Source organism: Yoonia sp. 72, assembly GCF_034652275.1.
Lineage (GTDB): Bacteria > Pseudomonadota > Alphaproteobacteria > Rhodobacterales > Rhodobacteraceae > Yoonia.
Window position 1 is genome coordinate 1,014,835 of sequence record NZ_JAXIWG010000001.1, and the last position, 54,179, is coordinate 1,069,013.

At 62.1% G+C, this 54,179-nt stretch carries 64 protein-coding genes (1 of these 64 running past the window's edge); 32 read left to right on the top strand and 32 right to left on the bottom strand.

The window, feature by feature from the left end; translation table 11 throughout:
- Window positions 1-78: 78 nt before the first annotated feature.
- The 11 genes from VCK47_RS05215 to VCK47_RS05265 all read left to right on the top strand — a co-directional run bounded on the left by VCK47_RS05215 (window position 79) and on the right by VCK47_RS05265 (window position 9,050).
- Entirely contained in the window at window positions 79-1,137 is a 1,059-nt protein-coding gene (locus VCK47_RS05215; protein WP_322889651.1) for an agmatinase, read from the top strand.
- A 24-nt stretch (window positions 1,138-1,161) separates the two neighbouring features.
- Entirely contained in the window at window positions 1,162-2,013 is an 852-nt protein-coding gene (locus VCK47_RS05220) for a transporter substrate-binding domain-containing protein (protein WP_322889652.1), read from the top strand.
- 105 nt (window positions 2,014-2,118) lie between these two features.
- Complete coding sequence (locus VCK47_RS05225) at window positions 2,119-2,745, top strand: amino acid ABC transporter permease (protein WP_322889653.1); 627 nt, start codon at window positions 2,119-2,121, stop codon at window positions 2,743-2,745.
- A 4-nt stretch (window positions 2,746-2,749) separates the two neighbouring features.
- Window positions 2,750-3,472, top strand: a complete 723-nt coding sequence (locus VCK47_RS05230) for an amino acid ABC transporter permease (RefSeq protein ID WP_322889654.1) — start codon at window positions 2,750-2,752, stop codon at window positions 3,470-3,472.
- Complete coding sequence (locus VCK47_RS05235) at window positions 3,469-4,290, top strand: amino acid ABC transporter ATP-binding protein (protein WP_322889655.1); 822 nt, start codon at window positions 3,469-3,471, stop codon at window positions 4,288-4,290. The genes VCK47_RS05230 and VCK47_RS05235 overlap by 4 nt, the downstream gene beginning before the upstream one ends.
- Window positions 4,287-5,255: an arginase family protein gene (locus VCK47_RS05240; RefSeq protein WP_322889656.1), complete on the top strand. Its 969-nt coding sequence runs from the start codon at window positions 4,287-4,289 to the stop codon at window positions 5,253-5,255. The genes VCK47_RS05235 and VCK47_RS05240 overlap by 4 nt, the downstream gene beginning before the upstream one ends.
- Window positions 5,252-5,848 carry an urea carboxylase-associated family protein gene (locus tag VCK47_RS05245; RefSeq protein WP_322889657.1) on the top strand — a complete coding sequence of 199 codons (597 nt, stop codon included), beginning with the start codon at window positions 5,252-5,254 and terminating at the stop codon, window positions 5,846-5,848. Before VCK47_RS05240 ends, VCK47_RS05245 begins: the two co-directional genes overlap by 4 nt.
- Before the next feature lie 142 nt (window positions 5,849-5,990).
- Window positions 5,991-6,404 (top strand): DUF3830 family protein, encoded by a 414-nt coding sequence (locus VCK47_RS05250; protein ID WP_322889658.1) that lies wholly within the window; start codon window positions 5,991-5,993, stop codon window positions 6,402-6,404.
- A gap of 169 nt (window positions 6,405-6,573) precedes the next feature.
- The gene (locus VCK47_RS05255; protein WP_322889659.1) at window positions 6,574-7,557 is read left to right on the top strand and encodes a hypothetical protein; all 984 of its coding nucleotides are present in this window, start codon (window positions 6,574-6,576) and stop codon (window positions 7,555-7,557) included.
- Between the two features lie 187 nt (window positions 7,558-7,744).
- On the top strand, window positions 7,745-8,152 hold the full coding sequence (locus VCK47_RS05260; RefSeq protein ID WP_322889660.1) for an STAS/SEC14 domain-containing protein: 408 nt from the start codon (window positions 7,745-7,747) through the stop codon (window positions 8,150-8,152).
- A 439-nt stretch (window positions 8,153-8,591) separates the two neighbouring features.
- Complete coding sequence (locus tag VCK47_RS05265; protein ID WP_322889661.1) at window positions 8,592-9,050, top strand: hypothetical protein; 459 nt, start codon at window positions 8,592-8,594, stop codon at window positions 9,048-9,050.
- Here VCK47_RS05265 and VCK47_RS05270 read toward each other — a convergent pair.
- The 6 genes from VCK47_RS05270 to VCK47_RS05295 form a co-directional block, all read right to left on the bottom strand.
- Complete coding sequence (locus VCK47_RS05270; protein ID WP_322889662.1) at window positions 9,047-9,511, bottom strand: cytochrome c; 465 nt, start codon at window positions 9,509-9,511, stop codon at window positions 9,047-9,049. The genes VCK47_RS05265 and VCK47_RS05270 overlap by 4 nt on opposite strands.
- Window positions 9,508-11,106: a flavin monoamine oxidase family protein gene (locus tag VCK47_RS05275; protein ID WP_322889663.1), complete on the bottom strand. Its 1,599-nt coding sequence runs from the start codon at window positions 11,104-11,106 to the stop codon at window positions 9,508-9,510. Before VCK47_RS05275 ends, VCK47_RS05270 begins: the two co-directional genes overlap by 4 nt.
- Window positions 11,103-12,524, bottom strand: coding sequence for a c-type cytochrome (locus VCK47_RS05280; RefSeq protein WP_322889664.1), 1,422 nt, complete (start codon window positions 12,522-12,524; stop codon window positions 11,103-11,105). The genes VCK47_RS05275 and VCK47_RS05280 overlap by 4 nt, the downstream gene beginning before the upstream one ends.
- A 27-nt stretch (window positions 12,525-12,551) precedes the next feature.
- Complete coding sequence (locus VCK47_RS05285; RefSeq protein WP_322889665.1) at window positions 12,552-12,740, bottom strand: hypothetical protein; 189 nt, start codon at window positions 12,738-12,740, stop codon at window positions 12,552-12,554.
- Window positions 12,741-12,938: 198 nt separating this feature from the next.
- Window positions 12,939-14,327: a ferredoxin reductase family protein gene (locus tag VCK47_RS05290; protein ID WP_322889666.1), complete on the bottom strand. Its 1,389-nt coding sequence runs from the start codon at window positions 14,325-14,327 to the stop codon at window positions 12,939-12,941.
- Between the two features lie 89 nt (window positions 14,328-14,416).
- Window positions 14,417-14,653 carry a hypothetical protein gene (locus VCK47_RS05295; RefSeq protein WP_322889667.1) on the bottom strand — a complete coding sequence of 79 codons (237 nt, stop codon included), beginning with the start codon at window positions 14,651-14,653 and terminating at the stop codon, window positions 14,417-14,419.
- A gap of 271 nt (window positions 14,654-14,924) precedes the next feature.
- Here VCK47_RS05295 and VCK47_RS05300 point away from each other — a divergent pair, with 271 nt between their 5' ends.
- Complete coding sequence (locus VCK47_RS05300; RefSeq protein ID WP_322889668.1) at window positions 14,925-15,083, top strand: hypothetical protein; 159 nt, start codon at window positions 14,925-14,927, stop codon at window positions 15,081-15,083.
- Window positions 15,084-15,148: 65 nt separating this feature from the next.
- On the opposite strand, the gene VCK47_RS05305 is transcribed toward VCK47_RS05300, so the two are convergent.
- A complete protein-coding gene (locus VCK47_RS05305) occupies window positions 15,149-16,726 on the bottom strand; it encodes a sodium:solute symporter family transporter (protein WP_322889669.1) in 1,578 nt (525 codons plus the stop codon).
- 126 nt (window positions 16,727-16,852) lie between these two features.
- Between VCK47_RS05305 and VCK47_RS05310 the strand changes: the two genes are divergently transcribed.
- The 3 genes from VCK47_RS05310 to VCK47_RS05320 all read left to right on the top strand — a co-directional run bounded on the left by VCK47_RS05310 (window position 16,853) and on the right by VCK47_RS05320 (window position 17,752).
- Entirely contained in the window at window positions 16,853-17,224 is a 372-nt protein-coding gene (locus VCK47_RS05310; protein WP_322889670.1) for a DUF1622 domain-containing protein, read from the top strand.
- Window positions 17,225-17,249: 25 nt separating this feature from the next.
- On the top strand, window positions 17,250-17,471 hold the full coding sequence (locus VCK47_RS05315) for a hypothetical protein (protein ID WP_322889671.1): 222 nt from the start codon (window positions 17,250-17,252) through the stop codon (window positions 17,469-17,471).
- Window positions 17,472-17,590: 119 nt separating this feature from the next.
- Complete coding sequence (locus tag VCK47_RS05320; protein ID WP_322889672.1) at window positions 17,591-17,752, top strand: hypothetical protein; 162 nt, start codon at window positions 17,591-17,593, stop codon at window positions 17,750-17,752.
- A 261-nt stretch (window positions 17,753-18,013) separates the two neighbouring features.
- Here VCK47_RS05320 and VCK47_RS05325 read toward each other — a convergent pair whose 3' ends face one another.
- From VCK47_RS05325 to VCK47_RS05340, 4 genes are all read right to left on the bottom strand, one after another.
- Window positions 18,014-18,553 carry a sigma-70 family RNA polymerase sigma factor gene (locus VCK47_RS05325; protein WP_322889673.1) on the bottom strand — a complete coding sequence of 180 codons (540 nt, stop codon included), beginning with the start codon at window positions 18,551-18,553 and terminating at the stop codon, window positions 18,014-18,016.
- A 170-nt stretch (window positions 18,554-18,723) separates the two neighbouring features.
- A complete protein-coding gene (locus tag VCK47_RS05330) occupies window positions 18,724-19,764 on the bottom strand; it encodes a DUF3618 domain-containing protein (protein WP_322889674.1) in 1,041 nt (346 codons plus the stop codon).
- On the bottom strand, window positions 19,757-20,146 hold the full coding sequence (locus tag VCK47_RS05335) for a phage holin family protein (RefSeq protein WP_416236647.1): 390 nt from the start codon (window positions 20,144-20,146) through the stop codon (window positions 19,757-19,759). Before VCK47_RS05335 ends, VCK47_RS05330 begins: the two co-directional genes overlap by 8 nt.
- Before the next feature lie 2 nt (window positions 20,147-20,148).
- Entirely contained in the window at window positions 20,149-20,664 is a 516-nt protein-coding gene (locus tag VCK47_RS05340) for a hypothetical protein (protein WP_322889676.1), read from the bottom strand.
- Between the two features lie 317 nt (window positions 20,665-20,981).
- On the opposite strand from VCK47_RS05340, the gene VCK47_RS05345 reads away from it, so the two are divergent.
- A complete protein-coding gene (locus VCK47_RS05345; RefSeq protein ID WP_322889677.1) occupies window positions 20,982-22,085 on the top strand; it encodes a mechanosensitive ion channel family protein in 1,104 nt (367 codons plus the stop codon).
- A 7-nt stretch (window positions 22,086-22,092) separates the two neighbouring features.
- On the opposite strand, the gene VCK47_RS05350 is transcribed toward VCK47_RS05345, so the two are convergent.
- The gene (locus tag VCK47_RS05350; protein ID WP_322889678.1) at window positions 22,093-22,263 is read right to left on the bottom strand and encodes a hypothetical protein; all 171 of its coding nucleotides are present in this window, start codon (window positions 22,261-22,263) and stop codon (window positions 22,093-22,095) included.
- 165 nt (window positions 22,264-22,428) lie between these two features.
- On the opposite strand from VCK47_RS05350, the gene VCK47_RS05355 reads away from it, so the two are divergent.
- Entirely contained in the window at window positions 22,429-22,707 is a 279-nt protein-coding gene (locus VCK47_RS05355; RefSeq protein ID WP_322889679.1) for a hypothetical protein, read from the top strand.
- A gap of 46 nt (window positions 22,708-22,753) precedes the next feature.
- Here the strand turns inward: VCK47_RS05355 and VCK47_RS05360 are convergent, their stop codons facing one another.
- Window positions 22,754-23,254 (bottom strand): ferritin-like domain-containing protein, encoded by a 501-nt coding sequence (locus tag VCK47_RS05360; protein ID WP_322889680.1) that lies wholly within the window; start codon window positions 23,252-23,254, stop codon window positions 22,754-22,756.
- Between the two features lie 191 nt (window positions 23,255-23,445).
- Between VCK47_RS05360 and VCK47_RS05365 the strand changes: the two genes are divergently transcribed.
- The 4 genes from VCK47_RS05365 (at window position 23,446) to VCK47_RS05380 (ending at window position 25,950) form a co-directional block, all read left to right on the top strand.
- Window positions 23,446-24,078, top strand: coding sequence for a hypothetical protein (locus tag VCK47_RS05365; protein WP_322889681.1), 633 nt, complete (start codon window positions 23,446-23,448; stop codon window positions 24,076-24,078).
- 322 nt (window positions 24,079-24,400) lie between these two features.
- Window positions 24,401-24,649: a hypothetical protein gene (locus tag VCK47_RS05370; RefSeq protein WP_322889682.1), complete on the top strand. Its 249-nt coding sequence runs from the start codon at window positions 24,401-24,403 to the stop codon at window positions 24,647-24,649.
- Between the two features lie 19 nt (window positions 24,650-24,668).
- A complete protein-coding gene (locus tag VCK47_RS05375) occupies window positions 24,669-25,166 on the top strand; it encodes a pyridoxamine 5'-phosphate oxidase family protein (protein ID WP_322889683.1) in 498 nt (165 codons plus the stop codon).
- Window positions 25,167-25,566: 400 nt separating this feature from the next.
- Entirely contained in the window at window positions 25,567-25,950 is a 384-nt protein-coding gene (locus tag VCK47_RS05380) for a hypothetical protein (RefSeq protein ID WP_322889684.1), read from the top strand.
- 43 nt (window positions 25,951-25,993) lie between these two features.
- Here the strand turns inward: VCK47_RS05380 and VCK47_RS05385 are convergent, their stop codons facing one another.
- A complete protein-coding gene (locus VCK47_RS05385; RefSeq protein WP_322890032.1) occupies window positions 25,994-26,902 on the bottom strand; it encodes a glucose 1-dehydrogenase in 909 nt (302 codons plus the stop codon).
- Between the two features lie 292 nt (window positions 26,903-27,194).
- On the opposite strand from VCK47_RS05385, the gene VCK47_RS05390 reads away from it, so the two are divergent.
- Window positions 27,195-27,779, top strand: a complete 585-nt coding sequence (locus VCK47_RS05390) for an exopolysaccharide biosynthesis protein (protein WP_322889685.1) — start codon at window positions 27,195-27,197, stop codon at window positions 27,777-27,779.
- A 12-nt stretch (window positions 27,780-27,791) separates the two neighbouring features.
- Here the strand turns inward: VCK47_RS05390 and VCK47_RS05395 are convergent, their stop codons facing one another.
- From VCK47_RS05395 to VCK47_RS05415, 5 genes are all read right to left on the bottom strand, one after another.
- Window positions 27,792-29,252, bottom strand: a complete 1,461-nt coding sequence (locus VCK47_RS05395) for an alpha,alpha-trehalose-phosphate synthase (UDP-forming) (RefSeq protein WP_322889686.1) — start codon at window positions 29,250-29,252, stop codon at window positions 27,792-27,794.
- Between the two features lie 31 nt (window positions 29,253-29,283).
- Complete coding sequence (gene otsB, locus VCK47_RS05400; RefSeq protein WP_322889687.1) at window positions 29,284-30,069, bottom strand: trehalose-phosphatase; 786 nt, start codon at window positions 30,067-30,069, stop codon at window positions 29,284-29,286.
- A 348-nt stretch (window positions 30,070-30,417) separates the two neighbouring features.
- Window positions 30,418-30,819, bottom strand: coding sequence for a PRC-barrel domain-containing protein (locus tag VCK47_RS05405; RefSeq protein ID WP_322889688.1), 402 nt, complete (start codon window positions 30,817-30,819; stop codon window positions 30,418-30,420).
- A gap of 126 nt (window positions 30,820-30,945) precedes the next feature.
- Window positions 30,946-31,470, bottom strand: a complete 525-nt coding sequence (locus VCK47_RS05410) for a superoxide dismutase family protein (RefSeq protein WP_322889689.1) — start codon at window positions 31,468-31,470, stop codon at window positions 30,946-30,948.
- Between the two features lie 170 nt (window positions 31,471-31,640).
- On the bottom strand, window positions 31,641-32,156 hold the full coding sequence (locus VCK47_RS05415) for a hypothetical protein (protein WP_322889690.1): 516 nt from the start codon (window positions 32,154-32,156) through the stop codon (window positions 31,641-31,643).
- 131 nt (window positions 32,157-32,287) lie between these two features.
- Here VCK47_RS05415 and VCK47_RS05420 point away from each other — a divergent pair, with 131 nt between their 5' ends.
- Together VCK47_RS05420 and VCK47_RS05425 are read left to right on the top strand one after the other, a co-directional pair.
- Complete coding sequence (locus VCK47_RS05420; RefSeq protein ID WP_322889691.1) at window positions 32,288-32,539, top strand: hypothetical protein; 252 nt, start codon at window positions 32,288-32,290, stop codon at window positions 32,537-32,539.
- 39 nt (window positions 32,540-32,578) lie between these two features.
- Window positions 32,579-33,631 (top strand): DNA topoisomerase IB, encoded by a 1,053-nt coding sequence (locus tag VCK47_RS05425; protein ID WP_322889692.1) that lies wholly within the window; start codon window positions 32,579-32,581, stop codon window positions 33,629-33,631.
- Between the two features lie 18 nt (window positions 33,632-33,649).
- On the opposite strand, the gene VCK47_RS05430 is transcribed toward VCK47_RS05425, so the two are convergent.
- The 5 genes from VCK47_RS05430 to VCK47_RS05450 form a co-directional block, all read right to left on the bottom strand.
- Complete coding sequence (locus VCK47_RS05430; protein WP_322889693.1) at window positions 33,650-34,003, bottom strand: hypothetical protein; 354 nt, start codon at window positions 34,001-34,003, stop codon at window positions 33,650-33,652.
- A 1-nt stretch (window position 34,004) separates the two neighbouring features.
- Window positions 34,005-34,844, bottom strand: a complete 840-nt coding sequence (locus VCK47_RS05435; protein WP_322889694.1) for a manganese catalase family protein — start codon at window positions 34,842-34,844, stop codon at window positions 34,005-34,007.
- 683 nt (window positions 34,845-35,527) lie between these two features.
- Entirely contained in the window at window positions 35,528-35,848 is a 321-nt protein-coding gene (locus tag VCK47_RS05440; RefSeq protein ID WP_322889695.1) for a hypothetical protein, read from the bottom strand.
- On the bottom strand, window positions 35,845-38,328 hold the full coding sequence (gene ctaD / locus VCK47_RS05445) for a cytochrome c oxidase subunit I (RefSeq protein ID WP_322889696.1): 2,484 nt from the start codon (window positions 38,326-38,328) through the stop codon (window positions 35,845-35,847). The genes VCK47_RS05440 and ctaD overlap by 4 nt, the downstream gene beginning before the upstream one ends.
- Window positions 38,325-38,996, bottom strand: a complete 672-nt coding sequence (locus VCK47_RS05450; RefSeq protein ID WP_322889697.1) for a cytochrome B — start codon at window positions 38,994-38,996, stop codon at window positions 38,325-38,327. The genes ctaD and VCK47_RS05450 overlap by 4 nt, the downstream gene beginning before the upstream one ends.
- 21 nt (window positions 38,997-39,017) lie before the next feature.
- Here VCK47_RS05450 and VCK47_RS05455 point away from each other — a divergent pair, with 21 nt between their 5' ends.
- Entirely contained in the window at window positions 39,018-39,536 is a 519-nt protein-coding gene (locus VCK47_RS05455; protein WP_322889698.1) for a DUF2231 domain-containing protein, read from the top strand.
- On the opposite strand, the gene VCK47_RS05460 is transcribed toward VCK47_RS05455, so the two are convergent.
- Complete coding sequence (locus VCK47_RS05460) at window positions 39,506-40,000, bottom strand: CopD family protein (RefSeq protein ID WP_322889699.1); 495 nt, start codon at window positions 39,998-40,000, stop codon at window positions 39,506-39,508. The genes VCK47_RS05455 and VCK47_RS05460 overlap by 31 nt on opposite strands.
- A gap of 8 nt (window positions 40,001-40,008) precedes the next feature.
- The gene (locus VCK47_RS05465; protein WP_322889700.1) at window positions 40,009-40,710 is read right to left on the bottom strand and encodes a cytochrome c oxidase assembly protein; all 702 of its coding nucleotides are present in this window, start codon (window positions 40,708-40,710) and stop codon (window positions 40,009-40,011) included.
- A 143-nt stretch (window positions 40,711-40,853) separates the two neighbouring features.
- Between VCK47_RS05465 and VCK47_RS05470 the strand changes: the two genes are divergently transcribed.
- Entirely contained in the window at window positions 40,854-41,060 is a 207-nt protein-coding gene (locus VCK47_RS05470) for a hypothetical protein (RefSeq protein WP_322889701.1), read from the top strand.
- Window positions 41,061-41,075: 15 nt separating this feature from the next.
- Here VCK47_RS05470 and VCK47_RS05475 read toward each other — a convergent pair whose 3' ends face one another.
- From VCK47_RS05475 to VCK47_RS05485, 3 genes are all read right to left on the bottom strand, one after another.
- Window positions 41,076-41,579, bottom strand: a complete 504-nt coding sequence (locus tag VCK47_RS05475) for an MgtC/SapB family protein (protein ID WP_322889702.1) — start codon at window positions 41,577-41,579, stop codon at window positions 41,076-41,078.
- A gap of 76 nt (window positions 41,580-41,655) precedes the next feature.
- Window positions 41,656-43,362, bottom strand: coding sequence for an FkbM family methyltransferase (locus VCK47_RS05480; RefSeq protein WP_322889703.1), 1,707 nt, complete (start codon window positions 43,360-43,362; stop codon window positions 41,656-41,658).
- A 69-nt stretch (window positions 43,363-43,431) separates the two neighbouring features.
- The gene (locus VCK47_RS05485; RefSeq protein WP_322889704.1) at window positions 43,432-43,848 is read right to left on the bottom strand and encodes a VOC family protein; all 417 of its coding nucleotides are present in this window, start codon (window positions 43,846-43,848) and stop codon (window positions 43,432-43,434) included.
- 204 nt (window positions 43,849-44,052) lie between these two features.
- Here VCK47_RS05485 and VCK47_RS05490 point away from each other — a divergent pair, with 204 nt between their 5' ends.
- The 4 genes from VCK47_RS05490 to VCK47_RS05505 all read left to right on the top strand — a co-directional run bounded on the left by VCK47_RS05490 (window position 44,053) and on the right by VCK47_RS05505 (window position 50,509).
- Window positions 44,053-44,811 (top strand): OB-fold-containig protein, encoded by a 759-nt coding sequence (locus tag VCK47_RS05490; protein WP_322889705.1) that lies wholly within the window; start codon window positions 44,053-44,055, stop codon window positions 44,809-44,811.
- A gap of 36 nt (window positions 44,812-44,847) precedes the next feature.
- Window positions 44,848-46,530, top strand: coding sequence for a flotillin family protein (locus tag VCK47_RS05495; protein ID WP_322889706.1), 1,683 nt, complete (start codon window positions 44,848-44,850; stop codon window positions 46,528-46,530).
- A gap of 162 nt (window positions 46,531-46,692) precedes the next feature.
- On the top strand, window positions 46,693-47,985 hold the full coding sequence (locus tag VCK47_RS05500) for an O-acetylhomoserine aminocarboxypropyltransferase/cysteine synthase family protein (RefSeq protein ID WP_322889707.1): 1,293 nt from the start codon (window positions 46,693-46,695) through the stop codon (window positions 47,983-47,985).
- Between the two features lie 106 nt (window positions 47,986-48,091).
- Window positions 48,092-50,509 carry a hypothetical protein gene (locus VCK47_RS05505; protein ID WP_322889708.1) on the top strand — a complete coding sequence of 806 codons (2,418 nt, stop codon included), beginning with the start codon at window positions 48,092-48,094 and terminating at the stop codon, window positions 50,507-50,509.
- Here the strand turns inward: VCK47_RS05505 and hppD are convergent.
- A complete protein-coding gene (hppD, locus tag VCK47_RS05510; protein WP_322889709.1) occupies window positions 50,506-51,600 on the bottom strand; it encodes a 4-hydroxyphenylpyruvate dioxygenase in 1,095 nt (364 codons plus the stop codon). The two genes, VCK47_RS05505 and hppD, sit on opposite strands and share 4 nt — an antisense overlap.
- A gap of 131 nt (window positions 51,601-51,731) precedes the next feature.
- Here hppD and VCK47_RS05515 point away from each other — a divergent pair, with 131 nt between their 5' ends.
- On the top strand, window positions 51,732-52,190 hold the full coding sequence (locus tag VCK47_RS05515; protein ID WP_322889710.1) for an Lrp/AsnC family transcriptional regulator: 459 nt from the start codon (window positions 51,732-51,734) through the stop codon (window positions 52,188-52,190).
- Here the strand turns inward: VCK47_RS05515 and cobT are convergent.
- A complete protein-coding gene (cobT, locus tag VCK47_RS05520) occupies window positions 52,187-53,197 on the bottom strand; it encodes a nicotinate-nucleotide--dimethylbenzimidazole phosphoribosyltransferase (protein WP_322889711.1) in 1,011 nt (336 codons plus the stop codon). The two genes, VCK47_RS05515 and cobT, sit on opposite strands and share 4 nt — an antisense overlap.
- A gap of 50 nt (window positions 53,198-53,247) precedes the next feature.
- Between cobT and cobS the strand changes: the two genes are divergently transcribed.
- The gene (gene cobS / locus VCK47_RS05525; protein ID WP_322889712.1) at window positions 53,248-54,036 is read left to right on the top strand and encodes an adenosylcobinamide-GDP ribazoletransferase; all 789 of its coding nucleotides are present in this window, start codon (window positions 53,248-53,250) and stop codon (window positions 54,034-54,036) included.
- Here cobS and VCK47_RS05530 read toward each other — a convergent pair.
- Window positions 54,033-54,179, bottom strand: the final stretch of a protein-coding gene (locus VCK47_RS05530; protein WP_322889713.1) for a VCBS repeat-containing protein. 582 nt of this gene lie beyond the right edge of the window; the window shows 147 of its 729 coding nt (coding positions 583-729); the start codon falls outside the window, past its right edge; its stop codon occupies window positions 54,033-54,035. The two genes, cobS and VCK47_RS05530, sit on opposite strands and share 4 nt — an antisense overlap.

The following is a 54,179-nucleotide window of genomic DNA, read 5'->3' on the forward strand; positions in this document are numbered from 1 at the left end:
TTTCAGGGGAAAGGTTGCGATTTTGGCAACCTTGAGTGCGCAACCCACGCTCCTTGCGTTTTCCTGACTGGGCTACCTTTGCCGGGCGTCGGTTCGATGTGGCACTTAACCCAGGAGTCCCTACAGATGCCCGAAATACCCTTAGGAGAAATGCAACGCCTTACCATTCCTGCTCGACAGAGTGCCGGAAGCTTTCTGTTTTCCGAGATCAGCACGGACTTCAAAAACCTGCAGGCGGATATCGTCTTTCTCGGGATTCCTCATGGCAGCGCCTACACACCTGACGCGATTGCCAACGACCAGATCAATGCCCCCGATGTCATTCGCGCGGTCACAAACCGGGTGAGCCGTTCGCTGGAACGCTACGATTTCGATGTTGGCGGTCCAATCTATGACGGCAGGGATATCAGTGCCGTCGATCTGGGGAATGTCCCCTTCGACATTTCCGTCCCCGGTGGTGACCACTATCGCAAGGCAGAGCTTGTCTTGCGCAGCGTGTATGAAACGGGTGCCATGACGGTGGTATTCGGTGGCGACCACGGTATCCCGTTCCCTATCTTCAAAGCGCTGGAAGTGGTTTCGTCCGCCGAAGACCCCATCGTGCTGATCCAGATTGATGCCCATATCGACTGGCGCGATCATGTCAACGGCGTGCGGGACGGGCTGTCCAGCCCGATCCGGCGCGCCTCGGAAATGGCGCACATCGGCGAAATTTTCCAGATCGGAATCCGCGCCCAAGGCAGCGGAAGAACAGAAGAATACGAGGCCGCCATGGCATATGGCGCGAACATCATTCCTGCTTTCGAAGTCCACGACAACGGGGTCGACGCCATTCTGGCGAGGATCCCCGACAACAGGCGCTATTACATCACCATCGATGCAGACGGGATTGATCCGTCCGAGGCACCCGCCGTGGAAGGCCCCGCACCAGGCGGGCTGACCTTTCATCAATGCCGCAAGCTCATTCATGGTCTTGTCGGCAAAGGGCGCGTTCTTGGCATGGATATTGTCGAGATCACCCCCTCGCGCGATGTCAATGACATCACATCCATCCTTGCGGGTCGCCTTGTGGTCAACCTGATCGGGGCCGCGGTGCGGGCGGATTACTTCACCACAGAACCTAATGAAAAACCCTGACGCCAGATGAAAGGATCATCTTCCATGACTGACACATGTCATCTTCGCAAAGCCGCCTATGCCCTGTTCTTTGGTCTGGGGGCGATGACCACGCCCGCCCTTGCACAGACCACGCTGGAGCGCATTCTCGAAGGGGGTGTCGCGACAGTCGGCACCGAGGCAGCCTTTCCGCCATTCGAATTTGTCGATGAATCCGGAGAGATCGTCGGATACGGCAAAGATATCCTGGATGTTGTGATTGCCGAACTGGGGGTAGAGCTTAACCAGCTCGACGTGCCTTGGCAGGGCATCTTGCCGGGTCTGCTGGCCGGGAACTTCGATTTTGTCGCCACGACTGTCGCGATCAATGAAGAACGTGCCCAGCGCTACGCATACACATTACCTATCGCGAATGGCCAGCCACACATCATGACCCGCGTCGGCGAAGCGATCGCAAGCGAGGATGATCTTGCCGGTATGATCGTCGGCACACAACTTGCCTCCTCGGTCGAGCCGATTGCACGGGCCTTGGACGAGCGGCTCAGTGCCGAGGGCGAGGGCTTTGCCGAACTCAAGCTCTATACCGCATTCACCGACACCTATCTCGCGCTGGCCAGCGGCGAAATCGACGCTGTGATTCAATCGCTGCCAAACCTTGCAGTTCTGGTGCAGGAACGTCCGGGCCTGTTCGAGATCAGCGCGCCTGTCGAGACCTCGGTGGAATGGACATATATGGCATGGGTCACACGGCCCGAGGATACCGATCTGCGTGATTTCATCTCCGGTGTCATTCGCGAGATGCGTGACGATGGTCGGCTCTATGAATTGCAGGACAAATGGTTCGGGTTCCGGATGGAAATCCCCGACGAAGGCTATCTGCCTGCCAGCGCCTATTGACCGTCGCATCCGTTCTTCGGGCGCTTCGGCGCCCGTTGGACCCCCTTTCACCTCAAAATCGGGACAGGACCTTTGGGATTTGATATTGACGCAGTCTGGAGCGCGATGCCCCGCCTGATGGATGCGATCAGCGTCAATTTCAGGATTGCCTTCGCGTCCATCCTTCTTGCGGTTCTGGGCGGCACGCTCCTGACGATCCTGCGATCGTTCAAGATCAGGGCGCTGAATGTCGTCATCATTGTCCTCATCAGCTTTATTCGTGGCACGCCCCTGCTGATCCAGATTTTCCTGTTCTATTACGGCCTGCCAGCGCTGGGCCTGCGCCTGAGCCCTGAAGTAGCTGGAATCCTTGCTCTTTCGCTGAATTCCGCGGTTTTTGTCTCTGAAATCCTGCGCGGCAGCCTGCCCAGTATCGAGGATGGCCAGATCGAAGCTGCAACAGCACTTGGTCTGTCAGCTGGTGTGATCTGGGGCAAGATCGTTCTTCCGCAGTTGTTCCGCAAGACGCTGCCGATGCTGATTAATGAATCAACCGTGGTGGTGAAAGGAACAGCGCTTCTGGCTGTCATCACCGTTGTCGAAACGCTGCGCGTCGCCCAACAGATCGGAGCCTCCACATTTCGCCCGTTTGAGCCGATTATCGGTGCTGCCATCCTGTTTCTTGGTCTCTACGTGATCCTGACCGCCCTTGGCTGGGCAGTCGAGCGGCGCCATGCACAGGAGCGTCGTTAAGATCATGGCTCTCGATCCTACGGTCATCTTGAACTACTGGCCGCTGCTTGTGGACGGGGCCGTGCTCACCTTGCGCCTTGCCGCAATTGCGTTTGTTGGCGGCATGCTGATCGGTGCCATCTGCGCGACGCTCAGCCTGCTGAACTACTGGCCGGTTCGCATGGTCATTCTGGTCTATCTGGCGCTGATGCGCGGCATTCCGTTTATCGTCATCGTGTTCCTGATCCATTTCGGCCTGCCTTCTTTCGGCATTCGGACACAGGCGCTTGTTACCGGAACTGTTGCGCTGACCCTCTATGCAGGGGCGTATTACGCCGAGATCATTCGCGCCGCTGTCCTTGCTCTGCCGCGCGGGCAATGGGAATCTGCGCGGGTGATCGGTATGCCGCCCATCGCGGCGGCCCGGCATGTGATTATCCCGCAGATCATCTCGCCGAGTGTTCCGCCCATCGTGAACTGCACGATGACCATGATCAAGGAAAGCTCGATCCTCTCGGCGATCACCGTTGCGGAATTGACCTATCAAGGGCTGGTCATTCAAGGCAACACATTTGCCCCCTTCGAAGTCTTCATCTCCTTGGCGCTGATCTACTGGGCGATCACCATCGCCTTCAGTCTGCTTGCCTGGGCTTACGAACGCCGCTTTGGCACGGCCTCGGGCCGGACAAGCCGGATGAGCCCGATTGCCGCCCGCTATCTCGACATTGACGGGAAATCAGGACGATGAAGACTGGTCCCGCACTCCGCGCAACCCGGCTCATCCGCCGTTTCGGCGAGTTGAAGGCAATTGACGAGCTGTATCTCGAAATTCCCTACGGTCAGGTTGTCAGCCTTGTGGGACCGTCCGGTTGCGGCAAGTCCACCCTGCTGCGGTGTCTGACACATCTCGATCCGCCCGATGAAGGGTTTATCGAGGTCGGGGGTGAATCGCTGGGTCGCGCGCTTTTGCCGAACGGCATCGTCAAGCACAATTCCCGCCGCCACACGGACAGGGTCCGCCGCAAGATCGGTCTGGTGTTCCAGTCCCTGAACCTGTGGCCGCATCTGTCGGTGATGGACAATATCTGCACCGCGCAATGCATCGCGCTGGGACGCTCGCGGGACGCGGCACGCGCACATGCGTTGGAACTGCTTGACCGGCTCCGCATAGGCGCGATTGCAGATGCCTATCCCGGTCAGATTTCCGGTGGACAACAGCAACGCGTCGCGATCGCAAGGGCGATGGCCATGAACCCGGAGATCCTGCTTTTCGATGAACCGACATCCGCGCTTGACCCGGAACTCGTGGGCGAAGTCCTGCGGCTGCTCAAGGAACTGGCAAGCTCGGGGATGACCATGCTGGTCGTCACCCATGAACTTGCCTTTGCCCGCGACGTTGCCGACCGGCTGCTGTTCATGGACCGGGGCATCATTCTGGCGGACGGCGCACCGCAGGATGTCATCACCCAGACTGCGGACCGCCGCGTCCGCGATTTTTTCGACAAGGTCACCGCCTTCCACCCAAAATTCATGGCAGGCACAAAACCCAAAGAGGAACATTCATGAAAACCGTCAATCGAGGTTATGTTGGCATTCCCAGCTTTCTGCGCTCCAGAATTGCTGCTGATCCGTCTGAATACGGCGATGCAAGGATCGGGGTCCTTGGCGTGCCATTCGACGAAGGCTCGCCCTTTCTGCCGGGCAGTCGTTTCGGACCCAGAGGCATCCGTGAGCATTCCTTGCGTATCCCCGTGGGCGACCCGCTTTTTGACCCCGATACCGGCGAAAGCTTTCTAGAGCACGAATTGAAAGACGGGCTGATTATCGATGTCGGTGATGTCGACGTGCGCCCCGCCAAGCCCGAAAGGACATTCGAGATCATCACCGCTCGGGTGCGCGAGATGCTGGATGGCGGATTGTTTCCGGTCATCCTTGGCGGAGATCACGCCATTACCTATCCTGTCTTCAAAGCGTTCGAAAAACCGATGCATGTCATCCAGTTTGACGCGCATCAGGATTATTCCGAGATCGACGCCGATCTTGACCGGACAAACAGCCATGCCTTCCGCCACATCGGGGCGATGGAAACCTGTCTTTCCATCACCCAGATCGGCATTCGGGGCCTGCGGACAACGCGGCGCCATGTCGAGGAAATGCGGGCTGCCGGGCACCGCGTTGTAGCAATGACCGAAACCCGCGCCCTTGGTCCCAAAGGCATCGCAGGCCTGCTTCCTGAAGGATCAGAGGTATATGTCACGATTGATGTCGATGCGCTGGATCTGTCGATCGTGCCCGGCTGTGTCTCGGGGGAACCTGACGGCATGGGGTTCCGCGACCTGATGGAAAGCCTGCGCGAAATCGCCAAGCGCCACAGGATCCGCGGGTTCGATTTTGTCGAGGTCAACCCGCCTCTCGATATTGGAACAGGGGCCACATCCTATCTGGGTGCTTTGGTGGTCACAGAATTTCTGGGGCACATCTGCAATCAGCCCTGGTGGAGCGAAACATTGGCCAAAGGAGCACGGTCATGACAACGACAGAACGCATCAAAATCCCCGCATCACATGGGCGCGCCGTGCGATTGTCGCAGGGGCAATGCATCACCATCTACAACACCTCGGGGACGCAGGTCGTTGATACCTGGGCGCTTTGCTCTGATGATCCCGACCAATTCATGTCCCTGTCGCACACGCGCGTCGAAACAGGGCGGATCAGTCCGGTTGTCGGTGACGTGCTGGTGACAAACCGTCGCGAACCGATCCTGCAATTCGAGCATGACAGCTCCACCGGAATACACGACGGCCTGATGGCCGCTTGCGATGCGCGGCGCTACGCAAACCTCGGGGCAATCGGGCATCATCGCAGTTGCGCGGAGAATTTCCACGAGGCGCTGGCAGCAGTGGGTGCCTCGGCCGGGGATGTGCCGCAGCCATTGAACCTTTTCATGAATATTCCGATCAACGCCGACGGAACGCTCACACAGGGAACACCACCTGCAAAAGCGGGTGATTACGTCAGTCTGCGCGCACTTCGGGACTGTATCCTGGTGATGTCCGCATGCCCGCAGGACATGACACCCATCAATGGAAACAGACCGACGGATGCACATTTCAGTGTGTCCTGAAAGCATCCCGTTTGACCAGCTCACGTGACCGGCGGCGCGAACGTCAGCCGCGTCAAGATTGCGGGTTAACAGCTTTAATCCCACCGCGACGGCGCGTCATTTGCGACGTTCTGATCCGATATTTCAACGAAAGGGACAAAACTTGGACAATCTCAGGATCATTGCCGGTGATTTCACATTCACCGGCCATTTCGAGACCGCCCGCGCCCCAAAGACCGTTGCCGCGTTTCGCAAGTATCTGCCCTATGCCAGCAAGATCGTTCATGTCCGCTGGTCGGGTGAAGGCGTCTGGGTGCCGTTGGGCGAAACGGATTTTGGGGTCGCCTATGAAAATCACACAAGCCACCCCGCACCGGGACATATCATTCTGTATCCGGGCGGGATCAGCGAGACAGAGATTTTGCTTGCCTATGGTGGGGTCGATTTCAGCTCGAAAATGGGGCAACTGGCGGGCAACCATTTCATCACTCTTACGGGGGGCGTGGAGAATTTGCACGCTTTGGGAAATTCGGTTCTTTGGGAAGGCGCAAAGCCCATCCGATTTGAAACTGCCTAGAAGAAACGGGTGCGTCGGTGGCTGGGCAGTGCGACATTGAAGCCCGGCACACCTATCAACTCGGACGTCTGGCTGCTCCCCGCCTACCAGTGACTCCCCTTTTGTGCACTGTTAATGGGCCGCATTCTCGCTTAGGAAATGCGCAAGCCGATACGCAGGATGCAATCCCATGCCGCAGCCTTTCAACATCATGGTCGTCGGTCAGGGCGGGCGGCTCCAATATGAAGCGCTGGTGTTTGTGGCCAGCCTGCGCGCCCGTGCACCGGGGTTCGCGGGGCGGATGATCGTCGCAGAACCGCAGCCGGGACCGCTTTGGCAGGATGATCCGCGCATGGCGTCCGACATCAGGGCCGCGCTGGGTGATCTGGGTGCCGAGGTGGTCCCTTTTGCGGCGCGCCATTTCGGGCAAAGCTATCCGCATGGCAACAAGATCGAAGGCTTGCAGGTCCTGCCTGCGGGCGAGCCTTTCGTGTTTTTCGATAGTGACACGCTGATCACGGGCGATATCAGCGCGGTGGCGTTCGATTTCTCGCGTCCCGCGGCCTCGATGAACCGGACGGGCACCTGGCCGGTCGAGGATCTGTACTGGCCCGGCTACACGGCGATCTGGAAATCGCTTTACGACAAATTCGGGCTGGATTTCGCGTCGTCATTGGACCTGTCGCAGCCGGATGAATTCTGGGAACGCTATCTCTATTTCAACGCGGGCTGGTTTTACGGGGCCGATCCTGCCGCGTTCGGCCAGCGTTTCACCGACTACGCCGTGTCGATCCGCGATACAGCCCCGCCCGAACTGGTGATCCAGCCGCTTGATCCGTGGCTCGATCAGGTGGCGCTGCCGCTGGTGATCCACAGCTTTGGTGGCGGCAGGCCGGATGCAGCGCTGGCGGGGCTCGATGGTGACCTGACCTGCCATTACCGCCTGCTGCCGCTGCTTTACGCGCGCGGCACGGACGCGCAGATCGCCCTGCTGGAAGAGGTATGCGCACCCAACCGGATCAAGAAGCACCTGCGCCAGCACCCCCCGTTCAAGCGCATGGTCTATCAAGGCCAAGGGCAAAAGGTGCGCGCCCTGTTCGACAGGGACAACCTGCCCCGCCACGAACGCGCGATCCGCAACCAGATCAGGGCGGCGGGATACTGGATGCGCTGACGCGCGTGGAACAATCGGGCGGACGTAGTGTTGAGACTGGACATGCAGCAGCAACGCAAAGGTCGCCCCATGATAGGTTTCACCCTGATCGCCAGCGCAGTCTTAGGCTCTCTGATCGCACTGGCCGCCATACCCCAACAAGCCCCGGTCCTGCGCACCCTGCCCCGCCAGCGCAGAGTTTAATCCGATGACCATGGCACAGAACGGCTCTGTCACGCGCATCACCACCGACAATCCGCTGGTTTATGCTTTCATGATCCGCGCAGAGGTGACGACCGACGACATGGAAGGCATGGCACGCCTCATGAACGCCGCTTTCGACAAGGCCGAGGATGTGTCCATGCTGCTTATCTTCGAGCATTTCGAAGGGCGTGAAACAGGGGCGGGACTGAACTGGGAAACGATGAAAGCGCAGTTCCGGTCATTGGCGAACGTCAACAAATACGCCGTCGTCGGCGCACCCGACGCAGCGCGGACCATGATCGGCGTGATGGACAAGATCATTCCCGTCGATGCCCGCACCTTCGACGCCGCGCAAGAGGCCGAAGCGTGGGCCTTCGTCGGCGCACGCCCGATCCCCGCCGGCTCAGCCTGACCTTCAGGGGCGAAAGGGTTGCGAAACAGCTGCGCGTCCCGTCTGGAAACGCCAGCTGCGCTTGTCGATTTCAGTCGAGATGGTCACTGTAACTCTCCACGGCGCGCACGTCAGCTTTCGCCAGATTCACAAACCACCCGGCAAGCCGATCAGCTATGAAAAGGTCTCGGCCGGCATCGTTCCGGCTATTAAGGACGACAGCTACAGCAGGTCCGAGACCGAGAAGAATGCAAGCTGACCGACCCCAAGCTCATCAGTGGCGGATGTAGATGACGTCACCCTGTCCATGTTGGCGCAGCGCAGATGGGCACGACAGAGTTTCACCTGTAGGGCGCGCGTCGCCAAGCTCGATCGGCCCGAGCCGGAACGTGTTCGACCTTGAGCCCGACGTGGCGCTGACATGCAAGGCGATGTGCGACGCGGTTTTTGATCTGGAGCCATGCTGGATAATCTGGGCCTGCCCTGCGTGCCGATGCTGACCGGCGGCAAGAGCCTCCATGTGATTGTGCCCCTGCAGCCAAAGGCGACTGGCGAAACCGTCAAGCTGTTCGCTCGCACCGTCGCCGTCAGGCGTTCAGAGGCCGCGCCCGACCGCTATATCGCGACCATGTCGAAGGCCCGGCGCAAGGGGCTGATCTTTATCGACTGGCGGCGCAGCAATCGCGGTGGCACGGCTGTCGGCCCTTATGCCTTGCGTGCCAGCCTCGGCGCCAAGCTCGCCGTGTCCGTGATATGGACCGAACTGCGGTCCGTGCGCAGGGCGGGTGCGTTCGATATCCGCTCTGTCAAAGACAGGCAGGGCACTCCCTCCCCGTTGCAGGAAACGACCATCAGCGCGGTCACGCTGGGACATAGGGTGCTGGAGTGGCTTGAAAGGTGCGGCGCTGCTGCGGACTAGCGGTCGGTGCTGTCCCCGCCATCGGGCGGGCGCAGCTTAGCCACCTGATCGGCGGTGATCGCGTCCTGATAGGCGTTGCCCAGTTCCATCCGCACGTAATTGGTGACAGCCGCTACTTGCGCGTCATCCATTTCATCCGCGAAATGCGGCATGCCCTGATAGCCGTTCAGGATGACGCCCGCGACGAAATGCTTGGAGTTCATCTTTGGATTGCCCGCCAGTGGCGGATAGGCACCCGCCCCTGCCGCGCCCTCGCCGGCTTCCATATGGCAGGCCTGACAGGTCGTGCGGTAAAGCGCCTCGCCACTTGTCTGGGTGAACAGTTCCTCATCCTCGGAAAACCGTGCCAGCAACTCGGCTATGGGATCATCTGACGCCTCCTGCGCCTGCGCCTCAGATGTGGCGCCATAGGCGACGGTCGCGATGAAAAGGAAACAGGCGTAGAGCTGTGGTGTGGTCATGCCGCATTCTCCCTCTGGTCCAGCCGGCTGATCGCATCAAGCGAGGACAGCAGCGATCCTTCCAGCCATGCGGGGATTTCCGAGCAATGTTCGCCCGCCAGCACCAGCCGGTTGTCGATCTCGCACAAATCTCGGTAATGCTGGTCGCGCAGGTCGTCCGTCCACTGGCCGTAACAGCCCAGCGACCAATCGACCCGGTGCCAGACCCATGACGTGCCCGACATGAATTCGGCATCGTATTGCGGATGGATCTGCCGACCCAAGGCGAAGGCCGCGTCGATCCGTTCCTGCGGGGTCATGGTGGACCATGAATAGGTGAAATTGCGGCCAGCGGTGGAGGTGTCATAGGCCGCTTGCAGCACAGCGGGACCATCGGTCATGAAGCCGTAGTTGGGATAGGCGATCTGGACCAGCGGCAGATCGGTATAGCTGATGCCGCCCATGATCCAGTCGTCCTGTTCCCAGAACCTGCGCCGGAATTCCAGCGCGACCTTGAAAGCCGAGGCATAAGGCACCGCCGCGATGGCCTTTTGCATCCGGTCAGAGCATTGCACCTCGATCTGGGCCAGAACCGACAGCGGGATCGTGCAGATGCACCAGTCGGCGGTTTCTTCCTGCACCGACCCGCCACGGTTCGCATCTTCATACGTGACGGTCACGCCGCCTTCGTCCTGTGCGATGCGGGTGACACGCGCGCCAAGCTGGATCACGTCCTCTACCTCGCGCGCGAAAGCGTCAGAGATTGCGTCCATACCGCCGACAGGTTCGAACATCGGTGGCTCGAACGTGTAGCTGTTGAAGTTGAACAACTGGTCCCAAAGGCCCGATTGCAAAAGCGGCGACAGGTCGACCGGTTCTGACGGGCGTTTCCCGGGCATCAGCCCGCCGGGCGGATGGATGTCCCAGCCGCGCACACCGCCCAGATCGTCGCTTGACCGATACTGCAGGTCGTTGTTCAGAACGCCCCATTCCTTCAACCCTTCGAGCAGTTTTTCGCGGTCCTCGTGGGTGACGGTGTCATCGAGTTGGCGCTGATCAAGCGATTTGGCCAGCAGTTCGGCGACATGCCCGCGCATATCCTTTTCGACATGCCCCACGCGCTGCGGTCTGCCGCCGAAGGCTTTGGAGGAATGCAGAAACGCCTTGTTGTTCTTGATGATGAACGGCTGCAACGGCACGCCAAGACGCCTGCAATAGTCGAATACCGCACGGTGATGGACAGGCAGCCGCCACGGTCCGGGATTGAAATAGCCGTCGCTTTCGAAATCGCAGGTGATCTCGTGGCCGCCCATTTCGGTAAAGCGGTCCCCACCGCGGATGGTCAGGCAGCGGCCACCGTGGCGGTTCTGGTATTCGAGGATTTTCACCTCGTAGCCTGCCTGCCGCAACTCATAGGCGGCGGCCATACCGGCCACACCGGCACCAAGGATCAGAACGCGCCGCTGCGCGCGTGGCCCTTGCAGCGCGACAGGCTGGGTATAGCCCGATTCCTGCGCGAACCCGAGGCTGGTCATCGCCTGATACATTGCGGCCGTGCCTGCGACCTGACCGATCATGGTCAGCAACTGGCGACGGGTCGGGGTGAATGGTGTCATGGTGTTTCCCCTTTTGCGACATGGGTCCGGCGGCGGCGCAAGAGCCACCACGCGCCAAGCAGCGCCACGATCAGCGCAACCGCGACCCCGACCCACGCCCCGATCTGGAGCATCCGCAGCACGGGCGACATTTCTTCTTCGAAGTTCAGGATGCGGTCCACATCGGCGGCGGTCACATCGCTGTCGGGCTGGTCGCCAAAGGTGATGCGCGTGTAGTTCGCAAGCATCGCGATTTCATCGCGGCTCAATTCATCCGCAAAGCCGGGCATCGCGGGCGCGCCGTGCAATTTGCCTGCGGGCACGCCGTGCAACAACACTTGCAGCAGGTTCATCGGATCGGTCCGGCGCAGGGCCGCGTTCTGGTTCAACGGCGGATAATAGGCCTGCGCCTGCCCTTGCCCGCTGACACCGTGACAGGCCGCGCAATTGTCGATGTAAAGCTGCTGAGGCTGCGAAAGGTCCGCGTCCCCTATCACCGCGGTCATCTCCTCGCGGATCATGCCATAGCGAAAGACGGGATCGACCCGCTCGGCCTCGGGGACCAGAACCGGCACCTCTTGCGTGCCGCGGGTGATCGGGGGGATCGTTTTGAGATAGGCCGCCATTGCGGCAAGGTCGTCATCCTCCAGATGGCGGGTCGAATGCTGCACGACATCGGCCATTGGCCCTGCCGCCTGCACGATATCAGCCGCCTGCCCGCGCCCCAGATAGTCGATCAGGTCCTGCTGCGACCATTCCCCAAGACCGGTGACAGGATCGCCTGTCAGGTTGGGGGAATGCCAACCGTCCATCGTTTCGCCGGCAAGGTATTGATCGTCCTGCATCCCGAACAGGTCATCGCGCGGGGTGTGACATTCGCCGCAATGGCCCAGATGGTTGACGAGATAGGCACCGCGCATCAGGACGGGATCGTCACTGACGGGCAGATCACGATCGCCCAGATTGAGCAAGTTCCACGCGATTACGCCAGTGCGGATATTGAAAGGGAAAGGCAGGTCCGTCTGCGCCTCTGTCGGGCGCTCGACAGGGTCCTGATCTTGCAGCCACGCGTAAAGATCGTCGATATCCCTATCTGTCATGCCGCGAAAGGATGCATATGGCATCGCCGGATAGAGCCGCCGGTCAGGGGCCACGCCGCGCCGCAGAACGTCTGCGAGATCATCGCGGCTGTAATCGCCGGTGCCGTAGCGCACAGAGGGGCTGATGTTGCTGGCTACAATGGTGCCCATCGGGGTCTCGACCTCATAGCCGCCCGACAGATCCTCCATATGGCAGGACATGCAGCCGGAAGCGCGGGCGACATAGGCACCGCGTTCGATCTGCGCCATGGCGTCTTCGTCCTGCGCAGCAACCGGCAACGCGGCGATGCCGACGCAAACGGCAAGACCTGCCGTGGTCAAACCACTGCGTGATGACAACAGATACGCTCCGACGCCCGCCATGCGTCAGGCCGCGCGCAAGGGCGGTGTCGGCTCGCCGGGTTGTGGTGGCGGAGGCGTGTCAGGCGGCACATCACCCGGATCGGGATCGGGCATGGGGTCGGGATACTGATCGGGATCAGGCTGTTGGTTCGGGGGTGGCAGGTCGCTTGGCGGCAGGTCGGTCGGAGGGCGACCATAAGACGTAACAGGCATGGTTCATCCTTTGCGGTTCTGATCCGCCTTGCAGCGGCGTTACAGGACCAACGCCAAGGCGGCGTCCATGTTCCTAGAAAAACGCCGTCAGCCCAAAATCGCCGCATCGTTGACGTAAACGGCAAAAGCGAACGCAAGAAGAAGTGCCAGAAGGATCAGCGCAAGGGCCAGAAGGCGGGCGTAGGTCTGTCGCATCGTTCACACCATCTCGAAGATTTCAAAGCTGATCCGGCGCGCAGGCACGCCGCTTTCGCGCAAGGCTTTTGTCGCGGCCTCCAGCATCGGCGCGGGTCCACAAAGCATATGGGGCCAGTCGAGCGTTTCATTGGGCAGGCACCGCGCCAGAAGGTCGGCATCGATAAAACCGCTCTCTGCGTCCCAGTCTGCGGGCGGTTCTTCGGGGACATGCACGATCGTCAGGTTCATATCCGCCGCCATTGCGTCAAGGTCTTCGCGAAAAGCCGCCGCATCCAAGGTCGGATTGGCATAGATCAGGATGACGGGGCGCGGGTCTTTGCGGGCATGCAGCGCCGTCAGGTTGGCGATCACCGGCGTGATCCCGACACCGCCCGCGATCATCACGAACCCCGCGGCATCCGCCTCGCGGTCGACCGAGAAGGTGCCAAAAGGGCCGTCCACATAAGCCAGAGCGCCGGGCTTTACTTGCGTCAACCGCTCGGAATCGTCGCCCAAGGGTTTGATCGAAAAAGCGATCTCGTCGCCCAGATCGGGAGCGGTGGAAATCGTGAACGGATGGTCCTTCATCGCCCAAGGTGCATGACCGACAGACAGCCACGCGAATTGCCCCGCTTTCCATGCGCGCAAGGGCTGCCCCTCGGGGCGCAATGTCAGCGTGCGGACGCCACCGCGTTCGGCGACATTGCCCGTCACGCGCCACGAATTGCGCCAAAGCATCGCAGGGCGCAGCAGGCGCGACCAGATGATGAACCCGACCCAGACCAGCGTGACGCCAAGCCACAGCGCGCGGGCATTGTCGGCGCTGGTATAATTGCCGACACCCAGCACATGCGCCACGGCAGCGGCAAAGCCAGCGACGGCAAGTAGCACATGCATCACCCGCCACCAGTAATAGTCGATCTTAAGGCGCTTGCGCAGTTCCGACGTCACGATCAACAGCACGAAACACACCAGCGCAAAACGCCCGACGGTCAGCTCCCAGCGCGCCGTCAGCGGATTGAGATCGCCCAGCGCAGGCTGATACCAGATGTAAAGGACAGCAAAATGCAGCAGCATCAGGCCCAGCACACCCCAGCTGAGAAAGCGGTGGAACACATAGATGATGTCGGCACCAAAAGGCGCGGTCAGCATCCTGATCCGACCCGTCAGCGCGAATTGCGCCGCCGCCAGCGCCAATGCGGCAAAACCGCAGCCCATCGCGAAATCCCACAAAACGGACGTTGGTGCGGGCAGATCGCGGCCGGTGGCGATGACGACAAACGGCGCAGCGATTACCACAACTCCCACCGCAAGCCAGAATGCGGCATGCACCAAGACCGCGACCGGGCGATCGGCGGTGCGGATGAATTGCTGTGGAGGGTGCGCTCCGGTCCGTGCTGACTGTTTCATTGCAGCACAACCGACCAGTGCGCGCGACGTTCCCTGCCGCGTTGCAAAAAGCCCCAGCCATTCTTTTCAGAAAGCTGGGGCGCGTTGCTTCATTTGCCGTCGTCAGCGACAGCCGGATCTACCGGCTGAAATGCGGCAGGATCATGCGCCGATCCGGCATGATCGCCTTGCGCGTTGCGCTTATCGACATCGTTGGTGCCGTTCTCAGTGTCATCAGTGTCTTCGTTCAGTTCCTTGAGCGGCTGGTCTTCGCGCTGATGCTCGGGCGTTTCCGGCTGCGCCCCGTCTTTGGGTGTCTGGTCGTGATTTCCATATGCATTGGTCATGTCGCCCTCCATTGATCTGGCCAAGGTCAACGTGTCGCGGTGACAACAGTTCCCGCTTAAATTGCTCAGGAATAGGGTTGCATCACTTTAATATCAATTTTGAATATAGGCCATTTTCCGCCCATTCGAATGGATGGAATTCAACCGCCTTTTATGAATCGGAATTACGTGGTGTCGTTGCCGCGTGACAACCGGAAAGGGCACAACCATGAGTGACTGGAAAAACGTCGGTGTAATTTCATGTGTAGCTAGGTCTGGTGAGGAGTTGTCCGTGATCAAACAGTCGCGTGCCGACCGGACCGGCGCCACTTTGGCCATGCCGTCCGAGACGACAGACCGTTACGTGCTTGGCAACGGGGCAGAGGTTGAGCCGCTCGATCCGCAAAGGTTCGTGCTGCTTGATACCCGCGAAATCGTGACACGTATCTGATCGCGTGACAGGCGACAAAAGAACGCGGGGCCCGGATCAATCCGGGCCCCGTTTTTTTGGGCTGGTCAGATGAAGGCAAAAACCAACCCCAAGGTGATCACAACCAGCACCGCCGACCACGCATGATGCGATTTCCACAGCGGCGTATCGGCCAGCGCCTTGCGGTCATCGCGCCAGGCGTCGCGGCTCCAGACATGTTCGCCGGGTTCCAGATCGGGCGCGTCCGACGTCAGCGTGATTGCAAGATAGATCGCAAGGTTCATCGCCAGCATGATGCCCGTGCCGTACAGAAACTGCAGCTCGATCAGCTCCAGTGCCTCGAACAGGGTAAAGCAGACGATCCCGATAGGGATGCCGATCGACAGCGTCCAGAAAGCTGCATGACGCGGCGGGCGTGCCCAGAACAATCCGCCAAGAAACACGACCACGACCGGCATGGTAATATAGCCAAGGAAGGACTGGAAATATTCCACGATCCCGCCGAACGACCCGATGATCGGCGCCCAGACGGCCGCCATGACCATGAACAGCCCGACCAGAACCCGGCTGAGCAACAGTAGCTTTTCTTCGCTGATGTCCTTCTTCGCGGGTTTGACAAAATCGTTGACCACCAGCGATGCACTGCCGTTGAGGACGGAATCGACAGTGGACATCAGCGCCGCGATCAACCCTGCCAGCGCAAGGCCGCGCACGCCTTCGGGCAAAAGGCCGAACACCAGCGCGGGCCAGATCTGGTCCGCCTCGCCGATCTCGGGGAAAATCTCGCGCCCCATGACGCCCGGCATCACGAGGATGAACAGGAACGGCAGTTGCATCCCCGCCGCCAGCAAAAGACCCCAGCGGCCATGATCAATATCCTTGGCGGCCAGCACCTTTTGCACGACGACCTGATTTGTCGTCCAGTAATAGAAACTGAGCCAGATCGCGCCGGTAAAGATACCGGGCCACGGGAAGAAATCGTCATCCGCCGGCGGCGCAAGGGTAAAGCCGCCCTCGGGTGCGGCAGCGCGCACGCCTTCCCACGATCCGATCTGCGCGAAAGTCATGAAAAAGATGACGGTGCCGACAAGGATCAGAAGCACCCCCTGAATCGTGTCCGTTACCATCACCGCCTTGAGACCCCCGAAGATCACATAAATTCCCCCCAGAAACGCCACGCTCGCGATCAACATCCACAGCGGAACCTCGGGGAACAGCAGTTGCAGCGTCAGGGACCCCGCGAACAACGCACCGGCACTGTCGATCACGATGGCGGTAAACACCGAAAAAGCGGCGAAAACCTTGCGAGACCGCGTGTCATAACGGCGTTCGAGGAATTCGGGCATCGTGCTGACCTTGGAGCGCAGATAGAACGGCAGCACGAACAGCGAAAAGAAGATCAGGACCAGCGTCGCGGTCCATTCATAGTTCCAGACCGCGATCCCGTGGTCATAGCCTGCCCCCGCGATCCCGACAAAGGATGTTCCCGACAGATTGGCCGACATCATCGAAATGCCGATGATCGGCCACAGCACACCGCCGCTGCTTAGATAGCTTTTGCTGTCTTTGTGTGACCGGCTGACCCAAATCCCGATGCCCATCACGATGATGATATAGGCGGCCGCAATGACGAAATCGGTGGTTGAGACTGTGAAATCCGGCATCTCGCAGGTCCTTTTCGAAAGAAATCGATCAGGTAACAAGGACTTCACGGGAATGTTCCAGAGCCGCCCCCGGGGGTTGAGCGCAGTTGCGCCGGAACAATGCCGCGCACCGGCTGTTCGCCCTGCATGGCCGCCGAACTTCCACATGCTTTTCTCGAGGCGATCGCCCGTCTGCTTGAAGGGGCGGGCGTGCTTGCCATTCTGGGCGGCACGCTTGTCGCTCTTTACACTGCGGTACGCGGCATCCTGCACCGGAACGAAGGGCAGGCTGTGTTCGACATGTTCCGCACCCAGCTTGCCAAAAGCATCCTGATCGGGGTCGAGTTCCTGATCGCGGCCGACATCATCGGCACCGTGATCGTGGAACCTTCGATGGACAGTCTGGGCGTGCTTGCGGTGATCGTGCTGATCCGCACCTTCCTCAGCTTCAGTCTCGAGGTCGAGATTGAAGGCCGCTGGCCTTGGCAGCGCAACAGCAACCGCCACGAAGACGATTGATCGGGCATTTTTAAAGGAGATTATCATGCCACGCGGAGACAAATCCAAGTATACCGACAAACAAAAGCGCAAGGCCGCGCATATCGCCGAAAGCTACGAGGATCGCGGCGTCGACAAGGACGAGGCCGAAGGCCGCGCTTGGGCGACCGTCAACAAGGACGATGGCGGCGGCAATAAAAGCGGATCAGGGCGCGGCACCGATACCGGCAACCCCGCGGCCAAGAAAGGCCGCAAAAAGGGTGGCTGACATTCTGCGCGCATGCCTTATCGTCGCCATGAAAGACCGGTACTTCCGTCGCAGCTTTTGATCCGGTCTGCAGGATCGACCGTATCTGTTACCACCAAAGCGACAAGGAACGAGTGCAAATGGACGATCAGGACAAGGCCGCCCGCATGCTGGATGAAAAACTGCACGAGCTTCTGGTCGGGATCGGAAAAGAACCCGTCTCGGAAGAAACGCGCCAACTGGCCCTGCAGCTGCAGCAACTGCTGAATGATCGTCAGGCGATGGCGACCGCGAAAGGCTGATTTGGCCTTACCTCAAAAAAATGCATGCAGCGGAACAATCTGGCATCAAAGCGGTTGACGCGGTGAGGACCGGCACTGCACCCGCCGGTTCTTGCCGGTGGTGCACCCCTGCTCCCCATCACCGACAAGGAATGGCGGCGCTTCCCGTCCCCGCTCCCGTCTTGGAAGCGTCGCTGTTCCACCTCCCCTTCATCTGCAATGCAAAAGACCGCCCGACGGGGCGGCCTTTTTGTTTTTGGACTACAGGGCCTGCACCCCGTATCAGCGGCGGGCTTCGATCACGTCGAAAAAATCGGTCGTGCCCAGATCGTCGATCAGCAGGTTGCGCGCGCGATTGACACGGCTTTTGACGGTGCCGATGGCGCAATCGCAGATGCGCGCTGCCTCTTCATAGCTTTCGCCCAGAACGACGACCAGCAACAGGATCTCGCGGTAGTGGCGCGGCAGCTTCGCGATCGAGGCCAGCAGGCGCTGACCCGCGATATGTTCGTCATGTGTCGGCTGGCTGACCGACAAGGTCGATGCGCAATCGGCAAGGCCCGGTTGCTCGCGCGTGCGTTTGCGGATGTCGGTCAGGAACGTGTTGCGCATGATGGTGAACAACCATGCCCGCAGATTCGTGCCCGACTGGTATTTGCTGATATTGCCGATCGCTTTGACGAGTGTTGTCTGCACAAGATCGTCGGCGTCGTCATATTGTCTGGTAAGGCTGCGTGCATAGGCACGCAAGGCGGGCAGATGCGTCAGAACATCATCGACATCGTTGCCGTCCGTCGTGGTGTTCGTTCTGCGGTGCTGCATAGGGTTACTCCTTGTAACATGAGGATAACGCCGGTGCCGCGCTGGGGGTTCCTTTGCAGAGTTCAACTTCTGCGCAAGTACTGGTCACTGTGCGCGACCGCGTAGCAGAAGCTGCGCGAAGGCACCGGCGCGCTGCTTGTGCGGCGCGCCGGTGCGATTTCAAGGCCTTATCAGGAAGGAATGCTGCCGGGGCCAGTCTTGCCCGGTCCGGATTGCGGCATGTCTTCGTCCTGCAACGCTGATTTGCCAGCAAGATTGGTCGTCTTGCCTTTCGGGCTGTCCGAATCCTTGTCGTCATCCTCTGACTGGAGCGTGCCCAGCGCGTCGGATGCCGCCTTTTCCACGACCTCACCCATATCGGTCACCGCCTTTTGCGCGACGGCACCAAGTTTGGCACGTTCTTCCGCGTAAATGCGTTCGGCCTCGTGCATCAGGTCGTCGGCAGTGTCACCGAACGTATCGTCCTCGAAACGGGTATGCGGCAAAGCCGCGCCGATAGCCGCCCCGACGGCCAGCGCAAGGGCGCCAGCGATCAGCGGCTGTTCCTCGAAAAGGTCCACCGCCTTATCGCGTGCATCCGACATGCGCGACATCGCGGCCTCGCGCGCTTGGGTGGCCTTTTCGCGCGCCGCCATCACACGGGCGCGCCCTTCCTCGGTCAATTCTTCAGTGCCTTCAGACAGGCGCGCGCGCAAGGCAGAGGCACGGTCGCGCGTCGCTCCGGCGCGGTCCTTCAACCCTTCCTTGGTGCGCTCCACCGCGCTGCCAGAAATGTCGCCGTCGCTGTCCGCGAAACCGCGCGCCCAGGATGGCGTGTCAATGTCGCGCACGGACCGTTCCTCGTAGCGCGTACTACCGCCGACCGGATCGCGCCGCGCGGCATAGGCACCATAAGGGTCGTGGGCAGGCCGGTTGGCCCGTTCGTGGCCGTAGGACTCCGAGTTCTGCACCTGCGCCGGACTGCGCCGTTCGCCGAAGATCAGCCACGCCAGACCGACGCCGGTCAGGGCGACACCCAACGGGTTTTCCTTGACCGCGCGGGTGACGGACGCACCGATATCGCCGCTATGTTCGCGGATCTGGTTGGCGGCCTCGCGGACCATCGTGTCGACCGAGAACTTTTCTTTCAGATCGTCCAGACTGTCAGCCAGCCCTTCGCGCTGCTCTTCAAGGTCGCGTTCGATCTCTTTGGTGGAACGGTGGTCAGTCATTGTAGGATTCCTTCACGGTCTGGGCGTCACGTTTGACATTTGCAGCAGTACGGGTCGGCGCGAGCGAGCTGAGTTGCAGGTCGGATTTGCCTTTCTGCAGCAGCACATAGGCGATGACAGCCAGCACAACGCCCACGATCAGCGCGGACCAGCCACCCGGAATGCCAAGCTCTGTCAGGGCCGCCACGATTGCGGCGGTCAGCACATTGAGCGCGGTCAGCGCCACCACGGCCGCGGCCACGATCATCCCGATCGCAACACCGGCGGCGTGGACGTTCTCGTTCAATTCGGCACGCGCGAGGTCGATCTCGCCCCGCACAAGGTTGCTGACTCGGGTCATCGCGTCATTCAGGATTGCACCGGCGGATTTTTCGGTTGTCATGGTCATACTCCTGTCGTGGGGGTGCCAGTGGCGGATGTCGGCAAGGGATGCCGCGCATCATCACGGGCCTGTTGTGTCGTGGCGCCCTGCGCGCGGTGGCCACCATCCGAGGCACCCGCGGTCATCAGGCGCGTCGCGGCGAACCCCACGAGTGCGGCGCCGCCCAGAAATGCGAAGGGATGCTTGCGCGCCATCTGGTTGAGATCGCGCATCATTTCGCCCATGTCCTTGCGGGTCAGCGCATCCGAAACCTGTTCGAGGTTGTCGGCCACCACATCAAACATACGCCGTTGGGTGGAATTGTCGTCCAGTTGGTCTGATGCGGTATGAAGCGCCTCGGCCATTTGTTTGACGTTGCGCGCAGCTCCGCTGCGGGTTTTGTCGGCGGCATCGGTCATGTGTTCCGATACCTTGCCGGCGGCGTCCTGCGCCTTGTCCTGGATTTTGTCCGCAGCCTCGGCGCCCGCTTGCTTGGCGGATTGCGCGGTCGATGTGTTGTGTTGGTTCGTGTCGGTCATGTGTCTGTTCCTTTCAGGTCAAGTGATGAGCGAGAGAACGGCAAGGACCACGACGACAAGGCCCACAAGATAGATGATTGCGTTCATGATGTGATATCTCCCGATGTTCAGTGCGGTATGGTCCAAGCAACAGCGCCATGCGTCAGATGTTCCAGACAATCTGGGGCGATGACGCGGCAAGATGGGTGTCGGTCGCACGCTCATGCCAAGGTCTGCGCGCCCCATGAAACCAACACATGGGCGAAGGCGTTGTCCCTTTTATCAGTGGCCCGCGCACATCGCGGGTCTTGGGAACCAAACACGATTGGCAAAGGCGTATGGACAGGCTGAATGACTGGATGATTGATGCGGTGACTGTTTTCGGCACCCTGCCCGCCTTCGTTCCTCCCGTGGCGGCGATCCTGCTCAGCATCCTTGCAGGTCAGCTGCTGCATTGGCTGGCATTCCGTTTTCTGACCCGCGTGATCGGCGGCAAATCAGGGTTGGTCGATGCGCTTTTGCATCATGCGCGTCGGCCTCTGCGGTTGGCCTTTGTGCTGATTGCGTTGATCACCACGCTGTCGGCTGTCACGCTGCCGGGCGGCTGGGAAGGCCCGCTTCGTCGCCTCGTCACGGTGTTGCTGATCGTGCTGATCGGCTGGACGATCCTGCTGCTGACCAATCTTTACAGCGAACGGTCGGTGCTACGGTATCGGTTCGACACCGACGACAACCTCGCCGCCCGCAAATACGTCACGCAGGTGCGCGTGCTTCGCCGCGTCATCGACATTGTCGTGGTGATCCTGACAGCGGGTGCTGTGCTGCTGACCTTCGAGAGCGTGCGCCAATACGGGGTCAGTCTTTTCGCCTCGGCAGGTGCGGCAGGGCTCGTCCTCGGCTTTGCCGCACGACCGGTTCTCGCCAACCTGATCGCTGGGGTCCAGATCGCACTGACCCAGCCGATCCGGCTCGAGGATGTGGTGATTGTCGAAGGCGAATGGGGATGGGTCGAGGAAATCTCGGCGACCTATGTGGTCGTGCGCATCTGGGACTGGCGGCGCATGGTCGTCCCGCTGTCCTATTTCATCGAACAGCCGTTCCAGAACTGGACCCGCGAAACCGCCTCGATTATCGGGGCGGTGACGTGGCATCTGGATTACACGGTGCCGGTGGCGCAAGTGCGCACCAAGCTGGAAGAGCTGGTCAAGGCGTCAACCTATTGGGACGGCAATGTCGTCAACCTGCAGGTCACAGAGGCCGAATCCACCACCCTGACGCTGCGCGGATTGATGAGCGCGCGCACCTCGTCGCTGGCATGGGACCTGCGCTGCGAGATCCGCGAAAAGCTGATCGCCTGGCTTCAGGCGGAATACCCGCAGGCCCTGCCACGCATGCGGATCGAGGCCACAGAGCAGGGCCGCGGGCCGGATCGCAACCGCTAAGCGTCTGTCAGCGGTGTTCGCTGGGCGCGTCCTTGGCCAATGTCGACTTGTTTTCATCCTTGTGTGCTTCGGGGTCGTGCAGCCGGTCTTCGGTTTTCTTTTTGCTGACCATCGCCACGACGATGACAGCGGCGAATGTGAAAAGCGACAGCGCCGCCAGAAAGTAGCCGGATTCCATGAAAATCTCCTGTTCAGGTCGGTTCAAGGCTCCAACCGGCGCCTTAGGCAAAAGGTTCCAGCCTGCCTTCTGCGGCATTCTGACGACGGAACCTTCTGCGCAGGCGGTTGTTTTGCCCCGACAGGCTGGAACAATTCAGCGCGCATTATAGAAATGGAGAGACATATGAGCCATTCCGAAAACAACATGGACCGGCAGGTCAAGCGCCACAAAGGGCCTCTGCTCGGCTTCATCGCCATCGTCGTTTTCGTCGGCGTTCTGTTGGTCTGGTGGCTGGGCACTGTCGTGGACGAGGCTGAAGATGCCACCGGTGCGCAGCTGCCGGCTGATGGCACATCGCTATCTGCCCCCGAGACGGGTGACGGCAGGACATCTGCCGTTCCAGCGCAGAACCCGTCCGCCGAAGGCGCCGATGATCTGACCGCTCCGGCGGCGGCTGATTGACAGACAGCAGCCGGGCGCGTCTGTGCCCGGCTGCATCACGGAAAACTTACGCTGCGGGGTTCAGGCGCGTGGTCGCGATTTCGGTCAGTTTGCGGTCGGTCGCGTTTTCTTCGTCCAGTGTCTGCTGCAGGATATCGGCACAGGACGTGCGGCCCATTTCCCGAGACCACGCGATCAATGTGCCGTAGCGCGTGATCTCGTAATGCTCGACCGCTTGCGCGGCGGCGGCAAGAGCCGCGTCCAGCACTTGCGCATCGGCGATTTCCTTGGAAATTTCGTTCGCTTCCTTGATGATCCCGTCAATGGCGGGGCAGGTCACGCCTTTGGGGTCCTTGCCGAGCAGGGCGAAAACTTCCTCGAGCCGTTCGATCTGGCCTTTCGTTTCCTGCAAATGCGCTTCGAACGCCTGACGCAGCGTGTCGGAGGAGGCTTTGTCCATCATCTTGGGCAGGGCCTTCACGATCTGTTGTTCCGCGTAATAGATATCTTCGAGCGTATGCAGATAAAGATCGTCCATCGACTGGATGTCTTTTGAAAACAAACCCATAGTTGTCCACCTTTTCGTTATGGGCGCGCAGGCGGGATTGCCTGTGGCCGGTGCCAACTAACCTGAACCGTTGCGCGATGTTCCCGCAGGCGGCATCTCTCCTAGCCGGACGGAACGCTGGAACATGGGGGCGGCGGGCAGGTTTGTTGTGGCAGGGACCCGACGGTCCTTTGACACAAGGAGAGACTGATATGACCAAGACAAATGGACTCGTACTCGCCGCGTTACTGATGGCGTCCACGTCACCCATGGCCATTGGCCAGACCACAAACACCGATCCGGCCACAACCCCGCCTGCGGGCACCGAACCCGCGCCACTGCCCGGATCATCACCAACCGACATCACCCCCGCACCGATGCCGGGGGATGCACCGACGGGCACCGATACAATGCCCGGCACCGGCACGACGCCCGCCACTGACATGGGCAACAGTGACATGGACTACCTCATCATCATCGCAGAGCTGAACATGCCATCGCCCGCGGATATGGATTGGTCCGAGGAATTCGCTGACCTGTCCGAGGATGCCGAGGTCGAGATCGTGACCCTGTCCCAACTGGCCGGTGCCGACGATCCGGCAGCGCCGATGATGGATCAGGCGATGGCCAATCTGGACAACGATCAAGACACCCTGCGCAGCGCGATCGCGGATAGCGACGTGCTCAGCAGCGCGCTCGAGAACGCGGATTACACCGCCGAGCAGGTCGTCGCAGCCCTTATGGATCGCGACGGCGAAGGTGGCGTCACATTGATCGTCGATGACGAGGCCGCATCGGGCGACGCAGCTGCGGACGAGGACGACGGGTCCGAATCCGACGGCTGATCCGCCTGTGCGGTAGGCAGATCAGGCATCCCCGCAATCGCGGGGGTGCCTTTTTCATGTCTGCAAAGGTCGAGTGGCGCACATGGATGGGACAGAAGCTTTCCGCATGCACCCGGGACAAGTGCATCCGGCCCAGGCGTGAAACCGGAAAAACCGATCCTGTGCTTCATACCATCGCGTCCGGTTGACACATGCACGCCACTCTTGCTGCCAACCTGCCTGACGCGGACATGTTCCCGCGGCTGTCGGCCCGTCAGACAGGGGAACATCCCGTCCACCGCGGTGTTGACTGCCCGAGGACCACAGCAAAAGGATGCAGGCGATGGCTGGTCGGACTTGGGCAACACTGCCGCGCGTCGTGCGGTTTTTGATCACCTACTTCGTACAAGGTGCAGTGGCAGGTTGCGTGCTTGGCCTTGTGCTAATCCGTACCGACACCGCCGGCATCGGCACCCTGCTGGAAAGCCACAACAGCGGCTGGCCTACCCTGCTCTTCTTTTTGCAAGGGGCGGTGCTGTTCGGCACGCTGGCCAGCATCGTCGCTGTGGCGAACCTTGATGACGACATATGATCAATCCAAGGAGAACCAAATGACTGATCTTGACCGTGCCCGCAACGAACCCGACGCCGCCCTTTGGGACGAATTGTCCAAGGTCGAGGCCGGAATGCTGGGCATCACCGGCAGCGGGCAGCACATGCAGCCGATGGCTCACCACGTCGATGCCGAAGGCTCTTGTTTGTGGTTTCTGACCACACGCGACACCGATCTGGCGCAAGCGCTGGAGCCTGACAGCACGGCGCATTTCGTGATCATCTCGCAACCGCACGATTTTTATGCCTGCATGTCCGGACCGATCGCAGAGCGGGAGGACAAGGCGATCCTCGACGCCTTGTGGGAAACATCCGCCGCGGATCATTTCGTGGACGGCAAGGATGACCCCGCGCTGATGCTGATCGCACTCGAACTGGACAGCGCGGCGTTGTGGGCCCTGCCGCACGGCGGATCGCACCACGCCTGGCACGTGCCGGACAAGGACGGAGGCGACGCCGGGGAGACGGGCGTGCGCAAACATGTAAAGTTCGACTAACCCGTCGCGCCTGTCCCGCAGAAAACCCCGCAGCCTGTGCTGCGGGGTTTTCTTTAGGCAGATGAGATCAGTAAGTGCCCGGCGGGTCACTGGCCGGAAAGGATTCCGCAGATCGTTGATCGACCATGTCCCAATGGTCGGTCCCGGCACGTGGCAGGCGCAACCTGCCTAGCTCCTGTGACGCCCTGGCCGCCCGAAACACGTATAGACTCAGGCCCGCGACAACCAGCAGCACCAAATTCTTGCGTAGCATCTTGATCTCCATTTCAGCGGGCGGTGTTGGCTTGTCCGCCCATACCCCGGTCAACCGCAGGATCAGGGAGATGTTCCGCGCTGTTGACGGTGCGGAACAAAGCATCTGCGGTCTGGTTGATTCCGCACAAAACAAAGGAGACAGACAATGGCAGACCCGACCGACAAGGCCCAGACCGCCGCACGTTTGCGCGCCGATCTGGATGCGGGCGAAAGGCGCGACAAGCCCGCCTATCCCGATCCCGCAACCGCCCCTTTTGGCACCGATGACGAGGCGACAGAGACCGCTGTCAGCACCGAACAGCTGCGCCTCGCCCGTGACAAAGAAAGCCATTATGACGACAGCACCGACACTTACGCAAACGTTCGCGCCGATCAGGACGCCGTGCGTGTGCCCGGTGTGGACAGTGCCGGTCCGGGCGCACAACCCGACCCCACGATCGCGCCATCGCGCCCCAGCAATGTCGGACTGACGGTTGTAGCCATACTTGCACTGGCGGCGCTGGCGGTTCTGATCGCCGTTTATCCGTAGCCGAACACCCCCCGCCCCGCAGAACGGGGCGGGTGCATCCGCGTCAGATCATCGGCTTGCCGCCCGTCACGGCGATGGTGGCACCCGAGACATAGCTCGACATCGGTTCGGCCAGCATCACGTAAGCAGAGGCCATCTCGACCGGCTGCGCGGGCCGTTTCATCGGGTAATTGGCCCCGAACTGGGACACCTTTTCGCCGTCAAAGCTGCCGGGGATCAGCGGCGTCCAAACCGGGCCCGGGGCCACGCAATTCACGCGGATGCCCTTTTCGGCCAGCATCTGCGCCAGACCCATCGTGTAGTTCTGGATTGCCCCCTTGGTCGCGGCATAGGCCAGAAGCGCGGGGCTTGGCTGGTCGGAATTGATCGACGCGGTGTTGATGATTGACCCGCCCTCTTTCATATGCGGCACAGCGGCCTTGGACAGATAGAACATCGCGTGGATGTTGACGGCAAAGGTGCGCTGCCATTCCTCATCCGTGATCTCGTCGATCTCGTCAAAGGTCTGTTGGTGGGCCGCATTGTTGACCAGAATGTCGATCCGGCCGAATTCCTCGACCACATCAGCCACGATAGCACGGCAATGGGCGGGGTCAGAGATATCGCCGGGCAGAAGCAGGCATTGCTGGCCGCATTCAAGGATCAGACGTTCGGTGTCCTTGGCATCCTCGGTTTCATCCAGATAGCTGATCGCGACATTGGCCCCTTCGCGGGCATAGGCGATGGCGACGGCGCGGCCGATCCCGCTGTCACCGCCCGTGATCAGCGCCACGCGGCGGTTCAGCCGCCCGGACCCTTTCCACGAAGTCTCGCCATGATCGGGACGCGGTTCCATCTCGGCGAAACTGCCGGGCAGTTCCTGCGTCTGTTCGGGAAAGGGCGGGCGCGGATAGGACGGCGCGTCGCTCGGCAGGCCGGATATGGCCTGCGCCCCCTCGCCCGGCTGCTTCATCGCATCGTCGGACGGCGGGTTCACATCGTCGCGGTGCTTGCCTGCGGGGTCGATCTGCTGCTGGCGCTGGTCGATCACATCGGGCGCCGGATGACGCAGCTTTTCATTGGCGGGTTGTGCGGGGTCGGGCCTGTCGGATGGCATAAGAGCAATTCCTTTCACTGCTGGTGGTGATGGCACAACACCGCGCAGGACAGGCTTGTTCCGAAGATCGGGCAGGGTGTCGCATTGACCGGAACCCCGCAGAGGCTAAGGCGTTGACGGCAAAACCGAAGGCAGGACAAGACCGGACATGGCCGCAGGCGAAAACCACAAACTGGGGGACCTGATCGGTCGCCTTCGCGACACCACAGCACAGGACAGGGTGGCGATCGAGGACATGATGACCGCTATCGGCGGGCGCGGGATCATCCCGTTTCTTCTCGTGCCAGCCTTGCTGACGATGTCGCCTTTGTCCGGTGTGCCCGGCTTTTCGGCCACAGCGGGCCTCATCATCGCGACGGTATCGGTCTATATGCTACTGAACCGCGACAGCGTCAGCCTGCCGGGTTTCGTCGAGCGCCGGACTGTCGATGGCGCAAAACTGGAAAAGGCATTGTCCAAGGTCCAGCCCTTGGTGGACTGGATCGACCGTCACACGCGGCGGCGCTGGCACCTGCTGTTCACACGGCCGATCATCTGGGTGCCGCAGGGGTTGTGCCTGTTGTCGGGGATGGTCATGCCGTTTCTGGAATTCATCCCCTTCACCTCGTCCATCGTGGCGACGGGCGTGTTTTTGCTGGCGCTGTCGCTGCTCGTGCGCGACGGGCGGCTGTTCATCATCGCCCTGCTGCCCTATGCGGCCGTCATTACCATTGCCGTCAAGCAACTGGCCTGACGGCCCAAGCGGTCAGTGCGCGGGCGACAGGTCGGCCAGAAAGGCCGCCGCCCAGTCCTTGGCACCGCAGGTGGTGACACCGTGCAGCAAGGCCGCATGGCGCGCGCGCCGTTCCTCCAGTGGCATGGTCAGACCGCGATACAGCGCTTCGGCCATATCGTCGACGTCATAGGGATTAACGATCAGCGCATCCTGCATTTCCTCGGCGGCACCGGCAAATTGCGACAGGATCAGCACGCCGGGGTCATCGGGGTTCTGCGCCGCGACGAATTCTTTGGCGACAAGGTTCATCCCGTCGCGCAAAGGTGTGACAAAGCCGATGTCGCTATTGCGCATCAGAGGCGCCAGCACGTCGCGCGGCAGCGGGCGGCAGATATACTGCAGCGGCGTCCAGTCCAGATCGGCAAGCCGTCCGTTTACCGCCCCCGCCATCTGTTCCAGCTCGGCACGGATATCGGCATAGGCGTCCACTTCCCCGCGCGAAGGTGGCGCGACCTGCACGAAATTGACATGTTTGGCAAGTTCGGGATGCACGCGCAGCAATGCGTCGAAGGCGCGGAACCGCTCGGGCAGCCCTTTGGAATAATCCAGCCGGTCCACCCCGATGATCCGCTGCATCCGCACGGCACCGACAGGTGTGGGCGGCACGGATTCCGCGCGCTCGGCGCTGGCAAGGCGCGTAAATTCCGCCGCATCGATGCCGATCGGATAGCGCCCGACCTGCACCTTGCGGTCCTTGGCGTGCAGATGGTCCTTGGTCACGCGGATTTCGGGCGCATGGGCTGCAATATAAGATTTAAGGTTGGTCGCATCGGTTTGGGTCTGGAACCCGAGCACGTCGTAATCCAGAAAACCCCGCATCAGTTCAAGGTGATGCGGCGTCGCAGATAGCAGTTCGGGCGGCGGGAACGGGATGTGCAAGAAGAAGCCGATGCGCTGGCGGCACCCCATCCGGCGCAGGATGCCGGCAAGCGGGATCAGGTGGTAGTCGTGGATCCAGATGATATCGTCGGGCTTGAGCATCGGCAAAAGCTGGCGGGCAAAAGCCTCGTTCACGCGCATATAGCCATCAAACGCGGTCGCGGTGATGTGGACGAGATCAAGCCGGTAGTGGAACAGCGGCCACAGCACGCTGTTGGAATAATCGGAATAGTATTCGCTGAAATCCGCGGGCGAGATCGGGATGCCCACACAGGTGACGGGCCCGTGTTCGCTGATGGTGACAGGGCCGCCGGTCTGCCCGTCGCGGTCGCCGTTCCAGCCCAGCCAGATACCGCCGCGCTTGCGCACCGCATCGGCCAGCCCCACCGCCAGCCCGCCTGTCTGGACCTGTGTGCTAAGGTCGGCGACACGGTTGGACACGACGACAAGCCGCGGCTTGCCCGTGCCCGCTGATGACGACGGGTCGTCGTCCGCGTCCCTGTGCAAGCCTTGGCCAAAGTCGATGCGGGGGGGAGGTGATTGAATGGTCATGCGGCACACCCTGTCTTGCGATTGCTCTGTCTCATGAAACATCCCTCTGTTGTGATTGTTCCCGGCGCGGCGCGTCATGCTTGGAGGCCAGATCAAGATACCGCGCCAATGCCGCAATATCGGGCACGCGGTAGCGCGCCGCGGTCTCGCCCCCGCCCACCTTGACAGAGATACCGTCCATCCGGTTGACCTGCGCAAAGGCCGTCTCGTCCGTGACATCATCGCCTGCAAAGAACGGCACACGCCCCGCGAAGGGGGGCTGCTCCATCAGGCGCGCCACGGCCTCGCCTTTGGTCTGGCGTCCATAGACCAGTTCCAGCACCATCTTGCCCGCGATCAGCGCCAACTGCGGATCAGCGTCGCAGCGGTCCTGCAAGAAGGCACGGCAATCCTCTGCCAGTTCCGGCCGTTTGCGGTAATGCAGCGCGACGGCGCCGGGCTTGGGATCGGCTTCCAGCCCGGTCTGGCGGGCGGCGAAATCTGTGACGGCGGCGACCAGACCGGCATGGGCCTGCGCATCATAGGCAAAGCGCGTCACATCGCCGTTGTGCAGCCGCCGTTCCAATCCGTGAACCCCCACAGCAGGCAGCACGAGCGGGGCCAGCATCCTGTCGATCTGCGCGACCGACCTGCCAGAGATCAGCGCAAGCGCCTGATCCGCCGTGCCTGACAGCCGGTCCAGAATGGCACGCATGGGCGCGCCCACCCGGGCCTTTTGCGGGTCGGGCACGATCGGGGCCAGCACGCCATCCACATCAAGGAAAAAGGCAGTCCGGTCGGGCGCCACATCGGGCGGAGGCTGAAGAACATCAGTCACGTGCAATCCTTTGTTTGTATCGCGCTGCCGGATGAACGCGCCTAACGGCGCTTGGTTGCGTGCCCCGCACGCCAGTCCGGCAAAGACCAGCACCCCCAACAGGCACCGATCATCCGCGTATGGGACGTCAACCGTGGCGGCGGTGCAGCCAGCCTGTTCTTGTCCCGTCAGGGTGGGGTACCATGCGCGGCACCCAAAGGTCCAGTTGACTGCCCCGGTTCAGGGCCGGATCGACGAGAGGGCGGACAACACGCTGTCCGATCACCGCAATCGCCCGTTTTTACGGCGGTTTGAAAACAAAACACCCCGCCACGACGGGCGGGGTGTGTTCGGGAGCCGCGTCTGCGATCAGACGTAGGGCACGCCGTAATAGCCATAGACGTTGCGGCCATAAGCCGGGTCCTGCCATGGGTCTTCGTCCCGCGCATAGCTTGGGGCTTGGTCCAGTTGTTCGCGCGTGACGTTGACGACATAGCCGCCAAGGTCGGGCTCGAACGTCAGCGTGTCCCATGGCAGCGGGTGGTACCGCTCGCCGATGCCCAGAAAGCCGCCGAATGACATCACGGCGTAGGACACCTTGCCGCTGCGCTTGTCCACCATGAAGTTGTAGATGCTGCCGATGTTCTCGCCGTCGTGGTTGTAGACATTGGTGCCTTCGACCTTGTTGGACGCGATCAGGTTATGTGTCTCGTCGATCGTATCGGCATTATCGGCCAGCGAGCGGCTGTCGTTGGTGGTATAGTCGGCCATGGAGAGTCTCCTTCGTGTTGCGATGTGGACTCAACGGGCAGCCAAAGGCGATGTTCCGGCTTTCCCTACAGCCCCTCGCGCTGACAGGCGGTTTCGCGCCGCCTGCCAGAGTTCCATTCGGCAGGTCTAGTCGATCACCGCACAGGCAAGGCGAGCACCGGCATCACCGCTGGGTTGGGACTGGTAGTCATCCGGTTCGCTATGAAAGATCAGGGTCCGACCGGTGACATTGTTCGCGTCACCACCCAGGCGCGTCCAAGGGGAAAACACGTCGGCCAGCAATCGTCCGTCCGCCCGCACATACAGATTTGGCATATCGCCCGTATGCGGACCACCTTCGGCAAGATAGCCATGCGCGTTGCTGCCTGCGTCCCAATGCCCGCCCGCGCTCTCGAAATCGTCTTCGACGTCGCATGTGCCACCTTCGTGGATGTGAAAGGCGATCCATTGGTCGGGCGGCAGGTTCTGAAGATCAAGCTGGATCAGCAACCCCGCGTCAGTGTCGGTCAGACGTGCAATCCCGAGGTCGTCCCCATCCGAAGACAGGAACGCGACCTGCATGTCGGCCATCTCTCGCGGGTCAGTGGTCTGGGCTGTCGCCGCCACGCCAGCGGTCGCGATGATGGCCAGTGATGTCAGAAGTTTTTGCATCTTGGTCCTCCTTTTCTGACGACCGAACCTGTGACGTTGCCGGTTGTTCCTGCGTTAATCACGCCGCCGGATATCGGCGATGATGAAACCGCTTTGCGGTCGCGCGGGCATCCGGCCCACAGACATGGCCATATCCTTTAGCGGCAAGGTGTATTCCATCCGCTCCACCATCAGGCGGTGGCCGCGCGCATGATCGCGACGGTCAGCTGTTCGCCCGGGCAGCGATGACTTTGGGCGGGTTCACCCCCGCCTTTCCTTGGCAATTTTGTCGATGTCGGGAAAGAACGGGTAAAGCCGCCTGACCTCCTCGGCGAAGCGTTCGTACAGCGCGTCACACGCTTTTCTGTCCGGCGGCGCTGCATCAGCGCCTTGAGGACCGAAGGCCCGATGCTGCCGGCGTTCTCGATCATCGCGGTCAGGTCGGCGCAGGTGTCCGTTGCGCTGGGGTCATCATACGGCACCCCCGCCCAGCAGCACACGGCCCGCGTCAGCACGAGGTTGACAGCATCGAACAGGACAACCTTCGGCTGGGTCTGACACCGATCAAGCGCGTGCATCCATTCGTCCTCGAATAGTGCGAGGACTTCGGTCCCAAGTGCGGCACAGGTATCGGGGATCAAGGACAACAATCGCGCAAGGGTGTCGTCGATGCCACGAAGACAGGGACCAGAGGCATCTTGTGTCATTGTCCCCTCACCGCGCGGCCCACCGCATGTTCCGCGCGCGAGCCACCCCGCAAGGCGGAACTTTCGCCGATTTGGCGGGGTTGACTGATCACGGGGCACCCCCGCAGACCAATGATAAAAGGATAACCAAGATGCCCGACAAGAGCAGCCCCACCCCTCCCCCCCAAGACCGCCAGATTGATCCGGTCGATGATGCGGTGCCGATGGACGAGATCATCCAGGAGGTCGCACCCCAGACCTCGCCCGATGTGGAGACAGCACTTGACGACGACGAAGGGGGCGCGGATGCGATCGATCCCGATACCGGGGTGCCCTATCATGACGAGGATGCCGGCGCAGACGCGCCCCACACAACCCGCCAAGGCGGGACAAAGGACGCCTGACCCCATGCGCATCACCGCCGCGCACTGGACCGGCCGACCATGATAGAGGCGGGCGATCTCGGCGATGCCGGATTGATCTATGTGACGGACACCACACCCGGCCTGCTTCGGATCGGCGCAGGCCGGGGCTTCTATTATCGTGACGCCAGGGGCCGCAAGGTTACTGACACCGCCGTCCTGCACCGGATCAAGACGCTTGCCATCCCCCCGGCATGGACCGATGTCTGGATTTGCCCTGACGCAAAAGGTCATCTGCAAGCGACAGGCCGCGACGCCAAGGGCCGCAAGCAGTACATTTATCATCCTGACTGGTCCGCGATGCGCGATGCGGCGAAATTCTCGAGCCTGTCAGCCTTCGCGGACGCCCTGCCCGATTTGCGGCAAACCGTTGAAAGAGACATGCGCAAACCGCCTTTGTCGCCCGACCGCGTGCTGGCCGTGGTGGTCTGGCTGCTGGACCGCACACTGATCCGCATAGGAAACGACATCTATGCGGCCGAGAACAAGAGCTATGGCCTGACCACCTTGCGCGCGCGCCACCTTGATCTGAATGGGGCGAAGCTGCGCTTTTCTTTCACGGGAAAATCGGGGCAGGCTTGGGCCTTGCAGGTCACCGACCGCCGGATCGCCAACACGGTGCGCCAGTTGCAGGACCTGCCGGGCCAGCGGTTGTTTCGGTATCCCGATACGGACGGTCAGCTCCACGAGATCCATTCGCAGGACGTGAACGCCTATATGCGTGCCGCGATGGGCCAACCCTTCACATCCAAACATTTCCGCACTTGGGGTGCGACAGTGCAGGCGGCGGAGAAATTGGCGCAGACCGACACCCCGCCAACGCCGCGGGAACGGGCGCGGGTGCTCAACAGCGTGGTGGATGAAGTGGCCAGCAGACTGCACCATACGCGCACCGTGTGCCGGACGTGCTACATCCATCCGGCGGTCCTCACGGAATGGGAAAAAGGCGAGCTTGGGGCCCAGATGGGAAAGATCCGTCAGTACTTGCGTGGTCAACCACGCGGCCTGAACACCGACGAGGTCGTCCTGCGCAGATGGCTTGATCGGCATGCGGATGCAGGCCAGCCGCCCTGATGGCCGCTGGCCCGTCTTTCAGGTCTCAAGCGCGGCCACGACACCCACACCGGTCTCGGGGCGCCATCTTTCACCGCGGACCGCCGCGATATGGGCAAAAGCGGCTTTTCCGGCATCTATCAGATGCGCTGCGGCCTGATGATAGACGCGCGGAATATAACCGTTGTGCGGTTCGCAGTGCAGTCGCAAGGGCCGCCCCACCGCAAGCTGGCCGGCGCGCAAAGGCGCCTCGTCCCTGTCGGTTCCGGTGACGTGGCGTGTCAGAATGTGCAGCGCCCCATCCGGAACGCCACTTTCCTGTGTGACGGCAAAGCGACCCGTCCAGATCCCCGCACCGGCGAGCGCAAGGACGTTTCTGCGTGTCGCGGGCATGTCATTCTTCCGGCAGTTGTGAAGTCTGCGGATAGGTCCCCGGTCGCGCTGCCTGCATGACGGGGACATCGCCCATCGGCTCCATCGCGCGGATCGAGAATGTGCCTTTGCCATCGACGGATTGTCCCTCGCTCCACCGGCCGGTCGGCGGCACGGCCCCGGCGGCGGTGAACCCGAGGTAGACATAGCTGAAATCCCCGTTCTCGGCGTCCTGCGGGAAGGAATTGGGCACCGGCATCTGGGGTGCTTCGTCTTCCAGCTCTTCCAGTACGGCTTTCCACTGGTTCTGGTGCATCGTATCGCGTGCGATCAGATAGGCCAGCATGTCGCGCATGCCCGCATCGTCCGTCATGTGATAAAGCCGCGTGGCAAGGTTGCGCCCCGTCCCTTCCGCCGTGATGTTGGCATACATGTCACCTGCGATATTGCCCGAGGCGTAGATATGGCTCATGTCGAACGGGACGCCATCGGCGTCCACAGGCATCGCGTTCAGCCCTGCCGACAGGAACTGGCGAAAATTGCGCCCGCCCATAATGGACCCAACGGCGGCATCGGCGGCCCCTTCTTCCTGTAGTGCTATCGGCGCACCTTCGAGGTTCAGCGCCACAGCGGTCGCCAGCATCTCGATGTGCCCAAGTTCTTCGGCGGCGGTGTTCAGCAGCATCTCGCGGTAGCGGGCAGAGCCCGGCCCTTTCATACCCCAGGCCTGGAACATGTATTGCATCGCAACGCGGATCTCGCCCTCGACGCCGCCGATGGCCTGTTGCAGCGCCCGCGCGAAAACGGGGTTGGGGGTATCCACGCGGACGGGGAATTGCAGTTTGTAGTCGGTGTAAAACATGGGCTGAACCTTTTGTTGAGGATGGGGCGGCTAGGTCACGCCGCCCGGTTTGCGGACCACCTTGGTCCATTCGTCCTGCTTGTCGCGGAAGTTGGCATAGCCGCGCGGGGCATCTTCCGGCGGCAGGCGGTGCGAAACCCTTGGCTTTCCATGCCGCCAGCACATGTGTCTGGCGGCAGTCGATCACCTTTGCCCCAAGCTGGCGCGCAAGGCCCAGAATGTCTGCCCAACATCACACCGCGGATGACGATTTGAGGATCGGAAACGGTATCGACGCGAACGTCATGCGTGCCGTGACAGGTCAATGCGCACATCGGGGTCTCCTTGATCTGTCCTGCGGTTTTGCGCGGTGGCGACTTCTCCGGTTTCCATCAGCATCTTGAAGCGTCGCAGATCGCGCCGCGCCTGCAGAGCGGGTTCCCGGTATTGCCGAAACACTCCTGTCGGGAGGTCCAGCCTTGGGCGCTGGCGGGTGGCCTCTGGGCGATCTCGGCCTTGCACCGATGGTTGTATAAGACCGCCAAGACGCCCCGTTTCAAAAACACCTGCCGCGGCAGCCAGCGGCAGGATACCTGTGTTGGCGGGGCGGTATGGTCCATCTCTGGAATGTCCTGCCATCTGGTCCTCCGGTTCTGAGCGCAACCAACCGGGGGATGTGGGGAATGTTCCTGACGGATGCCGCCTCAGACGCAGTAGGTCGTCAGCACCACCGGCAGCATCGTCCACACCGCCGCGACGACGCCGACCCATGCGGTGGCGCGGCCGGTGAAGTTGACAAAACCCGAGGTCGAGGAGAACCGGTCCTGATAGAGCGCCCAAAGCAGGATCACCTGCACCGCAACGGCCAACGCAAAGGCCGCAACCAGCAGCACCCGCGCCAGCGACAGGCCGAAGACCGTGCTGTAAATCTCGAATCCGCAGATCACCCCGTGCAGCCCGTAAACGGCGCTGAACGCAGCCAACCAGACCAGTGGGGCGATCAGGATGCGTGTCAGGTCCATCATAGCGTCAACCCCGACAGATGCCCGACCAGCAGCACCAGCGACCCGATGACGGCGACGTAATCGGCCCAGAGGCTGACCACCGCGAATTCCGACCGGCGTGCAGGGGATGTATAGCCTTGCCGGACCCGCGCGATCAGATGGCCGGTCATCAGCAGGATCACTGCGGCATGGAACAAGCCGTAGCTGCCCAGCACGAACAATGTCGCGGCATAGGCATGCTCGGTGGGGGGTGGCGTGCGCCACAGCATGACCCCGCAACACGCGCCGAACACCAGCGCTCCGATCAAGGCGATGCCCAGCGCAGGCAGGGTCGCGCGGGCGTCGCGCACCGCCGCCATCGCCAGTCGCAGCGCGACTGCCCCGGTCAGTGCACCTGCAACACCAAGGCCCAGTTCGGCCAAGGAGGGCTCGAACCGCACGGCAGGCGGCCAGCCGGGGGCAACGGTCCACAGAAAGGCGAAACCGAACAGCAGGCAGCCGAAAAGCGTGGCATTGGCGAACATCAGAAACAGCGATCCCCACCAGCCCGGTGACCGGTCCGTCGCGCTGGCATGCGGCACGATGATACCCTGCCCGATGTCCTGCGCGCCAAGATCATCCTTGCGCCCCAGCATCCAGACCCAGCGCAGCGCAAGACCCGCAACGCCGACCATCCCGATAGGGACCATCCAGTAGGTTTTCAGCAAAAGCCCCAGAAAGAAGATGCCCGTCACTGCCGACATCAAAATCGGCAGGCGGGTATTGGCAGGATAGATCACATGCGCCTCGGGACGGCCTGTGGCAGCATCGACCATCAGCGTCTCGCGCCAGTCCGCGCGGGGGGTGCCCAGATAGCCATGGCCTTGCGCCAGCCTGACGGGCAGCGCGGGGTTGTCGGTCAGTGGATGGCGGCTGTCCACATGCGGCAGGCTGGCGAAGTTATAAGACGGCGGCGGGGTCATCATCGCCCAGTCCAGCGTGCCCGCCTGCCAGGGGTTGCGCCTGCTCTTGCGTGACGACAGGACATGCAGGATCACGTCCAGCAGGACCATCGCGATCCCGATGGACAGAACGAAACTGCCAACGGACGAAATCAGGTTGATCAGGGTCCAGCCATCTTCGGGGCTATAAGTGTCGATCCGGCGGCGCTGGCCCAGAAGGCCGACCCAATGCATCGCGAAAAAGGTCACGTGAAAGCCCGCGAAAATCAGCCAGAAGGCGAATTCGCCCAAGCGAAAGAACCGCTTGCGCCCCGAGACATGCGGCAGCCAGTAATAGATGCCCGCAAAGACCGGAAAGACGAACCCGCCGAACAGCACGTAATGCAGATGTGCGGTGATAAAGGCCGTGTCATGGACCTGCCAGTTGAACGGCACCATCGCAACCATGACGCCGGTCAGCCCGCCGATCACGAAGGTCGCAAAAAAGCCCATGATGTGCAGCATCGGCAAATGAAGTTCGGGCCGCCCTTTCCACATGGTCCCGATCCACGCAAAAAGCTGCACCGCTGTCGGCACCGCGACCAGCGTCGAGGCCGCCGAAAAGAACGCAAGCCCCATATGCGGGATGCCCGTGGTGAACATGTGATGCACCCAGAGCCCAAAGGACAAAAACGCCAGCGCGACAATCGCCGCCACGATCCAGCCATAGCCGATCAGCGTCGTGCGGCACATCACCGGCAGGACGGTGGACACGATGCCAGCGGCGGGCAGGAAGATGATATAGACCTCGGGATGCCCGAACAGCCAGAACAGGTGCTGCCACAGCAAGCTGTCACCGCCCAGTTCGACCTGAAAGAACGGAAAGCCGAAGGCGCGTTCCACCTCCAGCAGGATCGAGCCAAGGATCAGCGGCGGGAACCCCGTCAGGATCATCAGGGCCGTCACCAGCGCATACCACGCAAAGATCGGCATCTTCGCCAACGTCATCCCGGGCGCGCGAAATTTCAGGATCGACACGCAAATCTCGGCCGCCGCAGCGATGGCCGAAATCTCGACAAAGGTGATCCCGATCAGCCAGAAATCGGTGTTGATCCCCGGCGAATAGATCGCATTGGACAGGGGCGTGTACATGAACCAGCCACTGTCGGGCGCGATGCCCAAAAGCATCGACACCAGCAGCATCGACCCGCCGAACACATAGCACCAATAGCCGTAAGCCGTCAGGCGCGGAAAAGCGAGATCGCGGGTGCCAAGGATCTTGGGCAGAAGATAGATCGCCAGCCCCTCGAACGCGGGGATCGCGAAGAGGAACATCATGATCGTCCCGTGCATCGTGAAGATCTGGTTATAGATCTCTGGTCCCGCAAAGGCAGAATGCGGCGTCGCGAGCTGCGCGCGGATCAGCATCGCAAGGATGCCCCCGACGACGAAGAAGAAGAACGAGGTGACAAGGAACATCCGCCCCAGATCGGTGTGGTTCACGGTGGAAAACCAGCCCCGGAAACCCCGCTCTGACGCCCAGATGGCATCGAGCTTGCGATGGCGTGCAACGACGTTCACTCGGTCTCTCCTGTAATGAAATCGGCCCATCCGGCCGCGTCATGGGCCCTGACGATGAATCCGAAATCGGCATAGTTTTCGCCGCTGAATTCCGCGCTCAGCCCCTGATAATCGCCCGGCGCATCGGCCTCGATCCGCAGCACGTTGGCGCGGCCGGGGACGGCGTCGAGCTTGCCCGCAAGGCGCGGCACCCAGAAACTGTGGATCACATCGGCCGTGGTGATAGAAACGTCCACAGGCTGGCCTGCGGGAATGTGCAGAATATCCTCGGTCACGCGGCCCGGCGCATCGGCATAGCTGAAGGTCCAGACCCAGCGCTGGCCCTCTGCGCCGACCTGCACGACGGTGGCATCGTCGCGGGGTAACAGCCGCTCGCCGATGACCAGCCCGAAACCCAGCAGCACCGCCAGCACGACCATAGGGAATGCAAGTCCAAGCGCGATGATCCAGACCCGCACCTGCTTGCCCTCGTCAGCCGCCTCGTCCGGTCTGCGCCGCACGAAGGCCAGCACCACCAAGGCCATGACCAGCACGAAAATCAGCACCGCCCCGACCAGCATGGCCCACCACAGATCGGCGATCACACGAGCGGCGGGACCCGCCGTTTGCAGCGTCGATGTCGCACCATCGCAACCATTCAGCGCCAAAAGCGTTGTGGCAAGGATCAACCCCCTAGGAGCCAGTGACCCATGCCTGAAGACAAAGTCGAAACCGAAGCGGACGAACTGATCGACCCGATCGGCGCATTGCCGGATTTCAACAAGACGGAATCGCGGATCGCGCTTGCAGGCCACCCGATCCACGCAATGAGCGTTGCCTTCCCCGTCGCCCTGACCTTCTGCACCTTCGGCGCGGATGTGTTCTATTGGCTGACAGGCGATATCTTCTGGGCGCGGGCCGCAGTCTGGGCGGCGGGCACTGGGTTTTTGCTGGGCATGTTCGCCGGCATCTCGGGGACGGCCGAATTGCTGCTGGTCTCGGGTATCCGCGCCCGCGCACCCGCTTGGACGCATTTCATCATCGCGGTCACGCTGCTTGCCGCTTTGGGGGCGAACTGGGGTCACAGGCTGTCGGGCTTCGAGTCCGCAGTGCTGCCCTACGGCATTATGCTGTCGGGGCTTTGCGTGCTGATGGTGATGTTCACGGGTTGGCATGGTGGCAAGCTCGTCTTTGACTATCAACTGGGCACATCGAAGGGGAAATCGTAGCCGCGCGGCTCGAGAAGCCAGTCCGGCATCTCGAGCCAGTCCGCTGCAGGCTTGGCCAGCACCAGACACAGGATCGCGATGACGGCCAGCAGCACACCCCCTGTCGGGATCATCGGCGATGGGGGCGTGTGTTCGTTAGGCTCCTCGGCAGTCAGCACAAGGATGTGCCCGATCCACGCGTGCAAGGCGACAAGGATCGCGACAAAGACCATCTTGGCATAGAACCACGGCACGAAAACCTCGCGCAGAAAGATCAGCCAAGTGCCCGCGATCACCGCGACAACCGCCGCGGGCGTCACACATAGCGTGTAGGTGATATGCGCCGCGCGCCGGATATGGGTATAATCATCCGCGCCGATCGCCGGTTCGTGGCGCGCCAGCATCACGGGCAGGATCAGCAGGCCGCTGCACCAGATCAGCAGTGCCGCGATATGGACCCCCTTGAAAATCGGGACCAGCGTCATAACCCACTCTACCACGACAGATCACCCCGCAGGCGGGTCCAGCTTTGGCGCGCCATGACAACGGCGGCCACCGCATAGGGCAAGCCCGCAGGCACCCACATGATCAGCCCGCCCAGTTGCTGATCGCGCAGCGGGCTCATACCCCAGTCGAACGGGGCAACCGCATGGACTTCGTAGAGCGCCGAGGGCGCAAAGGTCAGGATCGCCCCCAGCAGCCCCATCTGGCCAAAGTTGGCGATGATATAGACCAGGTGCAGCACAGGCGCGCCGTCGCGGGCGAAAACCACACGCCAGAACCACACCGCACTTGCCAGCAGGGAAATCTGCATCACCCAATAGACCGCGACATGCGACAGCGCCGCGTCATAAGCCGCAGGCAGGTGCCAGCCCCACAGCACCGCCGTCGCCACGCCAAAAGGCAGGCCCGGCCCCGACCGGAAGCTGCCGCGAAAGCCCCAGCCCAGCAGAGGGGCAGCAACAGCGACCAGCAGCACATGATGCACGACACGCGCCGAAAACAGCGCCGAGGACAGCGCGCAGAGCGGCGAGACAAAGGCCACGACCAGCACGAAAACAGCCCCGATCCCCGCGGGATTGCGCCGCAAAAGCCACGCCATCACGGCCAAGGCCACCAGCAGCGGCGGGTCAAAGTTCCAGCTTGTCCATAGCTGATCGGGAAGCGGCGGCGGGCCGCAGTAAATCCTGTCCATCGACAAGGCTCTCCTTGGGTGCGCAGGGGTGTGATGCAGTCCCTTTGCTGGCTGAACGCCCCCGCCCCGCGAAGGTTCCCCGCAAGATCAGGAACCGCCGCGCGTTTCGGGCGTTGACAGGGCACAACCGGAAGGGAGCGACCATGCCACAAGACCATAAAACCACGCGCGGGATGCCCCGCAGCCTGATCTACGCGATGATCCCGATCGGGTTCATCCTGCTGGTGCTGTTCCTGATCTTTTCAGGCCTCGTCACCCAAGAGGTCGCGGACGATCCCGGCGTTGTCGTACAAGACGAGGACCAGACAGGCACCGAACAGATCGGCACCCCGCCTGCCGCCGCACCCTGACGGGGCGGCGTTGGCCTAGCGGCGCGGGTCTTCGTCTGTGATGGCGTCACCCGCGGCACGCGGGACAACCAGCGGCATCACCGCAAGGATCAGCAGCACGACAGCCGTCGACAAGACGGCGGTCGCCTCCAGCCCCAGCCCGACAATGACGCCGATCCCGGCGGTCGCCCAGATGCTGGCGGCGGTCGTCAGCCCCTCGACCTGATGGCGCGAGGACCGCACGATAATGGCCCCTGCCCCCAGAAAGCCGATCCCCTGCACGATGCCTTGCAGGACGCGCGACATATCGGCGATTCCCATGCCCGCCTGCATTGGCCCGATCACGAACAGCGCGGCCCCCACGGCGACCAGCATATGCGTGCGCACACCGGCACTTTTGGCCTTACGCTCGCGGTCATAGCCCAGCACGCCCCCCAAAGCCGCGGCAATCAGCAACCGCAGCGTGACTACGGTGATCGTGGCAATATCGGGAAGGTCGGCAAATTCGGCGGCGATCGTGGTCCAGATCTCTTGCAGCATTCCTGTCTCTTTTCATCGCATGACGGCACGCGCTCAACGCCGGGCGCAGGTCGGGGGTTCCGTGCTGTTGCTATTGTCAGCGGCGCTTGCCCGCAGGCAGACGCGCCAGATAGTCGGGGATCACTGTCGCAGGGATAGCGCCACGATCCTCCAGCAGCTCGAGCACGCTGACCACCAGATCGGCATTGTCGATCACGGCATCCGCGATGACGGCCAGTTTCTTGAGGCTGTCGTCATCGAACGCCGTCATGTTGCGCAGGTCACGCACGAAAATCGCATCGCCATCCACCGCCTGCGCGAATTCGGACCGGCGCAGGCTGCCACGGTGCCTGCGCGACAGCGCCACATGTTTGAGCGAGGCAAAACGCAGGAATTCAAAGCCCTGCGCGTGCAGCTCGGCCGCAAGATCGCCGAAGCGCGGTTCATCCTGATAGATCGGAAACATGCGCATTTCGGTGATGATCACCAGCGCCTGCGCCAGCTTTGCACGGCCATGCGCGATGATCTGCGTCTCTGCCCCCTGCACGTCGATCTTGAGCAGGTCCACAGGCGGGATTTCGGCTATGTCATCCAACCGGCTAGTCACCAGATCGACGGTGCCAGCAAGATTGGCGCCCTTGCCAAAGCCCAGATACCGCGCGCTGTGCTCATCGATTGGATAAAGCGAGGTAAAGCCTTGGGCGGCGTAAAGATTCAGCTTTGCAGGCGTCCCGTCACCGACGGCATCGGGAAAATAGGTTTCCGCCTCGGATTTCTGCGCGTTGAGCGCGTCCAAAGCCGCAGCCTGAGGCTCGAAGCCAAAGACAGAGGCAAGGCCCGCGCGCAGCAAGGGCACATAAGGCGCGGTCCCTTCGATCAGGGGATTGGCACCGACATCAAGCACAGTGATCGGGTCGTGCAGCCCCAACGCACGCGCCAGCACGGCGAAGCGGGGGACATCTGCCGTGGCAACATCAAGCGCGCGCGTGATGCGGGCGGACTCGTCCGCAGTCGCCCCCTTGAGCACCTGCCGCATCCGGTGCCGCGAATAGCCGCGATCACCTGTCGCAATACGGTCCAGTACGACATCCAGCGGGATGGCAGGATGATAAACATTTGCTCGGGCAGTATATCGGTGAACCGCCTCTGCGAGGTGCGGGGGATTGGTGGCAAAGGTCCGGGGTGTAAAAAGATCGGGCAGAAGATCGTTCAACGAATGTGCGGCAAAACTGCCGGTCTGTGTCGCGGCACACAGGATCGCCTCGTCATTTATCAGCGGCGCAACGCCAGCGGCAACGCTGCGGCAGCGCAAGTCATGCATCCAATCGATCGCCGGGGCGGAACAGCGTGTGACCGGAAAATAGCATCCCATCTGCGGGTCGTACCCAAGGGCCTGCAAGCCGCGCGAGTATTTCGGCGCAGTTTCTCTGGGGCCAAGGGCTGCGGCCAGCAGGTCTGACGGGTCTTTCTGGACGGCCTGCACGAAAAGCGTGGCCGCGTTGGCGGAAAAGGCGACATCCGATTCAACCAGACAGAAATGCGTGACCTCGGGCATGTGCCTGCGCGCGGCGTAATAGCAGACGTCTCCGCAAAGCCAGCCCCAGTCGGGCGGCATGTCCAGTAAACCAAGCGCCGCCAGTTCGGTGTCGTTCAGGCTGATCTTGGGAAAGGGCGCGGTGTCAGCCAGAGCCTTGCGTTCGTCAACGACCACAACCACATCAGCGCCGGCGTCTGACAAGGACAACGCCACATTGCGCGCCATTGCATCAAAGGCCTGACATCTGACCAGAAAAACCGTCTGCACGAAAACCTCTCACCGCGGTCTGAACAGGCCCCCACGCTCCGGCCGCCTTTGCGCCGCTTGGCCTGTAGCCTAGACCTTCGCGAAAACACCGCTCTCGGCGGCAAAGCCCTTGATCTCGATCGGGTTGCCGGACGGGTCGCGGAAGAACATCGTCCATTGTTCGCCCGGCTCGCCCTTGAACCGGACCGACGGCGCAAGGATGAAATCGGTCTGCCGTTCTTCCAGACGGCCCGCAAGCAGCGTCCAGTCCTCCAGCGGTAGCACGACACCGAAATGGGGCATGGGCACCATGTGATCGCCCACCTTGCCGGTCGGGGCATTGGCGAAAGGTTCGCCCAGATGCAGGCTGAGCTGATGGCCGAAAAAGTCGAAATCGACCCAAGTGTCGGTGGACCGGCCTTCGACGGCACCCAGCGCGCCGGTGTAGAATGCGCGCGCCTCGTCCAGATCGGTGACGTGATAGGCGAAATGGAATGGAACGGGCATCGGCGTCTCCTTGGGCTGCGTGGCCTAGACCTATACCTTGGCCCGCGCGATATCAAAGCAAGAAAAGCCGTGATCGGGTCGGTGTCATTTCCGGCAAGCAGGCATCGAAACCGGATTGATATTCCTTGTGGTTGCATGCAGTCTTTGCCCGTCTGGCCGCACTGCCGTCAGGTCTGCCTGTTTATTGCTGTCTCGGTCTGGATCATGCTCGACTTTCTTCTCTCGCCTGCGGTTGTGCCGTTTTCGATCGCACTTGGGCTGCTGGCGGGATTGCTGGTGCTGGAGATCACAGCGCTGGTGATGGGGGGCAGTATCTTTGGCGATGCGGGCGAGGATGCTGCTGGCGGTGGCGGGTTCGACAAGGGTCCGGCGGTTGATCTGATCGACCTGCCCGCATCGGTGGATCTCTCGCAGATCGACACCGGCGGAATTGATCTGGCCGATCTGGACCTCGGCAATTTCGGCAGCGATCCGGCAACGCCCGCGCCGACAGGGGGCGTTGCCGCTGCGCTGGGCATCGGCAAGGTGCCGTTTCTGATCTGGCTTGCGGCGCTGCTCGCGGGGTTCGGGCTGTCGGGCTATGTGCTGCAAAGCGTGACCAGCAGTATCATCGGCGCACCGCTGCCTGCGCTGGTCGCCGTACTGCCTGCCGGCGTGATCGGCGTCTGGTTTGCCCGCGCCTATGGCGGCCTGCTGGCGCGGCTTATCCCGAAAACGGAAACATCGGTCCGGTCGGATGCGATGCTGAACCGCAGGCAAGGTATCGTCAGCCAAGGCACCGCGCGGCGCAACACCCCCGCCGAGGTCCGCGTGCTGGACGGCTACGGCAATTTCCACTTCATCCGCGCCGAGCCGCTTGACTGCAACGATGAAATCCCCGCCGGCACCGAAGTGCTGGTGCTGCGCGTCAGGCTTGGCCCTGAACGCGGCAAGTTCCGTATCGTGGCGCTGAGCCAACTCTGATTTCCCCACCCCGCTGCCTTAAAAAAGGATTTCGACATGCCTCTTAACGAATTTCTGGTTATCATCGGCGTCATTCTGGGCCTTCTGGTCCTGACCGCGCTGATTATCGCGCGGCTGTACCGTCGCACAACGCGCGAAATCGCGCTGGTCAAGACAGGCTCCGGCGGCAAGCGGATCATCATGGATGGCGGCACGATCGTCATTCCGCTGCTGCATGAAATCCGGCAGGTCAACATGAAGACGCTGCGCCTTGAGGTGACACGCAACGGCGAAGCCGCGATGATTACCCGCGACCGGATGCGTGTCGATGTAGGGGTGGAATTCTACGTCTCGGTCATGGCCAACGAGGAAGGCATCAGCCGCGCCGCACAGACCTTGGGCGAACGCACTTTCCACATCGACCAGCTGCGCGAGATGATCGAAGGCAAGCTGATCGACGGTCTGCGCGCAGTCGCGGCCCAGTTGACGATGGACGAATTGCACGAAAGCCGTGCCGAATTTGTCCAGCAGGTGCAAAGTGCCGTCAGCGAGGATTTGCTGAAAAACGGTCTGATGCTGGAATCGGTGTCGCTGACAGCACTCGACCAGACTCCGTTCGAGGCGCTGGATGAAAACAACGCCTTCAACGCGGTCGGTATGCGCAAGCTGGCCGAGGTCATCGCCAAATCCAAGATGGAACGCGCCGAGATCGAGGCACAGGCCGATGTGAACGTCCGTCGCTCTGCAATGAACGCCGAACGTACCAAGCTCGAGATCGACCGCGACGAACAGACCGCCCGCATCGCCCGCGAGGCCGAGGTCGCGACCCTGCGTGCGGCACAGGAATCCGAGATCGCCCAGCGCCGTGCGGATGCCCAGCGCGAAATCGAACGCGCCCGCATCGCGCAGGAGGAATCGATCAGTGCCGCCGAGATCGCCCGCGACCAGTCGGTCCGCGCTGCCGAGATCAACCGCGACCGCGCGCTGGAAGTGGCCGAACAGGAACGCCAGATCATCGTCGCCGAAAAGTCCGAAAAGGAAAGCCAGGCGCGCGCCAGCGCCGACCGCGCCCGTGCCGACGCCGCCGAAGCCGCCGAAGCGATCATCACCGCCCGCGCCGTGGCCGAGGCCGAGCGGATCAAGCAGATCGCGCTGATCGAGGCCGCGCGCGAGGCCGAACGGGAGGCGACCAAGATCAGGCTTGCCGCTGCCGCCGAACGCGCCGCCGCCGAGGACCGCGCCAGTGCCCGTCTGGAAGAAGCCCGCGCCGAGGCAGAGGCGATCAAGATCCGCGCCGAGGCGATCAAGGCCGAACTTCTGGCACAGGCCGAAGGCAATCAGGCGCTTGCCGGTGCGGAAAACGTGCTGAGCGACGAGATCGTCAGGATGCGCATCGAACTGGCGCGCCTGCAAGCCCTGCCCGGCATCGTCGCCGAAATGGTCAAACCCGCCGAAAAGATCGACACGATCCGCATCCACCAGATTTCGGGCCTCAATGGCAACGGGTCGGGCAATGGATCGGGCGGGTCCGACAAGCCGCCCGTCAATCAGGCGCTTGATTCCATCATGGGCATGGCCGTGCAACTGCCCGCCTTGCGCAAGATCGGCGAGGAACTGGGCATCTCAATGGACAGCGTGACCGGCGTGCTGGACAGCGCCGCCGCCACACCACCTGCGCCTGTCGAAAAGCCAAAGGACGAAGCGACGACAGAAACGCCAGCCAGCCCGCAGAAAAACTGACGCGCCGCGAAAACACCCTTTCTGCATGACCACGCGCGCAGCGGACAATGGCCCCGCTGCGCGCGCATCTTGCGCGACGCTGTTCTTTTCGCGCGCCCCGATGTTGTGACGCGCCCGCTTTGGGCCTACACCTCTGCCCAACAATCCACAGGGAGAGAGACCATGACAGACACACCCACCTACGGTTTCGACACGTTGCAGGTTCATGCGGGCGCGCGGCCCGATCCCGCGACAGGCGCGCGGCAGGTGCCGATCTACCAGACCACCGCCTATGTGTTCCGCGATGCCGAACACGCCGCCGCTCTCTTCAACCTGCAGGAGGTCGGCTATATCTATTCGCGCCTGACCAACCCCACCGTCGCGGCCTTGCAGGAACGCATCGCCACGCTCGAAGGTGGCGTCGGTGGCGTGTGCTGTTCGTCGGGTCATGCGGCCCAGATCATGGCGCTGTTCCCGCTGATGCAGCCCGGACGCAATATCGTGGCGTCGAGCCGGCTTTATGGCGGCACGGTCACGCAGTTCAGCCAGACGATCAAGCGTTTCGGCTGGTCGGCAAAATTCGTCGATTTCGATGACCATGCCGCTGTCGCCGCCGCCATCGACGACGACACCCGCGCTGTGTTCTGCGAAGCTATCGCCAACCCCGGCGGGCATATCACCGATCTTGACGCGATTTCCGCGATCTCGGATGCGGCGGGCATTCCGCTGATCGTGGATAACACCACGGCGACGCCCTATCTGTGCCGCCCGATCGAACATGGCGCGACACTGGTCGTGCATTCGACCACGAAATACCTGACCGGCAATGGCACCGTGACGGGAGGCTGCATCGTCGACAGCGGCAAGTTCGACTGGCGCACCAATGACAAATTTCCGTCCCTGTCGCAGCCCGAACCCGCCTATCACGGGCTGACATTCGCCGAAACTTTCGGCCCGCTTGCCTATACTTTCCACGGGATCGCCATTGGCCTGCGCGATCTGGGCATGACGATGAACCCGCAAGCCGCGCATTACACGCTGATGGGGATCGAGACGCTGTCCCTTCGGATGGACCGCCATGTGCAGAACGCGCAGACCATCGCCAAATGGCTCGAGGCCGATCCCCGCGTGGATTACGTCACCTACGCAGGGCTCGACAGTTCGCCCTACGCACATCTGGTCCCCAAGATCTGCCCCAAGGGCGCGGGGGCTTTGTTCACCATCGCGGTCAAAGGCGGCTATGACGCCTGCGTGAAGCTCGTTGATAGCCTCGAGATATTTAGCCATGTGGCTAACCTTGGTGACACACGCTCGCTGGTGATCCATTCGGCCAGCACGACGCACCGGCAGTTGACGCCAGAGCAGCAAAAGGCCGCAGGCGCAGGCCCGAACATCGTGCGCCTCTCCATCGGGATCGAAGACGCCAAGGACCTGATCGCCGATCTGGATCAGGCTTTGGCCAAGGCCGTCGGTTAACGGCGCATCCCGCCCAAGCCCTTGGCCTGGGCGGGATTTTGCTGTAGGCTTTGATCATCGTCGCAATGGCGTTCAGATGCGGCCTTCAACCTGCTAGACGCGGTATATGACAATCAATTTTGCCCTTTCGCTTTCTCTTGCAGGCATTGATCTGCTGCAACGTACCGACAGCGGCTGGCGCCGCGTCGGCACGGCGTCGCTGTTGGCCAAGGACATCGGCGCAGAACTGGCGGACCTGCGCGTCAAAGGGCAGGCACTGGCACCAGACGGCTTTTACACCAAGCTCGTGATCCCGATGGAGCAGGTGAAATACCTTGCCATCGACACGACGCAGACGACGCTGGCCGATATCACCGCAGCGCTGGACGGCACCACGCCCTATGCGCTGGATGAGCTGGCGATTGACTTCGAACGCTCTGGCGGGCGCACCCATATCGCCGCGGTCGCGCGCGAAACCCTGCGCGAGGCCGAGGATTTCGCCCATGCGCACGGGTTCAATCCCGTCGCCCTTGTCGCAGTGCCGGACCATGTGACATTTGCCAAAGAGATTTTCTTCGGCCCGACCACGATGGCCGCGCGCATCCTTGGTGCGGGCGTCACGGTAGAGCGCGATGCGCTGCCCGTCACGCTGGTCGGCACGCGGATCAAGTCGCATCTGTTGATGCAGGACATCGCCGAAAGCCCCACCCCAGCCGCAGTGGCTCCGCCTTTGGCGCCGTTGTGCGACCGGATCATCGGCGAATATCACGCGCCCCGCATGCCGGACCCTGTGGCCCCCGTTATCGTGCGGATGGTGCTTGGGACGGCGGCACCCTCGGTTCCCGCCCATCTTGACCCGATCATCGTGGAACATCATCAGCCTGCCACGCAGATCGAAGTGCCGCTGATTGCGGTTCCGACCCCGGGATCGCCACGGCCTGTGGTGCTCGGCGGTGTTGTCGCAAAAGAGCCGAGGGCGATTGTGCGCAGGCCGCTGCCTGCCTTTGCCATCCCCGGCGCGATTGCCGCGGGGATCGCGGCTCTTGGCTTTGTATGGTGGCTGGGATCTGCGCAAGCGCCCGTCGAAACCCCGCTTGCCAACGCCACGCAGGACGGTTTCCAAACAGCCCCTGCCCCGGCGCTGGTCGATATCGCGATTGCAGCACCAAACCTTGATGCATTGGACGATACCCTGCCTGCAGGCGATACCCCTGTCGCAACCAGCCCTGCGCCGCTGCCGCTGCGCAGCGACGATCCCGACAGCCTGATCGCAGACCTGCAGCCTGCGCCACAGCCAGACGCGACCACCCCGCTGCAAGCCCCTGCCAGCAATGGCCGCGTGTTGAGCGCGGACGAGGCCGCGGCCGCCTATGCCGCGACAGGTGTCTGGCAGCGTCCTCCGCGTTTTGCCGATCTTCCGCCTGCCGTGGTGTCCGAAGATGTGATCTTGCCGGTCAACTTGGCCGCCCCCGACCGCATGAGCATCGCCGCGCTACCGTCGATTGAAGCGCTTGCCACGGACCTTTCTTTCGTTCCCTTGGCAAACCCGCCTGCACCCGATGTCGTGTTCGATCTTGACGAAGATGGCTTCGTGACCGCCACACCCGAAGGTGCGCTGACCCCTGATGGCGCAGTGGTCTATGCCGGTCTGCCGGACATGCCCTTCCGCGCGCGCCCCGTCGCAGAACCAGAGGCGACGTTACAGCCAGACGATGAAGACATCGTTGCCGAAACACAGCCCGACGCGGATGCGCAGGTGGCAGATGCTGTCGTCCAGGATGGAACGGTCGAAGTACCGGTGATTACCGGACGCCCGCCAGTTGTGCCGCCACTGCGCCCTGCGGACATCGCCGCTGACGACGCAGTTGAAGACGCCACCCCCGGCGGCGTGTCGCTGGCGGGTCTACAACCGGATGCGGTCAGTGCTGACGCAGTCGTTGATCTGGCACCCCCACCGGGCGCCATCCGCCCGCAGGCGCGGCCCGCCCTGCCCGACGTTGCGAACTCGGCTAGCGAGGTCGAGGCGGTTCTGGGCGGCATCGCGCTGGCGACACCGGACCCGCGTGCAACGGGTTCTGCCCTTGCGGTGGCGACATCGCTGCGCCCGACCAGCAGACCCACCAATTTCGATCGGGTCGTTGCGGCAGTGCGCAGCCGTCAACAGCCCGCCGCAGCGCCTGAACCAGCCCCCGCACCATCGCCCGGCGCTATCGCGGCTGCACCGGCACCAGAGCCAGAGCCGGAGCCACAACCGCAGGTACAAGCCGCAGCCCCCGTCGCCCCGCAAAACTACGAACCCGTGCCCGGCGGCGTGGCCCGCGCCGCGACGCAAGACAATGCGATCCGCCTGCGCGAGATCAACCTCATCGGTGTTTTTGGCCAGCCAAGCGCACGGCGCGCATTGGTCCGGCTTGGCAACGGGCAGTTGGTCCGCGTGCAGGTCGGCAGCGAACTTGACGGCGGGCAGGTCACGGCCATCGGTGAAAACGCGCTGAACTACGTCAAGCGCGGCACCACCTATGCCTTGCAGATCCCGCGCGGTTAACCGGCTTTCAGCACGCCGCGCGCGATCTGGTCGGCCTCGATGCTTTCGAACAGGGCTTTGAAGTTGCCTTCGCCGAAACCGTCGTCGCCCTTGCGCTGTATGAATTCGAAAAAGATCGGCCCGATCACGGTCTTGCTGAAGATCTGCAGCAGGATACGGGTTTCGCCACCGTCCACCACACCTTCGCCGTCGATCAGGATGCCATGTTTCATCATCCGGTCCAGCGGTTCATCATGGCCGACGACACGGGTCTTGCTCAGCTCGTAGTAGGCGGCGGGGGGCTTGGGCATGAACTTGATCCCCTGTTCGGCAATCGCATCGGTCGCGTCGTAAAGGTCCTGCGCGCCGACCGCGATATGCTGGATGCCTTCACCGTTATAGCGCCGCAGATATTCGACGATCTGCCCTGTCTCGCCGCGATCCTCGTTGATCGGGATGCGGATGCGCCCGCAGGGGGATGTCAGCGCGCGCGACAAAAGCCCCGTGAACTTGCCCGCGATGTCAAAGAACCGGATTTCGCGGAAATTGAACAGATCGCCGTAAAAGGCGAACCATTTGTCCATGTTCCCCTTGTGGACGTTATGCGTCAGGTGGTCGAGGTAGTAGAAACCCACCCCCGCCGGATGGGCATCGGCGACCCAGTCGAATTCCGCGTTATAGGGGTTGGTGTCGTAATACTGGTCGATGAAATAGATCAGGCTGCCGCCGATGCCGACGATGGCGGGCACATCCATCGTTTTTCCGGTGCCGGTGTAAGGGGTCGCGCCTTTGCTGACCGCATGGTCATAGGCATGCTGCGCGTCGACAACGCGCCAGCCCATCGACGGGGCGCAGGGGCCATGTTCTTCGATGAACGCCGCCGCATGGCTGCCGGGTTCCATGTTCAGGATATAGGTGATGTCGCCCTGCTGCCACAGCTCGACAGCCTTGGTCTTGTGCGTGGCGGTGTGCTGATAGCCCATCTTGGCGAAGAGATCGCGCAGCACCTGCGGTTCGGGATGCGCAAATTCGACAAAGGCGAAACCGTCAGTGCCTGCGGGGTTTGCGGCGCTGATGACGGCCTTGGGGGCGTCGTGCGGGAAAGGGCCCATATGCGTATCTCCTTGCTGGTTTTGACCAGTGTACCGCAAAGAACCTGCGGTTTTGCGCCAAGGTCATGGACTTTTGGTCAGTTATATGCGGATATGGCGCATCTTTTGCCATCCTTCTGCGGGAACCACGCATGACACTCGACCCTGCCGACCTGAAACTGCTGGCCGCGCTGCAACGCGATTCAACGCTGACCGCGCAGGATTTGGGCGATGCGCTCAACATGTCCCCCTCGCAGGCCGGACGCCGGCGGCAAAGGCTGGAGGCGGAAGGCTATATCGCGGGCTATCGCGCCACGCTGAACCCCGAAAAGCTGGGCCTCGCGGTCGAGGCCTTCATGCAAATCGTAATGGCGACCCATACCGAACAGAACGCGCGCGATTTCGTGCGCATGACCCGCACGCGCCCCGAAATCGTCGGCGCATGGACCCTGACGGGCGAGGCGGATTATCTTTTGCGCATCTATTGCGCCGATCTGGCCGCGCTGAACACATTGGTGCAGCAGGTGCTGCTGCCGCATCCCGCCGTCAGCCGCGTGCAAAGCCAGATCGTGATGGAGCGCGTCAAACCCGACGCGCCCCTGCCGGTTTAGCCTGCTGCCACACCGGCCTCGGCAAAGGTCGCCATGCCGGAATGGCAGGCGACGGCCCCTTGCAGGATGGTGATCGCCAGCGCAGCACCCGAGCCTTCGCCCAAGCGCAGGCCGAGCGACAACAGGGGCTGTTTGCCCAAAGCGTCGAGCAGGTTCTGGTGCGCGCCTTCGACGCTCAGATGCCCCGCGACAGCGTGATCCAAAGCGGTGGGGTGCAGCTTGTGCAGCACGCCCGCCGCCGCCGAACAGATGAACCCGTCAAGGATGACCGGAATGCGGTGCGCCCGTGCCGCCGCCATCGCCCCCGCCATCGCCGCAATCTCGCGCCCGCCAAGGCAGCGCAGCGCCTCCAGCGGATCACTGGTGTCGTGCAAGGCCAGCCCCGCATCGACAGCCGAGACCTTGCGCGCGAGGCCCGCATCATCGACGCCAGTACCGCGCCCCGCCCAATCGGCCCCCGTGCCACCGAACAGCGCCGCCGCAAGGGCTGCCGCCGATGTGGTATTGCCGATCCCCATTTCGCCTGTGACTAGCAGATCGGACTGCGGGTCGACCGCGTTCCAGCCCGTTTGCAAGGCGCTGACCAGTTCAGCCTCGCTCATCGCGGGGGCCTGCGTGAAATCGGCTGTGGGAGTGTCTAGCGACAGCGCATGCACATCCATCCGCGCGCCTGCCGCCTTGGACAACTGGTTGATCGCGGCACCGCCATGTTGGAAATTGGCGACCATCTGCACGGTGACTTCGGGCGGGAAGGCCGATACGCCCTGCGCGCAGACGCCGTGGTTGCCCGCAAAGATGATGACCTGCGGGGCGCGGATTGTAGGGCGCGGGTCATTGCGCCAGCCTGCATACCAGATCGCCAGATCCTCCAACCGGCCCAAGGCACCTTGCGGCTTGGTCAACTGGCCGTTGCGGTCGGTCGCGCCGGCGATGGCACTGGCGTCGGGGGCGGTCAGATCGGCAAAGATCGCGCGGAAATCGGCAAGGGTGGTGAAAGGGGCGGTCATCAGGTCCTCGTTGCGTAACATGTCCCGACTGTCTAACGATCACGTCAGAGATGAAAAGAGCCGCAAGGGGCAAACCGTTGACCATTACCGACAATCGCCTTTTTGCCGCCATCGACCTGCCCGCCGCTTTGGGACTTTTGACACGGTTGCCCGTGCCGGTGGACGGGGCAGCGGCGACGGCGCGGGGTGCGGCGGCAGTCTGGGCCTATCCGCTGGCGGGCGCTGTCGTGGGCGGGTTGCAGGCGCTGGCGATGGGCATCCTTCTCTGGCTGGGCGTGCCTGCCGCGATCACGGCGGCGCTGGTGCTGGCGCTCGCGGTCTCTGTGACGGGGGCGATGCACGAGGACGGGTTGGCCGACAGTATCGACGGGCTTTGGGGCGGCTGGGACAAGGCGCGCAGGCTCGCGATCATGAAGGACAGCCACATCGGGACCTACGGTGTGATCGCGCTGGTGTTGACGCTGCTGTTGCGCTGGACGGCGCTGGGTCTCATCGCTGGCACGGGTGGCTTTGCGCTGGTGCTGGTCGTCGTCGCGGCGGTCAGCCGCGCGGCGATGGTGGGCGTCATGGCCGCGCTGCCCCATGCCCGCGATGGCGGGCTCAGCCGTGCTGTCGGGCGGCCTGCGGCCCGCGTCGCTTGGGTGGCTGTCGGCATCGGCGCGGGTCTGGCGTTGGTAACAGGCTATTTGGGGCTGGTCATCGTGGCGGCGGTGATCGCTGTCCTTTGGGCAATGATCGCGCGAGCCAAGATCGGCGGGCAGACGGGTGATATCCTGGGCGCGACACAGCAACTGGTCGAGGTTGCGCTGCTGATCGCGGTGGTCTCGGCGCTGGATTAATCCGGCAGCGGGTCGCAGCGCAGAGCCGTGGCGAAGCTGGTCCTGTCATCATGCCGCCCGATATCGGTCTGCTGCAAGCGCCCGTTCTGCAACCGCGTCGCGATGATACGCGACCAATCGCTGTTGGCGGTGATGATTTCAGG

Bases quoted from the DNA above. Each gene is read 5' to 3' on its own strand.
- VCK47_RS05390 (WP_322889685.1), top strand. From the start codon at position 27,195: ATGGCCGCAGGCGAAAACCACAAACTGGGGGACCTGATCGGTCGCCTT.
- VCK47_RS05295 (WP_322889667.1), bottom strand. From the start codon at position 14,653: ATGACCAATGCATATGGAAATCACGACCAGACACCCAAAGACGGGGCG.
- VCK47_RS05240 (WP_322889656.1), top strand. From the start codon at position 4,287: ATGAAAACCGTCAATCGAGGTTATGTTGGCATTCCCAGCTTTCTGCGC.
- VCK47_RS05515 (WP_322889710.1), top strand. From the start codon at position 51,732: ATGACACTCGACCCTGCCGACCTGAAACTGCTGGCCGCGCTGCAACGC.
- VCK47_RS05425 (WP_322889692.1), top strand. From the start codon at position 32,579: ATGATAGAGGCGGGCGATCTCGGCGATGCCGGATTGATCTATGTGACG.
- VCK47_RS05410 (WP_322889689.1), bottom strand. From the start codon at position 31,470: ATGCAAAAACTTCTGACATCACTGGCCATCATCGCGACCGCTGGCGTG.
- VCK47_RS05320 (WP_322889672.1), top strand. From the start codon at position 17,591: ATGGACGATCAGGACAAGGCCGCCCGCATGCTGGATGAAAAACTGCAC.
- VCK47_RS05500 (WP_322889707.1), top strand. From the start codon at position 46,693: ATGACAGACACACCCACCTACGGTTTCGACACGTTGCAGGTTCATGCG.
- VCK47_RS05370 (WP_322889682.1), top strand. From the start codon at position 24,401: ATGGCTGGTCGGACTTGGGCAACACTGCCGCGCGTCGTGCGGTTTTTG.
- VCK47_RS05315 (WP_322889671.1), top strand. From the start codon at position 17,250: ATGCCACGCGGAGACAAATCCAAGTATACCGACAAACAAAAGCGCAAG.
- VCK47_RS05255 (WP_322889659.1), top strand. From the start codon at position 6,574: ATGCCGCAGCCTTTCAACATCATGGTCGTCGGTCAGGGCGGGCGGCTC.
- VCK47_RS05290 (WP_322889666.1), bottom strand. From the start codon at position 14,327: ATGAAACAGTCAGCACGGACCGGAGCGCACCCTCCACAGCAATTCATC.
- VCK47_RS05405 (WP_322889688.1), bottom strand. From the start codon at position 30,819: ATGGCCGACTATACCACCAACGACAGCCGCTCGCTGGCCGATAATGCC.
- VCK47_RS05430 (WP_322889693.1), bottom strand. From the start codon at position 34,003: ATGCCCGCGACACGCAGAAACGTCCTTGCGCTCGCCGGTGCGGGGATC.
- VCK47_RS05335 (WP_416236647.1), bottom strand. From the start codon at position 20,146: ATGACAACCGAAAAATCCGCCGGTGCAATCCTGAATGACGCGATGACC.
- VCK47_RS05270 (WP_322889662.1), bottom strand. From the start codon at position 9,511: ATGACCACACCACAGCTCTACGCCTGTTTCCTTTTCATCGCGACCGTC.
- VCK47_RS05285 (WP_322889665.1), bottom strand. From the start codon at position 12,740: ATGCCTGTTACGTCTTATGGTCGCCCTCCGACCGACCTGCCGCCAAGC.
- VCK47_RS05365 (WP_322889681.1), top strand. From the start codon at position 23,446: ATGACCAAGACAAATGGACTCGTACTCGCCGCGTTACTGATGGCGTCC.
- VCK47_RS05470 (WP_322889701.1), top strand. From the start codon at position 40,854: ATGCCACAAGACCATAAAACCACGCGCGGGATGCCCCGCAGCCTGATC.
- VCK47_RS05420 (WP_322889691.1), top strand. From the start codon at position 32,288: ATGCCCGACAAGAGCAGCCCCACCCCTCCCCCCCAAGACCGCCAGATT.
- VCK47_RS05225 (WP_322889653.1), top strand. From the start codon at position 2,119: ATGCCCCGCCTGATGGATGCGATCAGCGTCAATTTCAGGATTGCCTTC.
- VCK47_RS05260 (WP_322889660.1), top strand. From the start codon at position 7,745: ATGACCATGGCACAGAACGGCTCTGTCACGCGCATCACCACCGACAAT.
- VCK47_RS05490 (WP_322889705.1), top strand. From the start codon at position 44,053: ATGCTCGACTTTCTTCTCTCGCCTGCGGTTGTGCCGTTTTCGATCGCA.
- VCK47_RS05325 (WP_322889673.1), bottom strand. From the start codon at position 18,553: ATGCAGCACCGCAGAACGAACACCACGACGGACGGCAACGATGTCGAT.
- VCK47_RS05330 (WP_322889674.1), bottom strand. From the start codon at position 19,764: ATGACTGACCACCGTTCCACCAAAGAGATCGAACGCGACCTTGAAGAG.
- VCK47_RS05415 (WP_322889690.1), bottom strand. From the start codon at position 32,156: ATGACACAAGATGCCTCTGGTCCCTGTCTTCGTGGCATCGACGACACC.
- VCK47_RS05265 (WP_322889661.1), top strand. From the start codon at position 8,592: ATGCTGGATAATCTGGGCCTGCCCTGCGTGCCGATGCTGACCGGCGGC.
- VCK47_RS05460 (WP_322889699.1), bottom strand. From the start codon at position 40,000: ATGACGCTGGTCCCGATTTTCAAGGGGGTCCATATCGCGGCACTGCTG.
- VCK47_RS05385 (WP_322890032.1), bottom strand. From the start codon at position 26,902: ATGAAGCAGCCGGGCGAGGGGGCGCAGGCCATATCCGGCCTGCCGAGC.
- VCK47_RS05245 (WP_322889657.1), top strand. From the start codon at position 5,252: ATGACAACGACAGAACGCATCAAAATCCCCGCATCACATGGGCGCGCC.
- VCK47_RS05310 (WP_322889670.1), top strand. From the start codon at position 16,853: ATGGCCGCCGAACTTCCACATGCTTTTCTCGAGGCGATCGCCCGTCTG.
- VCK47_RS05495 (WP_322889706.1), top strand. From the start codon at position 44,848: ATGCCTCTTAACGAATTTCTGGTTATCATCGGCGTCATTCTGGGCCTT.
- VCK47_RS05440 (WP_322889695.1), bottom strand. From the start codon at position 35,848: ATGATGGACCTGACACGCATCCTGATCGCCCCACTGGTCTGGTTGGCT.
- VCK47_RS05350 (WP_322889678.1), bottom strand. From the start codon at position 22,263: ATGGAATCCGGCTACTTTCTGGCGGCGCTGTCGCTTTTCACATTCGCC.
- cobT (WP_322889711.1), bottom strand. From the start codon at position 53,197: ATGACCGCCCCTTTCACCACCCTTGCCGATTTCCGCGCGATCTTTGCC.
- VCK47_RS05230 (WP_322889654.1), top strand. From the start codon at position 2,750: ATGGCTCTCGATCCTACGGTCATCTTGAACTACTGGCCGCTGCTTGTG.
- VCK47_RS05340 (WP_322889676.1), bottom strand. From the start codon at position 20,664: ATGACCGACACGAACCAACACAACACATCGACCGCGCAATCCGCCAAG.
- VCK47_RS05235 (WP_322889655.1), top strand. From the start codon at position 3,469: ATGAAGACTGGTCCCGCACTCCGCGCAACCCGGCTCATCCGCCGTTTC.
- VCK47_RS05305 (WP_322889669.1), bottom strand. From the start codon at position 16,726: ATGCCGGATTTCACAGTCTCAACCACCGATTTCGTCATTGCGGCCGCC.
- VCK47_RS05455 (WP_322889698.1), top strand. From the start codon at position 39,018: ATGCCTGAAGACAAAGTCGAAACCGAAGCGGACGAACTGATCGACCCG.
- VCK47_RS05505 (WP_322889708.1), top strand. From the start codon at position 48,092: ATGACAATCAATTTTGCCCTTTCGCTTTCTCTTGCAGGCATTGATCTG.
- VCK47_RS05355 (WP_322889679.1), top strand. From the start codon at position 22,429: ATGAGCCATTCCGAAAACAACATGGACCGGCAGGTCAAGCGCCACAAA.
- VCK47_RS05275 (WP_322889663.1), bottom strand. From the start codon at position 11,106: ATGACACCATTCACCCCGACCCGTCGCCAGTTGCTGACCATGATCGGT.
- cobS (WP_322889712.1), top strand. From the start codon at position 53,248: ATGAAAAGAGCCGCAAGGGGCAAACCGTTGACCATTACCGACAATCGC.
- VCK47_RS05345 (WP_322889677.1), top strand. From the start codon at position 20,982: ATGGACAGGCTGAATGACTGGATGATTGATGCGGTGACTGTTTTCGGC.
- hppD (WP_322889709.1), bottom strand. From the start codon at position 51,600: ATGGGCCCTTTCCCGCACGACGCCCCCAAGGCCGTCATCAGCGCCGCA.
- VCK47_RS05220 (WP_322889652.1), top strand. From the start codon at position 1,162: ATGACTGACACATGTCATCTTCGCAAAGCCGCCTATGCCCTGTTCTTT.
- VCK47_RS05360 (WP_322889680.1), bottom strand. From the start codon at position 23,254: ATGGGTTTGTTTTCAAAAGACATCCAGTCGATGGACGATCTTTATCTG.
- VCK47_RS05395 (WP_322889686.1), bottom strand. From the start codon at position 29,252: ATGACCATTCAATCACCTCCCCCCCGCATCGACTTTGGCCAAGGCTTG.
- VCK47_RS05485 (WP_322889704.1), bottom strand. From the start codon at position 43,848: ATGCCCGTTCCATTCCATTTCGCCTATCACGTCACCGATCTGGACGAG.
- VCK47_RS05465 (WP_322889700.1), bottom strand. From the start codon at position 40,710: ATGGACAGGATTTACTGCGGCCCGCCGCCGCTTCCCGATCAGCTATGG.
- VCK47_RS05475 (WP_322889702.1), bottom strand. From the start codon at position 41,579: ATGCTGCAAGAGATCTGGACCACGATCGCCGCCGAATTTGCCGACCTT.
- VCK47_RS05375 (WP_322889683.1), top strand. From the start codon at position 24,669: ATGACTGATCTTGACCGTGCCCGCAACGAACCCGACGCCGCCCTTTGG.
- VCK47_RS05435 (WP_322889694.1), bottom strand. From the start codon at position 34,844: ATGTTTTACACCGACTACAAACTGCAATTCCCCGTCCGCGTGGATACC.
- VCK47_RS05380 (WP_322889684.1), top strand. From the start codon at position 25,567: ATGGCAGACCCGACCGACAAGGCCCAGACCGCCGCACGTTTGCGCGCC.